The organism is Vibrio sp. OPT24, from assembly GCF_015163545.1.
In the GTDB taxonomy this organism is placed as follows: Bacteria; Pseudomonadota; Gammaproteobacteria; order Enterobacterales; family Vibrionaceae; genus Vibrio; species Vibrio cyclitrophicus.
Genome location: NZ_JADDYI010000053.1, coordinates 278,841 through 335,963, shown reverse-complemented (window position 1 = coordinate 335,963; position 57,123 = coordinate 278,841). Strand labels below are relative to the sequence as shown.

General features: G+C 43.3%; 58 protein-coding genes and 1 pseudogene. 46 read left to right on the top strand and 13 right to left on the bottom strand.

Going from position 1 to position 57,123, the window contains the following annotated elements:
* The first annotated feature begins 240 nt into the window (after positions 1-240).
* Positions 241-1,017 carry a uroporphyrinogen-III C-methyltransferase gene (cobA, locus tag IQO02_RS15190; protein ID WP_016767164.1) on the top strand — a complete coding sequence of 259 codons (777 nt, stop codon included), beginning with the start codon at positions 241-243 and terminating at the stop codon, positions 1,015-1,017.
* A 91-nt stretch (positions 1,018-1,108) separates the two neighbouring features.
* Here cobA and IQO02_RS15185 read toward each other — a convergent pair whose 3' ends face one another.
* The gene (locus tag IQO02_RS15185) at positions 1,109-1,660 is read right to left on the bottom strand and encodes a DUF4174 domain-containing protein (protein ID WP_016792856.1); all 552 of its coding nucleotides are present in this window, start codon (positions 1,658-1,660) and stop codon (positions 1,109-1,111) included.
* A 236-nt stretch (positions 1,661-1,896) separates the two neighbouring features.
* On the opposite strand from IQO02_RS15185, the gene IQO02_RS15180 reads away from it, so the two are divergent.
* The 3 genes from IQO02_RS15180 (at position 1,897) to IQO02_RS15170 (ending at position 4,498) form a co-directional block, all read left to right on the top strand.
* A complete protein-coding gene (locus IQO02_RS15180) occupies positions 1,897-2,370 on the top strand; it encodes an NYN domain-containing protein (RefSeq protein WP_010429860.1) in 474 nt (157 codons plus the stop codon).
* Between the two features lie 80 nt (positions 2,371-2,450).
* Complete coding sequence (locus IQO02_RS15175) at positions 2,451-3,116, top strand: response regulator transcription factor (protein WP_016785287.1); 666 nt, start codon at positions 2,451-2,453, stop codon at positions 3,114-3,116.
* Complete coding sequence (locus IQO02_RS15170) at positions 3,113-4,498, top strand: sensor histidine kinase (RefSeq protein ID WP_010429856.1); 1,386 nt, start codon at positions 3,113-3,115, stop codon at positions 4,496-4,498. The genes IQO02_RS15175 and IQO02_RS15170 overlap by 4 nt, the downstream gene beginning before the upstream one ends.
* Positions 4,499-4,629: 131 nt before the next feature.
* Here IQO02_RS15170 and IQO02_RS15165 read toward each other — a convergent pair whose 3' ends face one another.
* Positions 4,630-5,934, bottom strand: coding sequence for a dicarboxylate/amino acid:cation symporter (locus IQO02_RS15165; protein WP_010429854.1), 1,305 nt, complete (start codon positions 5,932-5,934; stop codon positions 4,630-4,632).
* A gap of 553 nt (positions 5,935-6,487) precedes the next feature.
* Here IQO02_RS15165 and IQO02_RS15160 point away from each other — a divergent pair.
* The 7 genes from IQO02_RS15160 to IQO02_RS15130 all read left to right on the top strand — a co-directional run bounded on the left by IQO02_RS15160 (position 6,488) and on the right by IQO02_RS15130 (position 13,681).
* Positions 6,488-8,584: a TonB-dependent siderophore receptor gene (locus IQO02_RS15160; RefSeq protein WP_016795347.1), complete on the top strand. Its 2,097-nt coding sequence runs from the start codon at positions 6,488-6,490 to the stop codon at positions 8,582-8,584.
* Between the two features lie 177 nt (positions 8,585-8,761).
* Positions 8,762-9,529 (top strand): DUF3450 domain-containing protein, encoded by a 768-nt coding sequence (locus IQO02_RS15155; RefSeq protein WP_016795348.1) that lies wholly within the window; start codon positions 8,762-8,764, stop codon positions 9,527-9,529.
* A complete protein-coding gene (locus IQO02_RS15150; RefSeq protein WP_016795350.1) occupies positions 9,529-10,905 on the top strand; it encodes a MotA/TolQ/ExbB proton channel family protein in 1,377 nt (458 codons plus the stop codon). Before IQO02_RS15155 ends, IQO02_RS15150 begins: the two co-directional genes overlap by 1 nt.
* Complete coding sequence (locus IQO02_RS15145) at positions 10,905-11,465, top strand: MotA/TolQ/ExbB proton channel family protein (protein WP_010429842.1); 561 nt, start codon at positions 10,905-10,907, stop codon at positions 11,463-11,465. The genes IQO02_RS15150 and IQO02_RS15145 overlap by 1 nt, the downstream gene beginning before the upstream one ends.
* Positions 11,462-11,866 (top strand): ExbD/TolR family protein, encoded by a 405-nt coding sequence (locus tag IQO02_RS15140; protein WP_004739212.1) that lies wholly within the window; start codon positions 11,462-11,464, stop codon positions 11,864-11,866. The genes IQO02_RS15145 and IQO02_RS15140 overlap by 4 nt, the downstream gene beginning before the upstream one ends.
* Before the next feature lie 19 nt (positions 11,867-11,885).
* Positions 11,886-12,506, top strand: a complete 621-nt coding sequence (locus tag IQO02_RS15135) for an energy transducer TonB (protein WP_102282420.1) — start codon at positions 11,886-11,888, stop codon at positions 12,504-12,506.
* 20 nt (positions 12,507-12,526) lie between these two features.
* The gene (locus IQO02_RS15130) at positions 12,527-13,681 is read left to right on the top strand and encodes a tetratricopeptide repeat protein (protein WP_016792459.1); all 1,155 of its coding nucleotides are present in this window, start codon (positions 12,527-12,529) and stop codon (positions 13,679-13,681) included.
* A gap of 171 nt (positions 13,682-13,852) precedes the next feature.
* Here the strand turns inward: IQO02_RS15130 and IQO02_RS15125 are convergent, their stop codons facing one another.
* Positions 13,853-14,173 (bottom strand): hypothetical protein, encoded by a 321-nt coding sequence (locus tag IQO02_RS15125; RefSeq protein ID WP_102282419.1) that lies wholly within the window; start codon positions 14,171-14,173, stop codon positions 13,853-13,855.
* A gap of 414 nt (positions 14,174-14,587) precedes the next feature.
* Between IQO02_RS15125 and IQO02_RS15120 the strand changes: the two genes are divergently transcribed.
* From IQO02_RS15120 to IQO02_RS15080, 9 genes are all read left to right on the top strand, one after another.
* Positions 14,588-15,217, top strand: coding sequence for a PepSY-associated TM helix domain-containing protein (locus tag IQO02_RS15120; RefSeq protein WP_016792460.1), 630 nt, complete (start codon positions 14,588-14,590; stop codon positions 15,215-15,217).
* Positions 15,218-15,289: 72 nt separating this feature from the next.
* Entirely contained in the window at positions 15,290-15,808 is a 519-nt protein-coding gene (locus IQO02_RS15115; RefSeq protein WP_016767173.1) for a DUF2271 domain-containing protein, read from the top strand.
* A 100-nt stretch (positions 15,809-15,908) separates the two neighbouring features.
* Positions 15,909-16,745, top strand: a complete 837-nt coding sequence (locus IQO02_RS15110; RefSeq protein ID WP_010429807.1) for a DUF4198 domain-containing protein — start codon at positions 15,909-15,911, stop codon at positions 16,743-16,745.
* Between the two features lie 116 nt (positions 16,746-16,861).
* Entirely contained in the window at positions 16,862-17,197 is a 336-nt protein-coding gene (locus tag IQO02_RS15105; RefSeq protein ID WP_010429805.1) for a hypothetical protein, read from the top strand.
* Complete coding sequence (locus tag IQO02_RS15100; protein ID WP_010429803.1) at positions 17,194-17,772, top strand: DUF6162 family protein; 579 nt, start codon at positions 17,194-17,196, stop codon at positions 17,770-17,772. The genes IQO02_RS15105 and IQO02_RS15100 overlap by 4 nt, the downstream gene beginning before the upstream one ends.
* A gap of 45 nt (positions 17,773-17,817) precedes the next feature.
* A complete protein-coding gene (locus tag IQO02_RS15095; RefSeq protein WP_102282418.1) occupies positions 17,818-18,753 on the top strand; it encodes a metal ABC transporter solute-binding protein, Zn/Mn family in 936 nt (311 codons plus the stop codon).
* The gene (locus IQO02_RS15090) at positions 18,753-19,487 is read left to right on the top strand and encodes a metal ABC transporter ATP-binding protein (protein WP_010429799.1); all 735 of its coding nucleotides are present in this window, start codon (positions 18,753-18,755) and stop codon (positions 19,485-19,487) included. The genes IQO02_RS15095 and IQO02_RS15090 overlap by 1 nt, the downstream gene beginning before the upstream one ends.
* Entirely contained in the window at positions 19,487-20,362 is an 876-nt protein-coding gene (locus IQO02_RS15085; protein WP_010429797.1) for a metal ABC transporter permease, read from the top strand. The genes IQO02_RS15090 and IQO02_RS15085 overlap by 1 nt, the downstream gene beginning before the upstream one ends.
* Before the next feature lie 2 nt (positions 20,363-20,364).
* Complete coding sequence (locus IQO02_RS15080) at positions 20,365-21,288, top strand: ABC transporter substrate-binding protein (protein WP_010429794.1); 924 nt, start codon at positions 20,365-20,367, stop codon at positions 21,286-21,288.
* Between the two features lie 114 nt (positions 21,289-21,402).
* Here IQO02_RS15080 and IQO02_RS15075 read toward each other — a convergent pair whose 3' ends face one another.
* Positions 21,403-21,591, bottom strand: a complete 189-nt coding sequence (locus IQO02_RS15075) for a DUF2986 domain-containing protein (RefSeq protein ID WP_010429789.1) — start codon at positions 21,589-21,591, stop codon at positions 21,403-21,405.
* A gap of 97 nt (positions 21,592-21,688) precedes the next feature.
* Here IQO02_RS15075 and IQO02_RS15070 point away from each other — a divergent pair, with 97 nt between their 5' ends.
* Entirely contained in the window at positions 21,689-22,204 is a 516-nt protein-coding gene (locus IQO02_RS15070; protein ID WP_010429786.1) for a GNAT family N-acetyltransferase, read from the top strand.
* Positions 22,205-22,206: 2 nt separating this feature from the next.
* Positions 22,207-22,602 (top strand): nitrous oxide-stimulated promoter family protein, encoded by a 396-nt coding sequence (locus IQO02_RS15065; RefSeq protein WP_010429783.1) that lies wholly within the window; start codon positions 22,207-22,209, stop codon positions 22,600-22,602.
* 111 nt (positions 22,603-22,713) lie between these two features.
* Here the strand turns inward: IQO02_RS15065 and IQO02_RS15060 are convergent, their stop codons facing one another.
* Positions 22,714-24,111, bottom strand: coding sequence for an MATE family efflux transporter (locus IQO02_RS15060; protein ID WP_010429780.1), 1,398 nt, complete (start codon positions 24,109-24,111; stop codon positions 22,714-22,716).
* Between the two features lie 50 nt (positions 24,112-24,161).
* Here IQO02_RS15060 and IQO02_RS15055 point away from each other — a divergent pair, with 50 nt between their 5' ends.
* The 3 genes from IQO02_RS15055 to IQO02_RS15045 all read left to right on the top strand — a co-directional run bounded on the left by IQO02_RS15055 (position 24,162) and on the right by IQO02_RS15045 (position 26,118).
* Positions 24,162-25,055 carry a helix-turn-helix transcriptional regulator gene (locus IQO02_RS15055; protein WP_010429778.1) on the top strand — a complete coding sequence of 298 codons (894 nt, stop codon included), beginning with the start codon at positions 24,162-24,164 and terminating at the stop codon, positions 25,053-25,055.
* A gap of 220 nt (positions 25,056-25,275) precedes the next feature.
* A complete protein-coding gene (locus tag IQO02_RS15050; protein WP_016767178.1) occupies positions 25,276-25,635 on the top strand; it encodes a winged helix-turn-helix domain-containing protein in 360 nt (119 codons plus the stop codon).
* A gap of 147 nt (positions 25,636-25,782) precedes the next feature.
* Positions 25,783-26,118 carry a winged helix-turn-helix domain-containing protein gene (locus IQO02_RS15045; RefSeq protein ID WP_010429772.1) on the top strand — a complete coding sequence of 112 codons (336 nt, stop codon included), beginning with the start codon at positions 25,783-25,785 and terminating at the stop codon, positions 26,116-26,118.
* 166 nt (positions 26,119-26,284) lie between these two features.
* On the opposite strand, the gene IQO02_RS15040 is transcribed toward IQO02_RS15045, so the two are convergent.
* Both IQO02_RS15040 and IQO02_RS15035 read right to left on the bottom strand, forming a co-directional pair.
* Complete coding sequence (locus IQO02_RS15040; protein WP_010429769.1) at positions 26,285-27,436, bottom strand: MFS transporter; 1,152 nt, start codon at positions 27,434-27,436, stop codon at positions 26,285-26,287.
* Positions 27,437-27,706: 270 nt separating this feature from the next.
* Positions 27,707-28,732, bottom strand: coding sequence for an AraC family transcriptional regulator (locus tag IQO02_RS15035; RefSeq protein WP_016792860.1), 1,026 nt, complete (start codon positions 28,730-28,732; stop codon positions 27,707-27,709).
* Positions 28,733-29,121: 389 nt separating this feature from the next.
* Here IQO02_RS15035 and IQO02_RS15030 point away from each other — a divergent pair, with 389 nt between their 5' ends.
* Together IQO02_RS15030 and IQO02_RS15025 are read left to right on the top strand one after the other, a co-directional pair.
* Positions 29,122-30,723: a long-chain-fatty-acid--CoA ligase gene (locus IQO02_RS15030; protein ID WP_016792861.1), complete on the top strand. Its 1,602-nt coding sequence runs from the start codon at positions 29,122-29,124 to the stop codon at positions 30,721-30,723.
* Positions 30,716-32,365: a GMC family oxidoreductase gene (locus IQO02_RS15025; protein WP_016787646.1), complete on the top strand. Its 1,650-nt coding sequence runs from the start codon at positions 30,716-30,718 to the stop codon at positions 32,363-32,365. Before IQO02_RS15030 ends, IQO02_RS15025 begins: the two co-directional genes overlap by 8 nt.
* Positions 32,366-32,494: 129 nt before the next feature.
* Here IQO02_RS15025 and trxC read toward each other — a convergent pair whose 3' ends face one another.
* Entirely contained in the window at positions 32,495-32,929 is a 435-nt protein-coding gene (gene trxC / locus IQO02_RS15020) for a thioredoxin TrxC (RefSeq protein WP_016787647.1), read from the bottom strand.
* 122 nt (positions 32,930-33,051) lie between these two features.
* Here trxC and IQO02_RS15015 point away from each other — a divergent pair, with 122 nt between their 5' ends.
* From IQO02_RS15015 to IQO02_RS14995, 5 genes are all read left to right on the top strand, one after another.
* A complete protein-coding gene (locus tag IQO02_RS15015; protein ID WP_016785269.1) occupies positions 33,052-34,149 on the top strand; it encodes a ketoacyl-ACP synthase III in 1,098 nt (365 codons plus the stop codon).
* A gap of 32 nt (positions 34,150-34,181) precedes the next feature.
* Positions 34,182-34,646, top strand: coding sequence for a GNAT family N-acetyltransferase (locus tag IQO02_RS15010; protein WP_016785268.1), 465 nt, complete (start codon positions 34,182-34,184; stop codon positions 34,644-34,646).
* Between the two features lie 109 nt (positions 34,647-34,755).
* Complete coding sequence (locus tag IQO02_RS15005) at positions 34,756-35,988, top strand: glycosyltransferase (RefSeq protein WP_016792863.1); 1,233 nt, start codon at positions 34,756-34,758, stop codon at positions 35,986-35,988.
* A gap of 209 nt (positions 35,989-36,197) precedes the next feature.
* On the top strand, positions 36,198-36,659 hold the full coding sequence (locus IQO02_RS15000) for a YeeE/YedE family protein (protein WP_010429747.1): 462 nt from the start codon (positions 36,198-36,200) through the stop codon (positions 36,657-36,659).
* The gene (locus tag IQO02_RS14995; protein WP_010429745.1) at positions 36,659-37,090 is read left to right on the top strand and encodes a YeeE/YedE family protein; all 432 of its coding nucleotides are present in this window, start codon (positions 36,659-36,661) and stop codon (positions 37,088-37,090) included. The genes IQO02_RS15000 and IQO02_RS14995 overlap by 1 nt, the downstream gene beginning before the upstream one ends.
* 163 nt (positions 37,091-37,253) lie before the next feature.
* On the opposite strand, the gene IQO02_RS14990 is transcribed toward IQO02_RS14995, so the two are convergent.
* Entirely contained in the window at positions 37,254-38,129 is an 876-nt protein-coding gene (locus tag IQO02_RS14990; protein WP_010429742.1) for an endonuclease/exonuclease/phosphatase family protein, read from the bottom strand.
* Positions 38,130-38,432: 303 nt separating this feature from the next.
* Here IQO02_RS14990 and nrdD point away from each other — a divergent pair, with 303 nt between their 5' ends.
* The 5 genes from nrdD (at position 38,433) to IQO02_RS14965 (ending at position 45,241) form a co-directional block, all read left to right on the top strand.
* Positions 38,433-40,553, top strand: a complete 2,121-nt coding sequence (gene nrdD / locus IQO02_RS14985; RefSeq protein ID WP_102282417.1) for an anaerobic ribonucleoside-triphosphate reductase — start codon at positions 38,433-38,435, stop codon at positions 40,551-40,553.
* Between the two features lie 174 nt (positions 40,554-40,727).
* Positions 40,728-41,195 (top strand): anaerobic ribonucleoside-triphosphate reductase-activating protein, encoded by a 468-nt coding sequence (gene nrdG / locus IQO02_RS14980; protein WP_010429735.1) that lies wholly within the window; start codon positions 40,728-40,730, stop codon positions 41,193-41,195.
* 265 nt (positions 41,196-41,460) lie between these two features.
* Positions 41,461-42,645 (top strand): amino acid aminotransferase, encoded by a 1,185-nt coding sequence (locus IQO02_RS14975; protein WP_010429732.1) that lies wholly within the window; start codon positions 41,461-41,463, stop codon positions 42,643-42,645.
* Positions 42,646-42,656: 11 nt separating this feature from the next.
* A complete protein-coding gene (locus IQO02_RS14970; protein ID WP_010429729.1) occupies positions 42,657-43,343 on the top strand; it encodes a RimK/LysX family protein in 687 nt (228 codons plus the stop codon).
* A gap of 290 nt (positions 43,344-43,633) precedes the next feature.
* Positions 43,634-45,241, top strand: coding sequence for an ABC-F family ATPase (locus tag IQO02_RS14965; RefSeq protein WP_010429727.1), 1,608 nt, complete (start codon positions 43,634-43,636; stop codon positions 45,239-45,241).
* A gap of 299 nt (positions 45,242-45,540) precedes the next feature.
* Here the strand turns inward: IQO02_RS14965 and IQO02_RS14960 are convergent, their stop codons facing one another.
* A complete protein-coding gene (locus tag IQO02_RS14960; protein WP_010429725.1) occupies positions 45,541-46,065 on the bottom strand; it encodes a hypothetical protein in 525 nt (174 codons plus the stop codon).
* Between the two features lie 109 nt (positions 46,066-46,174).
* Entirely contained in the window at positions 46,175-46,555 is a 381-nt protein-coding gene (locus tag IQO02_RS14955) for a YgiW/YdeI family stress tolerance OB fold protein (protein WP_010429722.1), read from the bottom strand.
* Positions 46,556-46,797: 242 nt separating this feature from the next.
* Between IQO02_RS14955 and IQO02_RS14950 the strand changes: the two genes are divergently transcribed.
* The 4 genes from IQO02_RS14950 to modC are packed head-to-tail and all read left to right on the top strand — an operon-like array spanning position 46,798 to position 50,881.
* A complete protein-coding gene (locus tag IQO02_RS14950) occupies positions 46,798-48,270 on the top strand; it encodes a cobyric acid synthase (RefSeq protein WP_016792866.1) in 1,473 nt (490 codons plus the stop codon).
* 50 nt (positions 48,271-48,320) lie between these two features.
* A complete protein-coding gene (gene modA / locus IQO02_RS14945; RefSeq protein WP_016785257.1) occupies positions 48,321-49,079 on the top strand; it encodes a molybdate ABC transporter substrate-binding protein in 759 nt (252 codons plus the stop codon).
* Positions 49,080-49,778 carry a molybdate ABC transporter permease subunit gene (modB, locus tag IQO02_RS14940; RefSeq protein WP_016767194.1) on the top strand — a complete coding sequence of 233 codons (699 nt, stop codon included), beginning with the start codon at positions 49,080-49,082 and terminating at the stop codon, positions 49,776-49,778.
* Positions 49,775-50,881: a molybdenum ABC transporter ATP-binding protein ModC gene (gene modC, locus IQO02_RS14935; RefSeq protein WP_010429714.1), complete on the top strand. Its 1,107-nt coding sequence runs from the start codon at positions 49,775-49,777 to the stop codon at positions 50,879-50,881. The genes modB and modC overlap by 4 nt, the downstream gene beginning before the upstream one ends.
* Positions 50,882-51,238: 357 nt before the next feature.
* Here modC and IQO02_RS14930 read toward each other — a convergent pair whose 3' ends face one another.
* The gene (locus IQO02_RS14930) at positions 51,239-51,676 is read right to left on the bottom strand and encodes a DUF3069 domain-containing protein (protein ID WP_193838590.1); all 438 of its coding nucleotides are present in this window, start codon (positions 51,674-51,676) and stop codon (positions 51,239-51,241) included.
* Positions 51,677-51,807: 131 nt separating this feature from the next.
* Here IQO02_RS14930 and IQO02_RS14925 point away from each other — a divergent pair, with 131 nt between their 5' ends.
* Together IQO02_RS14925 and IQO02_RS14920 are read left to right on the top strand one after the other, a co-directional pair.
* Positions 51,808-52,779, top strand: coding sequence for a GGDEF domain-containing protein (locus IQO02_RS14925; protein ID WP_016795356.1), 972 nt, complete (start codon positions 51,808-51,810; stop codon positions 52,777-52,779).
* A 76-nt stretch (positions 52,780-52,855) separates the two neighbouring features.
* Positions 52,856-53,866, top strand: coding sequence for a Solitary outer membrane autotransporter beta-barrel domain (locus tag IQO02_RS14920; RefSeq protein WP_102282416.1), 1,011 nt, complete (start codon positions 52,856-52,858; stop codon positions 53,864-53,866).
* A 98-nt stretch (positions 53,867-53,964) separates the two neighbouring features.
* On the opposite strand, the gene IQO02_RS14915 is transcribed toward IQO02_RS14920, so the two are convergent.
* Positions 53,965-55,206: a GGDEF domain-containing protein gene (locus IQO02_RS14915; RefSeq protein ID WP_171342274.1), complete on the bottom strand. Its 1,242-nt coding sequence runs from the start codon at positions 55,204-55,206 to the stop codon at positions 53,965-53,967.
* Between the two features lie 448 nt (positions 55,207-55,654).
* Between IQO02_RS14915 and IQO02_RS14910 the strand changes: the two genes are divergently transcribed.
* From IQO02_RS14910 to pntA, 3 genes and pseudogenes are all read left to right on the top strand, one after another.
* On the top strand, positions 55,655-56,017 hold the full coding sequence (locus tag IQO02_RS14910) for a late competence development ComFB family protein (protein WP_010429701.1): 363 nt from the start codon (positions 55,655-55,657) through the stop codon (positions 56,015-56,017).
* A gap of 44 nt (positions 56,018-56,061) precedes the next feature.
* Positions 56,062-56,343 (top strand): HlyU family transcriptional regulator, encoded by a 282-nt coding sequence (locus IQO02_RS14905; protein ID WP_010429698.1) that lies wholly within the window; start codon positions 56,062-56,064, stop codon positions 56,341-56,343.
* Between the two features lie 299 nt (positions 56,344-56,642).
* Positions 56,643-57,123: pseudogene (gene pntA / locus IQO02_RS22240) on the top strand (NAD(P)(+) transhydrogenase (Re/Si-specific) subunit alpha); the annotation flags it as partial.

Sequence of the window (57,123 nt, the reverse complement as noted above, 5' to 3'; positions counted from 1 at the left end):
TAAGACTTAGCCTATTGGGAGGCCTAATAACCATCGATGTTAAGGGAATCGATGATCTATTTGGGCCGTAATAGATTGTTTTGTTATATAAACTTCTATCTTGTTTAGAATTAATCGTGAAGTTTTATCGAAACAACTGGTAGTCTAGAGGTAGGGATATTGGTAACTCATAGAATTTTACTGTGGGTGGCTAAACAGAATTAAGCTTGAAATATAACAAGCTAACTTTCGGAGCAAAGCATGTCAGAAGTATCGCCATCGAATGTTAATACAGGAAACAAAGGATTTGTTTCATTAGTGGGTGCGGGTCCAGGTGATCCCGATTTATTAACGGTTAAAGCGGCGCGTGTTATTCAACAAGCCGATGTTTTGGTTTACGACCGTTTGGTATCAAAAGATATCTTGGCTATGGCAAACTCAGAGGCAGAAATGCTGTATGTGGGCAAAAAGCTAGATCACCACTGTGTACCACAAGATCAGATCAACCAACTACTTGTTACTAAAGCGCAAGAAAATAAGCACGTAGTGCGCCTTAAAGGTGGAGATTCGTTTATCTTTGGGCGTGGTGGTGAGGAGTGTGAAACACTTGCCGAAAATGACGTAAAATTTGAAGTCATTCCTGGCATTACCGCTGCAGCTGGTGCCACTGCCTATGCTGGTATTCCACTGACGCATCGAGATCATGCGCAAAGCGTTCAGTTTATTACGGGCCACCTGAAGAAGGATGGCGAAGATATTGACTGGCGTTCACTTGCTCAACACAACCACACCATCGTGTTTTACATGGGCTTAAAAGAGAGCCCTAATATTCAAAAGAATCTGTTTGAGAATGGTATGCGTGCTGATATGCCTGTTGCCATTATTGAAAATGGTACACGTAAGGAACAGAAGGTGTTTCGCGGTGGGCTAAGTGACTTGGCGAATTTAGCTAGTCAGGCAAAAAGCCCAGCTTTGATTGTTGTAGGCAGTGTCGCTCAACTTCATGAAAAGCTAGCTTGGTTTAAAGAACAAGTTTAGCGTGTAACTGGTAACTGGTAACTGGTAACTGGCTCAATCCTTAATTAAGTCAATAGATAGCCGACTTGCTCTCAGGTTGACTAAAAGCGGATTAAATACTGCAGCGGCTATTTTGTCGCTGCATTTCTTGCTGTCTCATTGGCATCTCGTCAATGAGGTTGGTAAGCAAATTCCAATCTGTTTTTCCATTCCATCTATGTTTTTCTTTTCCGTCTTTTCCTATTAAAACAGCCGTATGTGACCCTTTAGGGATCTGATAGCTGTTGGTAACGGCCTTTAGATTGAACTCTTCATTTAGCCAAGTCGGAACGGTGTAACCACTTTCTGCAATTACCATGACGACGACATCTCGCTCGTCCAATTGACAATTATTAATTAGAACTTCGTTTAAAAAGTCTTTAACCACTGAGTCTTCAGTGGGAGCAAAATAAATCACACTTCGATGTGGTAAAACTTTTGAATGAGAGTAGACAGGATAAGCAAAGGCCGAGTTGATCGTTAAGCTCATAATTAATACCGTACTGATAGTCAGTAGTGTTAGTAGCGAAAACCACCAACTTGTGTTGTATGAATCGCTTGTTCCTCGCCATCGGCTTGGTAGGACGATGTTTGAGAATGATTTGAGTATCTGTCGTTGTTGCATAGCCAAACTCCATTTAATAAGCCTTTGCTCAAGAGCGAACTAACAACTCTCTCTATAAAGTGTAGAATCCAACACCACTACATTCCAATTCTATCGGGGAACATCGAGCATAGATCGCTTTGGTATAGGTGAACTTACGTTAACGATAGCCAACAGGTTCATTTTATTAAATAAAGCGACTCGCATTTCACAATTGAATAGAATAGGGTATACGGAAAATCTAAAGGTATGAATTTATGGAAAATATAGCAATTTTGGTCGACGTTCAGAACGTTTACTATACGACACGCGATAAATACCGTTCTAACTTCGACTATAACCAGTTTTGGTATGTTGCCACGGAAGGACGTAACGTAATTGCAGCCAATGCCTACGCTATCTCTAGTCAAGATCCTAAACAGCGTCAATTTCACCATATTCTTCGCGGTGTTGGCTTTAATGTGAAGTTAAAACCGTTTATCCAGCGCCGAGACGGCAGCGCAAAAGGGGATTGGGATGTAGGCATTGCGTTAGATGCGATAGAACTTGCCGAGACGGTTGATACAATTGTTTTGGTATCAGGTGATGGTGATTTCGAAATCTTGGTTGAACGAATTAAAGAGCGCTTTGGTAAACCTGTTGAAGTATACGGCGTTCCCGGATTAACGGCTCAAAATCTTATCGATTCTGCCTCAAAATTTGTACCGATTGAAAAAGATTTCTTACTATAAGAGAAATCTCGCATTTTATAATTGAAATCAATAATAACGATAATTAGAATGCAAACTATTATTATTTATCGGTTTGTATGATGTCGCGCGTTTTAGTTGTTGATGATGATATTCAGTTATGTGAATTGTTGGGTGAAGTGTTGGAGAATGAAGGGTATCACGTCGATACCGTTCATTGTGGTGAGTCTGCGCTTGAGTTTATCCAATCTCATCCCGTTGATTTAGTCTTGCTTGATGTAATGCTACCTAACCTCAGTGGGATACAAGTGGCAAGACGCATTTGTCAGCGTTTCGCAACGCCCATTCTCATGTTGACGGCTCTTAATGATGACGCTTCAATGTTAGATGGTTATCAAGCTGGCGCAGACCAATACATAGCCAAACCTTTCAACGTTCCTGAGTTGTTGACTCGCATTAAGGTTATCTTACGAAGAGTAGGATTTGAACGTCAGAGGCAATCTTTGGCTTCATCCAATCAGGGATTAGGCGAGCAGTTGGCTCGTTTACCGTTAACCGGTACTGAAAAAGACTTGCTCGATTATCTCGTTAAAAATGATGGCATCGTTGTCTCCAAATCTGATCTCCAAATCCATGTACTTAAGAAAGAACTGTGTCCTTTTGATCGTAATTTGGACATGCATATCAGCAATATACGCCGAAAGCTTGTGCAGGCGGGCTTGTCAAAACAACATATTAAAACTGTTCGTGGTAAAGGTTACAGTTACCTAGAGTCGTTAGGAGCATGAGTAAAAAACTGCTGCGTTGTCCTGACTTTATCGCCAAGCGTAAAGATGGTTTAACATTCCAACTTTTCTCGTACCTGACGATTATCATTATCAGCATTTTTATTTTCCAAGCTGTAGCTGAGAAGGCCTTGATGAAGGCATTACTAAAAGTCCCAGACTCTGTGAAGCACGAGATGCTAGACCTCGCATATCAAGCTAATGTGTTAATCGAAGAAGGGGACATGGATGAACTTGCCGACTGGGCAAACGCTCAGCAGTATTACCTATTTGTTTTGGGAAAAGACAATCACCCGATCACACATAGGCACATGCACCCACACTTTGAATTCAAGTTGCGTTTCTTAAGAACGTTAGATCATCAATTGGATGCCGTTGTGAATCGGCCGATATTTGGCCTACCTTTAAATGACGGTAAAAGCCTAGTTATCCAATTACCGCACCGGTTCCATCCCGCTAAGTCGTTTGGTTTGTACTCGTCCTTAATGAAGGTCTTTATCGCTTTCATCATCCTGTCTTTGTTCTCTTTAATTATGGCGCGTAGGCTACAACAACCTTTGGATCGTTTGCGAGAAGCGAGTCGACGTTTAGCGGAAGGTGACTTTTCGGTACAAGTCGTCTCTGAATTGAAATCAAATACACGAGAATTTAATGAATTAGCAGTGGATTTTGATCACATGACGTTTGAGATCAAATCTCTCGCAGAGAAGCAGCGTCGATTAATACGAGATGTCTCTCATGAACTCAGGACTCCATTAGCAAGGCAGAACCTCGCATTGCACTTATTGCGTAATAAAGTTGATGAGAAGAGTATAGGCTTACTAGATCGTATGGAAAGCGAAACAGAAGAGATGAATAAGCTGGTGGGCGAAATACTCGAGTTTAGCCGCTTAGAAACCTCTCGTTATGATTCCAAATTTAGCCTGATGCACCTCGAGCACTATTGCTCGATGTTGATCGCGCAGATGCAAAACGACTTAAAACCGAATCAAACTTTGGTTAGTGATCTAACGATGCCTACGCCGATGGTTAACGTTGATGAGCGACTGCTTTTAAGAGTTATTGGAAATTTGGTTGGTAATGCTATTAAGTACGCTGGCGAGAATGCTCATATCGTTATATCAACGCGCGAACTCGTTATCGATAAAAGTTACAGTGTCATATGTGTAGAAGATGATGGTGAAGGCATTCCTCATAGCAAGATTGCAGGCATTTTTGACCCGTTTACACGGATAGAGTCAGCCAGAGATAAACAATCCGGTGGTTACGGCTTAGGCCTTGCGATTGTTAAAGAAGCAATGGGCGTGATGAATGGGCACGTTACTGCTGAGAATAGAGACAGTGGAGGCCTTAGAGTAAACCTGATGTTCCCAATCGCCGATTAGCTGCCCGTCCCTGTAAAACAATACACAATAAAAAACGCCACTGCAGATGCAGTGGCGTTTTATTTTTATCAGCTAAGGCATAGCCATTAATTACGCCTTAACTTAAAAGCAAGAGCATCAAAGAAGCTAGATTATGCCTGTTGGCGTGCTAGTTTAACTTCTTCTTCTTTCTCGCCAGCTGCTGGGTCGTTAAAGCGAGCTTCGTCGAAAGAACCTTCAGACTTCGCAACGATGATCGTTACGGCACTATCACCTGTGATGTTTACTGCTGTACGAATCATGTCAAGAAGACGGTCAACACCCATGATAAGCGCGATACCTTCAAGCGGTAGGCCTACTTGGTTCAATACCATCGCCAGCATAACAAGGCCAACACCTGGAACACCCGCTGTACCAACAGACGCTAATGTCGCCGTTAGGATAACCATCAGGTAGTCACCCATAGTAAGGTCAATGTTGTATGCCTGTGCGATAAACGCTGTCGCAACACCTTGCATGATAGCCGTACCATCCATGTTCACAGTTGCACCTAGGGGTACAGTGAATGATGCTACTTTATTGTCTACACCCATGCGGTTCTTAGCTGTTTCCATTGTTACTGGAATGGTTGCGTTCGAAGAAGCCGTTGAGAATGCAAACATGATTGCATCTTCCATCTTACGTAAGAACGTAATAGGACTTAAACCGGTGAAACCTTTCAACATCGCACTGTAGGTAACCAAACCGTGCAGAAGTAGGGTACCAGCAAGCACTAAGAAGTATTCTGCTAAGTTCCAAATTGCACCTAAGCCAAGACCTGAAAACAGTTTTGCCATTAAGAAGAACACACCGTAAGGAGCTAGGTTCATTAGTAGCGCTACTAGCTTCATGATAACTTCATTCAGATCTGAGAAAACCGCAGCGATACGTTCGCCTGGCTTACCTGCAGCACTAATAGCAATACCAAACAACACGGCAAAAACGATAACTTGCAGTGTTTTTCCTTCAGCCATCGCCTGGATAGGGTTAGTAGGGAACATGTCGATGATGACTTGACCCAAAGATGGTGCGTCCGCTGACTTGAAAGAGCTTGCAGCAGTAAGATCTGCACCTGCTCCTGGCTGGAATAAGTTACCGATAGTCAGAGCCAGTGTGATAGCAACGGCAGTCGTACCGATATAAAGTGCTAACGTCTTACCGCCCATACGACCAAGAGTTGATAGGTCTTTCAGTGAGCTTGTACCACACACTAGTGAAACGAAGACTAGTGGAACAACAAGCATTTTCAAACTGGCGACAAAGATTTGTCCGCCTACTTCAAAGAGTCCGTTAACGATGTAGTTGTTAACAAATCCGCTGTCTGCAAAAAGAGATTGAATGGCAAATCCCGTAAATATACCTACGACCATACCGAGGATAACTCGTCCAGTCAGAGACATAGGTTTCTTGGTATTCATTTAGAACACTCCTTATTATTTATAACTTTGACACCTTTTCAAAGTGAGCAGGAGATTAGCAGTCGGTTGATTAAATCGAAAAACAAAAAATTGCTTAGGCATTATAGATGTGATCAAAATCACTGATAAATTTGTAAAATAAACAAGTGTAATTAAATTTATTCACTATTTATTTACATTTATCGAGGCTTTTATACATAAAAACATCGTTTCAAAGGTAGTAAATAAGATAGAAGGTTTTCTTATCGGTTTTGGGATTGGATTGATGGAGCAAATAACCTTGTAATAAAGTGTTGTGCACTTATTTGTGAATGAATCATTAAGTCAGAGGATTAAATGATGTGTTGAACGACAATTTCTGGTGGAGAGGACAAAGTCTTTCTAAGCGCTTTACAAAACTTTACGAATGCAAAGAATGTAAATTTAATGCAAATGGTAATAATTATCACTTATATTCACCTCCGAAATGACTCAGTGGTACCGGAAACGGGACAACAACGGACACAACAAAATAAAAAGTGTTCGAATAAAAGAATAAATCGGAGTAAAGGACATGTTTTCAAAGAGCCCATTGGCTTTAGTGATCGGCGCGGTACTAGTTTCACCGGCAGTACTGGCAGAAACAGTAAAAACAGATGAACATATGGTTGTTGAAGGTCGAGATTACGGCTACAAAGCCGACACGAACACAACAGCAATGCGCATGGAGGCGACTCAATTAGAGACTCCGGGACAAGTTTCAGTAATTGATGAGCAAATCATCGATGAACAGCGTGCAACAACCTTAGGTGACGTTCTTAAGAATGACGCGAGTGTCAGTGCTGGTGGTACTAGTCGTAACCGTGAGCGTTTTTCTCTGCGTGGTTTCTCGGTAGAGAGCTCTTCAGGCTTCCTGAAAAATGGCCAACAACACTGGTCTCACTACCGCCAACCAATCGAACTGTTAGAGCGTGTTGAAGTACTTAAAGGACCATCTGGCCTTCTTTACGGTATTTCTGCGCCAGGTGGTTTGATCAACATGGTAAGCAAGAAGCCAACTTACGATACACAAGTAAGTCTTAGCCAAGACATCGGTTCTAATGATCACACTCGCACGACTCTAGATGTAAGTGGCGCATTAAACGATGCTGAAACGTTACGCGGCCGCGCAATTCTATCTAAAGAAAGTTACGGTTCTTGGAGAAAGTACGGAGATGGTACTGAGCCACAAACAGAACGTTTTGTTGGTGGTGTATATGTTGATTACGATGTTACTGAAGACGTAACGGTTTCCGTTCATTACGATAAGACGAACGACGAAGGTAGCGTAGATTCTGGTGCACTATACACACTGGATGGTAACCGAGTTGGTAACGATAAACAGATCTGGGATGCGCAGTGGTCACAGATTGAAAATGATGTTGAAAACGTAGGTTTTGATATTGCTGCTAATCTAACTGATACATGGTCAGTGAAAACAGGTTTCAACTACCAAGATTTCGAACGTATCGATATGGAAAGCTACCCAAGCTTTTCAAATATGAACCCTGACGGTACGGGTACCGTTACTCAAGGCGGTAACTACCGTCATGACAAATGGCGTTTTAGAACGGCTTACGTAGATCTAACGACAACCGCCGATCTTGCGGGCACAGAACACCAATTACTATTCGGTGCTAACTGGTTAGGTTACAGCTACTACCGTGGTATGGATCGCTTCAGCAGTGGTGAATATGCACCAGATGCAACAGTACCAGTACCTTCAGTAGGAGCAACATCGCTAGGTAAGATGAGCACTTACGATACTTGGGGCTTCTACATTCAAGATCTAATTACTATCAACGACGAATGGCAAGTTCTTGCAGGCGCCCGTTTCGATCGTAAAGTAAGTTCTGGCGTTGCAGAAGAAAACGTAGCACCTAAGCTTGGCGTGATTTACCACCCAGTATCAAACGGTAGCATCTACGCTTCATATTCTGAAAGCTTCGAACCACAAGGTGTTGTTTCTAGCGGAAGCCGTAACTACACCAACGATGGTCAACTTCTTGATGCAGCAACAGGTGTATCATATGAAGTAGGTACTAAGTGGGAGCTAATGGATGAGCGTCTATTCGTATCCGGCGCAGTATTCGATATTACGCAAGAAAACATCTCGATGGATGTAGAAGACACTGCATCAGGTGATTGGACGAAGACACAAGGCGGAGAACAACTTCACCGTGGTGCTGAACTAGCTGCACAAGGCTTTATTTCAGAGCGCTTCTCAATGTCTGGTTCTGCAATGTACTTAGATGCGGAAATTGCTAATCATGAAACATACGCGGGCAATCGTCCAGTAGATGTACCTGAATTTGCAGCAAGTGTTTGGTCTACTTATGCCGCAACAAATGAAGTTGATGTAAACCTTGGTCTTATCTATGAAGGCTCTCGTTACGGTGATGATGCGAATACTTTCAAGAAAGATGGTTACGCTCGTGTTGATATGGGCGCAGCATACACACTTAAGTACGACGACTCTCTTGATTTCGTAGCGCGTCTAACAGTAGAGAACGTATTTGATAAAGAATACCTAGCGGGTGGTGGTTCTACTTCTTCAAGTCACCAATTTGCTGAGGACGTAGTTATTGGCGAAGGCCGCAACTACATGGCAACGTTACAGGTAAAATACTAATTTGTTAGTAGGGTACTATTGTTAGCCTAAATATTAAGGGGAGGGTTTCTACTTTCCCCTTTCGTGATTCTGCTATTTCGTAAAATATCCCTAGTAATGTGAGTGACTTTTAATGATAATGAGACTGCTTATCAATAAAACTCATTTGACCTTCTTCTATAGTAAATGACTACAATTATGAATCTTTTAAAAACTAGCCTAGCACTTGCCATCAGTTTGATTGCAACGTCCTCTATGGCAAACAGCTTGGATCAAGCTCAATCAATTCAAAATAAGACCAATAACGCGTCGGCTTCAAGCCAAAAGGTTATTGATAAAAGTTCGCAAGCGACCTTGATGCTGCAAGCTGAGATTGAGCGTCTGCAAGAAGAAGTGAGGAATCTAGAAATCTATCACGACCATCTTGCAGCATTGGTTGATAGCCAAAACAAAGAAGCTCAGAGCATTGAAGCGCAGATCGACGAAATCAAATACACACGTCAAGGTGTTGTACCTTTGATGTATCAAATGATCGATGGCCTTCAACAGTTAGTCGAGCAAGATATTCCGATTAAGAAAGAGCAGCGTCTAGAAAGAGTTGAAAAGCTACAAGCAATGATGACTCGTGCTGATGTCAGTGATGCAGAGAAATACCGTCGCATCCTAGAGGCATACCAAATCGAGATGGACTACGGCATCAAGCTTGGTGTGTACCAAGGTCGTGTCGCATTGGCGAGTGATAAAACGATCGAGGCAGATGTTCTGCACTTAGGTCGTATCTCTTTGGTTGCTCGTAACCTAAATGGCAGCCAGTACTGGGCTTGGAATCAAACAGATGCTCAGTGGCAAGAACTTGATTCTTCTATGAAATCTGAGCTCGATAAAGCGTATGATATTGCTAGCCAACAAGCAGCCCCAAGCTTGATTACTTTACCTGTTTCTTTAACTGTTGCGGAGGTTAAGTAATGAACTTAAAACCATTAGCAGTATTGCTTTGCATTACGTCACTTTCATTTTCTGCTTTCTCAGCTTCCGACTCAACGGCTCAGCTCGTTAACAAAGCAAAATCAGAGAACCGTACTCAAGCTTCTCACAACGTAGTTCGTGAAGCTGACTTTAAAAAGACTGAACAAGAACTTAAAGCGATCAAAGCGGAGCTTGAAGCGAAACGTACATCGGTTCAAAATGCGACAGACGTTCTTACTCAAACCTTCAGCGACAACGAAAACAAGCTTGCTCGTTTAGAAGAAAAATTGCGTTTAGAAACGGGTAGCCTTGGTGAGTTGTTCGGTGTCGTTCGTCAAAACGCGAAAGAACTAGGTGCAGAGCTTAGTTCAACAGTAAATAGCGTTGATCGCGCTGAGCACACAGCGACCGTTGACCAAATTATCGATGCTAAATCCCTGCCATCAATGCCACAACTTTCTGGTTTGTGGATGAGCATGGTGGAACAGATCCAAGCAAGCTCAGAGCTTAGCAAATCTCAAATTGCATTCATCAATGGCGAAGGCAACACACAGTCTGTCGACGCTTATCGTTTAGGTTCAATTGGCTTAGTTACAGACCAAGGCTATGTTAGCTGGAACACTCAGCGTGAAGATGCAATTGCGTACCTGAAACAGCCATCAAATGGTCCAACGTTAGCGTCACTTTCTTCACTTGCGAATGGTGACATATCTAATGTCGTTGTCGATCCTTCTCGCGGGTTCATGCTCGAGCAATTAGCACTGACGCCAAGCCTAACTGACCGTCTACAAGCGGGTGGTGTGGTTGGTAAAGTGATTCTTGGCCTGCTGGCAATTGGTTTAATCATCGCATTGGTTCGAGGTATTTCTTTGGTTATCGCTCGCCAGAAAATTCGCGCTCAACTTAAGAACCCAGAGCAAGCGGGTGACAACCCTCTAGGTCGTGTTCTTGCAGTTTACAACAAAGAGCAAAACCAAACGGTAGAAGCGTTAGAGTTACGACTTTTAGAAGCGGTTGTTGATGAGCAGACTCATTTAGAGAAAGGCCTATCAATGCTTAAACTATTGGCAGCATTAGCACCAATGTTGGGCCTTCTAGGTACGGTAACGGGTATGATCGAAACATTCCAAGTGATCACACAGTTTGGTAATGGCGACCCTAAAGTAATGGCGGGTGGTATTTCGATGGCGCTTGTAACTACGGTACTTGGTCTGGTTGCTGCAATGCCTCTTCTACTGGCACACAACATTCTTAGCACTCAAGCGGAAAACATTCGTAATATTCTTGAGAAACAAGGTATTGGTCTTGTTGCTGAGCAGGCTGAAAAGACCGTTGAATCAAACTCTGTTGTTTCACCAGTTGGGACTGCTGCGTAATGGATATTTTGTCGGGTTCTCTATTACCAGCGAGTTGGTTAACGAGTGACTGGCTGCTGTCTTTATCAAGCTTTATGGAGCAGGGCGGTTTCGTCTTGTGGTGGCTAGCGGCTGTTGTCCTAGTGTATTGGGTGCTTGTGGTTGAACGTGTGCTTTATCTTGCGTTCTACTTTCCTAAGCAACGCCAAGCTTGGATAGCGAAATGGCATGAAAGAGAAGATCACTCTTCTTGGCATGCCAAAGCCATTCGTGAAGGTTGGTTAGGGCAAGCGAGTATCTTGCTTAACCAAAACTTGAATTTTATTAAGCTGTTAGTCGCTATTTGTCCAATGTTGGGTTTGCTAGGCACTGTAACCGGTATGATCTCTGTTTTTGATGTTATGGCGACACAAGGCAGCAGTGACCCTAAATTGATGGCTTCAGGTATCTCGTTAGCAACGCTGCCAACCATGGCAGGTATGGTTGCTGCATTAGCGGGCATGTTTGTCCATGCACGTTTAGCGAAAGTGTGTAACCGCTTAGAATTAAAATTAGAAAAATCTTTAAGGAGTCAACGATGAGACTCGGTCGACGTCATTCTAAAAACGAAGAGGCTCAAATAGACCTTACTTCGATGCTTGATATTGTCTTTATCATGCTTATTTTCTTTATTGTGACCAGTTCATTTGTTCGTGAATCAGGGGTAGAAGTCAATCGCCCACAAGCTTCTAACGTAGTTAGCCAAAAGGATGCGGGCATCTTTGTCGCGATTACATCTGCAAATGACATTTTCATTGATAAGCGTGTCGTTGATGTTGAACGTGTACAAGCGACGTTAGAGCACTTGTTGCTAGAACAACCTGATGCTTCTTTGGTTATTCAAGCGGATGAACACGCTTACAACGGTACTGTTGTTAAAGTGATGGATGCCGCGAAAGGTGCAGGTGTTAAAAACATTGCGCTTGCTGCTGATAAGCGATGATCTTGGAGGATCTTCATAAATGATTCGCCTATTTCTTGCTTTACCGTTAGCGGGTGCATTGGGCTTAGCTCTGTTTTCTTTTATGGCCTGGATGGTCGACAATGGCCATCAACGTTCACCAGACGATAGCGAGACGTTAAGTTTCAACATGGTAATGGTGGAACAAGAACAAGAAGTCCAAAGACGACAACGCGCAATCCCTGAAAAACCAGAAATGCCAGAGCCACCACCGGAAGTGCAAACGTCTCAGTCACAGGCTGAAGTTACGCCTCTGAATTCGATGTCTTCGCTGCCTTCATTGGATTTGAATACATCGATTGACGGCCTAGCGATTAACGCACCGACATTTTCTGATTTTGGGTCGAACCAACAGGCAATGCCTCTGTATCGAGTAGAACCTCGTTACCCAGCTAAAGCGTTGAAGCGCGGCGCTGAAGGTTTTGTCAGTTTGTCGTTTACCATAGATGAAACAGGACGCCCAATCGATATTGAAGTGATTGAAGCCAACCCACGTCGCATGTTTGAACGTGAAGCGATACGTGCACTGAAAAAATACAAGTATCAGCCTAAGGTTGTGGATGGAAAATCAACCCCTCAATTTGGTCAAACATTTACCTTTGAATTCAAGTTGGATAAATGATGAAACAGATATGGATATTAATGGGCTTGTTATTATTGCCCCTTACGACACAGGCGCAAGAGCTATCCCAATATACTGCTATTCGTGTTCAAAAAGCGCATAAGCTTGCTCAAGATGAACAGGTTAAACAGGCGATTGAAGTACTTGCAGGTTTAGAGCTTTCTAAAGGATACGACAAAGCATATGTAGCTCGCATGCTGGGGGTGTTTTATTGGCAAGATGGTAAAACTGATAAGGCGATTCAGCAGCTGACTTATGCCGTCGATACTAATTTACTGGTGGATGAACAAGCTTGGGTAACGAAGCGTATGCTTGCTGATTTGTTGCTGAATGATCAGCAGTTCAAACAAGCACTTCCGCACTATTACGAGTTAGTGAAAACAGCGCCAGAAAAGGAAAAGAAAGGCACACTGTGGATGCGAATTGCCCAAGCTGAATACCAAATTGAAAACTGGTCAAAAACCCTAGTTGCAATTGGTAATCGAGACAAATTCAATTCGAAAGTAGAGTTGTCATCTCTATCGTTGAAGTTGGGCGCGCAGCTTCAGTTAAAACAGTGGAAACAGTCTATTCCAACACTAGAAAGCCTCATTGAACTTCAACCAGAGAAAGATAACTGGTGGCGTCAGCTTGTTGGTATCCAGTTAAGACTGGAGCGTAATCGTGATGCATTGAATACGCTGGCGTTGGCTGATCTGCATGGTGTTGAGCTAAAAGATTCAGACCGCAGGCTGCTTGCTCAATTATATGCGAAACGAGGCATTCCTGAGCGTGCTGCTCAAGAGATCGCTAAGTTAGATGGTGCGAACAGTGATGTTCAACTTCTGGCGGAGCAAGCAACTTACTGGCAGCTAGCGAAAGAGTGGGACAACGCGATTGAAGTGTGGACGTTAGCGTCTAAAAAAGACACTCGATACCACTGGAATGTAGCTCAGCTTTTGGTTCAGCAGGGTTATTATGATCGAGCGTTGGTTGTTTTAGACAAAGTGAAAGACAAAAATAAACAGGCCGACGTAGCATTGGCAAAAGTGCGTTCTTGGTATAAGTTGAAAAACTTAGATAACGCACTCGCTCAAGCTAAGCGTGCGAATAACATTGAACCCTCTTCTGAAGCAAAAGGTTGGATTAAATATCTAACTCAACTACGAACAGTAACCGAGAATGGAAATGTCTAATAGCTGTAAACAGAAGATAAGAGATAGTACATAAAAATGAGAAAAGCAAAAGGGTGCCATTTGAACGTTCAAATGGCACCCTTTTTGATATCTTGCGTTAAACTTTTGCGCGCTTGAGTGTCCGGGAGGGCAAACAGCGAAAACTAAGTTCTAAGCGTGAGCATTCTAAGCTCAAGGATTGCACATCGTACCGATTGGAATTGCACTTTGAATCACACCACTTTTATCAGCGATCCAGTTTATAGTGCAATCACGATACGGGTCTTTAAAGGCGTGCAAAGTATTGCCATTATCTAAAGGCTTTTTAGTCTCAACCCAAGCATAGTTTCGCGATTCCCAAAAACTGATAGGGCGCGAACGTTCAGTTAGGTACAGTGCTTGTATATCGGTTATGTTTGAGCCGATGTGTTTTTGGAGGCGGTCTCGCTTGCTTGCTATTTGGCTGGTACAAGCCGTCACCAACATGGCAAAAGCTAAAATAATAATACGCATTTTAAAATCCTTTTAAACTTGTGTAACTGTACCTAATTTATAATCAATAAGTTTAATCTACTCTAAACCGCATCACATCAATCGCTGAACACATACACACCTCAATGATGTCTATAGTGATCTCAGTGCAAAACCTCGTAAGTACTCATCCATGCACACTGCGTCCTTTGTCTTAAAGTTGCTCAATCCACCTGTTTAGCTCTTGTTGACCTTCAGCTTTTGTCGAACTTTAAACGGCGACTAAGCACCATGAATACAAGTTAGCAAGAATATGCATACAGTTCGATTACTTCCCGTGTAATGTTATGTAAATTTTCTTCTACCGCTCGGTAAACGTAAACAATGTAAATTGAATGCCAATACGAATGATTATCAACTAAATTGTCGCCATAAAATTTATAGGTATTGGTTTGTATGTCGTTAAAAAGTAGGGCGGTTCAATCATGGGCTCGTCGACTTCATGTTTATATTTCAATGGCGCTTCTGTTCGTTGTTCTTTTCTTTTCAGTGACAGGTATCACCCTGAACCGGCCTGAGTTATTTGAATCAACGCAACCCAATATCCAACGATCGACGTTAACGCTTCCTACGAATTTATTCATGATACAAGAAGGACGATTAAAAGCCGATGAAACGGCCTTTGAAACGTTTCTGTTTAAAGAAGCCAACTTATCTGGCGTTCCTTCAGGTTTAGATATCTACGCAGAGATTGAAGACGGTGAGTTGCTCATCGGCGAAGTGTCTATGGACTTCAAAGGACCAGGCTACAACGCCTCTGTGTTCGTTGACGTGACGTCTGAAATGGTAGAAATCGAAACAACCAATTACGGCGTTATCGCACTGTTGAACGACCTACATAAGGGACGCGACAGCGGTGAAGTATGGAAGTGGTTCATCGATATCACTGCACTGTTGATGATCTTCTTTGTGCTTACTGGCGTGTGCTTATTGTTACCTAAGAAAAAAACACTCAACACCTCCATCAAATGGACGGTATTTGGCTCTGCAATCTCACTTGCTATCTATTTTGTCGCCGTACCTTAATCGCTTGATTCAATTGATGGATTGGATTGAGCAACGAATGAAAGGTTAAACGGATTTAAAAGGTTGTTAAACATGAAAAAAATGAACTGGAGCAAGGCGCTTCTTGCTTTATCTCTTTTGCCAAGTCTCGGTATGGCACAAGCGATTCCTGATACGGCAAAACTTGATGTGAGCTTCGAACTTCCAAAGATCGATACCTCTATGTACGCACGCCCTTATGTGGCGGTTTGGGTAGAGAACAGTGAACGAAAATCAGTGAAAACTATTGAGCTTTGGATCGGTAAAGACGAATGGCTTAAAGATTTACGCAGCTGGTGGCGAAAGGTTGGTCGTTATGACCGTGAATTGGTTGATGCTGTGACTTCGGCAACGCGTCCTGCTGGCAAATATCGTTTTGCTTGGGATGGTAAAAGCGATGACGGTCAAGTTTTAGAACAAGGTGATTACACGGTTCATATCGAAGTTGTTCGTGAACACGGTGGTCGTAATTATCTTCGTCAAAAAGTATCGCTAACGGATTCAAACGCTTCTTATCAGTTAAAGGCTACAGAAGAGACGGGTGAAATTACTCTGAACTACATCGCTAACTAGTAAGTGCGAACAGTAAAACCAAGCTGAACAGAATAAACAGTCGTCATCGTAGGCTCAGATAGAGCGACACGGCTAACAATTATAAATAATGGAATTGAACATGATGAAACAGACAAAAATCAAAGCACTTGCTCTAGCGGGTGTGATGGCATTCGGCCTAGCAGCAACGACAACGGCACAAGCTCACCCACGTTGGATTTTGCCATCTCACTTCACTGTATCTAAAGAAGGTGGTGATTGGCTAACGTTCGACGTTACTGCGTCTCATGGTACGTTTGTTTTTGATAAGCCTGCTGGTAGCGAAAATGCTCATGTCATCATGCCTGATGGTCGCAGCGAGCGTCCTAACTTTGTTATTCGCGGGAAGCGTCGTTCAATCTTCGATTTCTATTTTGAAGAAGAAGGTACGCACAAAGTTGCGATTAACAACGAGCCTTCTTACTACACGCAATACAAAGCTGGCCGTCGTGATACCGTGAAGTGGATTAAAGCGAACAAGGCTGAACGTGACTCTGTACTTCCTAAAGAATCACGTGACGTGGTAACTCGAATCAGTTTCACTCGTGCAGAGAGCTACATCACTGTTGGTAAACCATCGGATTCAGTGTTCAAAATCGAAGGCAAACTTCTTGAAATGAAGCCAGTAACACACCCTTCGGACATTATTGAGGGTGAACCAGTAACATTCCAATTTTTCTACAACGGTGAAATTCAGAAAGACGTAAAAGCGGAGATCACTCGTGAAGGCACGCTTTACCGTAACCATCAAGAACAGATTGATGTTGTGAGCAATGAAAACGGCGAAATCACTTTCACTCCAACGGTTGCAGGTCGTTATGTAATGAAAGCGAACTACAAAGGTGAGTTGATTGACAACCCATTGGCAGATAAAGCAAGTGCGAACGTTCACCTAACGTTCGAAGCTCTGCTTCAATAATCTGTGATATCGGGGGCTAGCTCCCTGATTAAGCAATCAAATACTTAAGGGCTCATTTGAGCCCTTTATCGCTCAGTTTACTTCTGAGGAGTTGCACTGTGGCTAGGGTACGAACCATGACAATAAAAACAAAACTAAAATTAATAATTACTCCATGCTTGGCATTGGCGCTTGGTTTCGCTGCATTACCTGCGCAAGCACACTTTCCACTGATGAGCTGCTGGTTCGAAGGCAAAACCGTGGCCTGTGAAGCGGGTTACTCTGATGGTAGTAAAGCGATTGATTACGCGGTTGAGATGTACGATTACGAAGACAACTTGATTGCAAAAGAGATGACAGATAAACGTTCTATCGTTGAATTTCCCAATCCTGACACTGAGTTTTACCTTGTATTTGATTCAGGCCATGAGTTTCCGGTTGAAGTCGACGTTGTTGAGATCAGCGATAAATGATGATTCAAGGCGTACGTGCTGACACGGGTGGCAGAGAAGGAAAATGGGTAGGGCTGATCATTGTTTTCATTCTGAGCTTTGCCACGGTCACTATCCCGTTTCATCAGGCAGAATCCCACGTAAAAACGGTACTTGATCATCAAATTTTGGTGACGGATGTTGAGCAAGAAAACTTGGCGATGTTGTCAGAGCTACGTTTGGCTCATGAAGAGATTCGCGACCTGCGTATGGACTCAGATGGTGAATGGCCCAGTGTTGTGTCACTTAAAGATGAATGGGTCGCGCCTTTTGTTGAAGACCAGAGTTGGAAGCGAAAAGGTTCTCATGCTTGGTTATTGGACGAACGTGGTTACTACTTTTCTACGCCAAGCGAATACGATGCATCAAGTGAACATGGCTTTGCAGACTCGTTTATTTTGAATGCAAACAGCGTCTCTCCGGAAATCTGGATTTTTCTTGGAGGTGTAACAAGCCAGCCGACTCAGTTTGATGAACAAACTCTAGAATCAACAGGTTGGAAACTGGTTGTGAATGAATCAGAAATTACTGTTCAGCACGATGTTTCTTCTCATTAAGCAATCCGGCTTATAAAAACGCTCACTAATAATAAGAGATTGACTATGCGAATTATGACTCTGTTCATGTCGTTAATAGCGGTGCTATCAACACCCAATGCATTGGCAAAAGAGTACACAGTCGACAGCGAGAAGCTGACGGTTGGTATTACCCTACAACCCTACTACAGCTATGTAAAAGCAGTAGTGGGTGACAAAGTGAACATTCTTCCATTGGTTGATGCTGGGTTTAATCCGCATAACTACTTACCGCAACCCAATGATTTGAAGCGATTGAGCCAGATGGATGCGATCGTGGTAAACGGTATTGGCCATGACGACTTCGCACTAAAAGTAATCTCAGCCGCGCAACGTGATGACTTAGTGGTGATCGAAGCGAACAAAGAAGTGCCTTTACTTCCCGCATTAGGACAGTCTGTGGGTCAAGGCGCCGTGAACCCGCACACGTTTGTTGGACTTTCTACAACCATCCAAAAGGTTTACACCATCGCGAGTGAAGTATCTAAGCTCGACCCAGACAACGCGGCGTTTTATCGTAAAAATGCTCGTAAATATGCAAAAAAATTCCGCTTTATGAAGCGTGATGCGATGTTGTCATTAGGCGAACTCGATACATCAGGTATGAAAGTGGCGACCACGCACAATGCTTATGGTTACATTCTTCAAGAGTTTGGTGTTGATGTGGCGGCAGTAATCGAGCCAGCACACGGCGTTGAACCAAGTGCTAGCCAACTGCAAGAGACGATCGAAAAAATCCGCGCATCGGATATCGATATTCTTTTCTACGAGCTAAACATGCCAAACCGTTTCGTTGACACCATTGAAGCTGAAACAGGTGTACAGCTTTACCGCTTTTCTCACATGACGCACGGCGAGTATGAAGACGACAAGGTGGAAGTAGAAATGAAGAAAAACCTAGAAACGTTAATCGAAGCGATGAAATTTGCGGCGGCTAACCAAGCTGAAAGCGGGAATGCATAATGCTAGGTCCATCAATCTCAATTAATAATCTCGGTCTGCAATACGACAATAACGTCATTCTTGATGATATTTCGCTAGAACTTAAAGCAGGTGACTGCCATGTGATCATGGGACCAAACGGTGGTGGAAAAACTTCATTATTACGCTCTGTACTTGGCCTTACCCCTTTTTCTGGGCAAATCGATATTCATTGGCCTGAAAAGCCAAGTATTGGTTACGTTCCTCAAAAAGCGACCTTCGAATCAAGCTTACCTCTAACGGTAATGGATTTCGTGTTGCTTAACCAAACTCGAATTCCTCTATTTTGGCGTCGTAAATCCAAACAGCTGGATCTTGCATTAGCGCAATTGGATCGTGTGGGGATGGCGACTCGTAGCGATCGCCGTATGGGGCAGTTATCGGGCGGTGAGCAGCAACGTGTGTTGTTTGCTCAAGCGTTGTTGGATAACCCAAGCCTATTGGTGTTGGATGAACCGACTACCGGTATGGACGATCAGGGTGTTCGTTATCTTGAATCGCTCATTCGTGAATGTGTTGATGAAGGCCGTACGATTCTTGCGGTACATCACGATGTCACTGCAGTGCGCCGTCTTGAAGCCAATGTACATGTTGTGAATCGATTCTTGGTTGATAGTGGCCCGCACGAACAAGTACTGCACCCAAGTCAAATTGAAAGCTTATTCCAACATTACAGTAGTGGTTCAGCGATGAACAAATCGAAGGAGGTTGCGTAATGGATTGGTTACGACAACTTGCCATAAGTGGCGTTGAAGCGGGTTGGTTATCAGACAGTTTCATGTACGCATTCATGGTGAATGCTTTGGTCGCGGCACTATTGCTTGGCCCTTTGCTAGGTGGCCTGGGTACTTTGGTCATTGCAAAGCGTCTGGCTTTCTTCTCTGAAGCAGTTGGTCACGCGGCTTTGACCGGTATTGCTATTGGTGTTTTACTTGGCGAACCACCAGAGAACCCAATCATTGGTCTGTTCAGCTTCTGTATGATCTTTGCTTTGCTACTTCACTTTGTAAGAAACAGAACCAACGTGCCATACGATACATTAGTGGGCGTTTTCCTTGCGCTCGCTTTAGCGGTTGGTGCGGCATTGCTGATGTACGTGGCACGTAAAATTAATATTCATATGCTTGAGAACGTTCTGTTTGGCTCGATTCTCACGGTAACAGACCAAGATTTAGTAATTCTCGCAGGCAGCTGCGCACTCATCATTTTGCTCTTGATACCAACGTTTAACCGTATTCTGCTAACTTGTATCAGCCCTGATATTGCCAAGGTTCGTGGTTACAACACCAGCTTTTACGATTACTTGTTTGTTATGATGATCACCTTAGTGACAATTGCAGCCGTAAAGATCGTGGGCGCGGTTTTAGTCGGTGCGTTATTGCTTATCCCAGGTGCGACAGCTCGATTGCTGACCAAACGTATGGGAAGCTTTGTATTGCTTTCGGCATTACTTGCAACCATCGCATGTTTGGTTGGAACCGTGTTGCCAATGGAACTTAAATTGCCAGTGCCATCGGGCGCGTCAATCATCATCGTTTCTGCAACGTTTTTCCTAGCAGCAACGCTATACCGAATTGTAAGAAAGGCGTAATCATGACTTGTTTAATGAATCGTATCGCTAGATCAATAAAAGCAACGGCTCAATTGAGTGTGCTTGGTAGTGTGTTAATGGCTGGTTCTGTGCTGTCACTGAACGTGAATGCAGAAGATATTCTAACCAGTACACCTGTGACTTATGCATTGGCGACAGAGCTAACCAAAGGCACCGACATTACGACTGAATACCTTCCACCAAAACGATACGGTATTGATCGCTTGCCTAACTGGTTTGGAACGAAGGGCGAAAGCATAGTCCTTAAGTCAGGAGAGAAGGCGACAGTTGCATTGACGCTGACATCGATTTGGCAAGCTGATCCTACGTTCGTATACGCGAGACAAGGTAACATCCGCTTGGTTGAGGTTGATGTCGCTCAAGCGATTACACCGCGCGCGCAAGGTGTTGCAGCGCTGACGTTATCGAATGGTGAAGTGTCTAAATATGCCTGGTTAAACCCGACTAACCTAACGCGTATGGCGGCAATTGTGGCTGATGACTTTAAGTTATTGTGGCCGGCGCAAGCAGATACGATTGATAGCAACTTACAGCGTGTGATGCTTGATGTTCGAGAACTGATTAACAAGCAACAGGCGGTATTACTGGATAATGATGTAGATTCAGTGTTATTGCTTTCAGAAAGCTTGGAAGATTTTGCTTCGGGTAGCCAGCTGTTTGTTGAAGAACGGATGTTCAAGGCAGAGCTCGAATGGACAGAGCAAGACAAAGCGAAGCTCAAAGCGATGTTTTCGGAAGACGATGCTCTCTGGTTAGTGACCGCAAAGAAGCCAACTAACTTGATTAAGTCGCTGGTACCGAGTGAGCGTATCTTAGTGGTTGATTCTGTTGATCGTTGGGGTAGAGCTGGGATTAACCCAAAAGCGCCGTTTGCCCGTTGGGAAGTACAGCCATTTAAAGGCTAATCAGCGCGATTAAAATGGTAGGATCAAAAAAGCAGCCCAATTTGAGGCTGCTTTTTTTGTTCTTGTCCATTGTCTCTGTTTGGTGAGCTAGACAGGAGGACTGCGAGTTTTAACTTACTCTGCAGCTTTTGTCTCTTCAGCTTCAACAGTTGCTTCGACTGCACCTTTAGCTTGTTCTTCAGCTTCCATTTTTGCGCGGTCAGCTTTAGAAATATAGCGAGGCTTGTTGCTACCATGCAGTTTTGAATTCGCCTGTTTTTGCTTCTTCTTTAGAATTTGATTGATTTTTTTCTTACGGTTCATTGCTGCATAGCCTTGTATTTAGTTTAGGCGGTGGAGGATAATCATTTTAGCTCTAGAACTCAATATTTACATGGTACTCAGCAAGGAAAATATCACTATGCAGGCTATCGAGACCCGACGTTTACGATTAAGAATGATCACGCCTCAAGATGCGGCGTTCATTCAACGATTATATAGCTCAGAAGATTTCCTGCGTTACATTGGAGACAAGGAGATCAGCGATCCAGCCAAGGCCGTTGAATACATCGAAAACAACATTCTTAAGATGCATAAAGAGAAAGGTGTTTGTCTATTGATTGTCGAAATTAAGGACTTCTTAACGCCAATTGGTGTATGCGGATTAATTAAGCGAGATACGCTAGAGTCACATGATATTGGTTATGGTTTTGTCCCTGAAGTCTATGGGCAAGGTTTTGCATTGGAAGCGGCACAAGCGATAATTGAAGAAGCCAAGCATAATGCTGATATTGATCATTTAGTTGCCATCACTACCTCTGATAATATTCGAAGTATCGCATTGCTGACTAAATTAGGTTTTTTGTTCGAGCGAGTCGAAGACGTATTAAGTGAAAGTGTTAATCTCAATCTGTACGGTTTGTCACTGGGTAATTAAACATGTTCAAACATAACAACATTCTAAGAGGTGAGCTCGCGACGGAGTACAAAACTGTTATTGCGATGGTACACATCTACTGTAAAAATCATCACAGTGCACTTCGTCAGAATAACGCGTTATGTGAAGAGTGTGCGCAGTTGTTACGTTATGCCGAAACACGACTCGATAGATGCCCTTATGGCGAAGCAAAACCGACCTGTAACAAGTGTCCAATTCATTGTTATAAACCGCATCCGAAAGAGCAAATGCGTTTAGTAATGCGTTATGCCGGGCCAAGAATGCTACTTAAGCATCCTATTTTAGCTATTCGACATCTGATTCATGAAAAACGAAAATTGCCAGAGAAGCCGCTGCCGAATGTGTCGAATCGCCATATTCGTATGAATAAGAAGTAACTGGCGCTTAAAAGTAAGTTCGAAAGAAACGAAAAAAGGTCTGATTTATCAGACCTTTTTTGATGTAGATACGTTTCTGTATAAGCTTCAATATAGCTAGGTAACTGTAACTTACGCTGCTTGCGGCTCGTCGTAGGTCACCGTCAGGTTGTTGATCCAGCGTCGGCTTAGGTAACGATGGGAACAAATTGTCAGTTTCACCACTTCTTCCACCAACATCAAACCATAGATGTATTTGAAATCCCATCCAGCGACAAACGCGCCGTAAACACATACTGGAATGCCCACCATCCACATCGCGATGAAATCCATACGCAAGCAGAACGCATTATCGCCACCAGCGCGAATGATACCGTTGATGATCACCATGTTCAGCATGCGAATCACGACAGCAAAGCACATGATCATCATTGCAGGTGAAGCGAGCGGGTAGAGCGCATCTGTAGAAAGGTTCAGCCATGTTAGAACATGCTCTTTACTAATAAACAGTAGTAATCCGACAACTGCGCCGAAGCCAATGACGGCTTTAATGAATGTTAGTCCCATACTCATAGCGTCATCAAACTCATCACGACCGAGTGAGTGACCAAGCAGCACAGAACACGCGACCGATATACCAAAGAATATTGAGTAACACAGCGACTCAAACGGTGCGAGCATTGAGAACACGGCAAGTTCCGTTGTGCCCATGTGACCGAAGATCATTTGGTATGCCATGGTACCCATTGCCCACAGCACGGCATTCATCGTTAGGGGTAACGCAATACGACGGTAAGACAGCCACAGCGACGGACGATGTGGTGAGCTTGGCGTAGTTAATAACCAGTGCTTACGTATACGCATGTAGCTATACATCAAACCCACTTGAATCAATCGCGCTAAAGTTGTTGCTAGTGCAGCACCAGCAACGCCCATTGCTGGAATACCAAATGCACCCTTAATGAGAACAAAATTAAGTGCAATATTGAGGGCAATAGTCACACCACCAAGCAACAGCGGAGTTACTGTGTCACCAGAGGAACGCATGCTCGCTTCTACCACCACGACTATATGAGTGAGAAGTAGAACAGGGAATCCATACCACAAGTACGTAGCACCAAGCTCAATCACGGTGTGATCGCTGGTTTGCAACATCATTAAAAATTGAGAACCAAGAGTGATGATTGCAGTAACTGGCAGCAGAACTTTTAAGCCAAATACCATCGCGATGGATGATACTGTGCGCGCGCTTTTAGGGTCATTCTTTCCCCAGTATTGAGCGACTAGTGTTCCGTTTGCTGAGGCCAACCCTGCCATAATCATAATAGCGACGAAGTGCCATTTTGATGCAATTCCCACAGCAGCAGCTGCTTCCATGCCAAAATCGCTGACCATTAAGACGTCAGCAAGGGCAAGAATAGCAACAAGCGCACTTTGCAAAGCAACAGGCAAACCAAGTTTGATGATTCGAGGTAAGATGCTCTCTGGCTTGTTATTCATAGATGCGTTAGGGTTGATGTTAGTTGTCATAAGCTCTCCGATTTATGGCAGAACTATAGTGATTTGAGTGACGTAACAACATGTTTAAAAAACAACAAAACCTGTGCGAATCTGTCATTGATTCAATGAATCCAAAATCAACGTGGCAAGATGATGTTTTTCTCGCAGAGCATTGCAAAGAACGTTTTTTGACCGTTGAAGAAATCCCAGAGATGAAAAGTTGTGGTGTCTACATGGGTGGTATGGCGAAGCTGTATGACGCGTATTGGGTTGAACGCGAATCTGTGAATGTCCATACGCTGATTTTTACTCAAGAAGGGGGCGGTATATTGACGACCGAAACCTTCGTACAAGCGATTACGCCATGCACGCTGGTGGTTCTTCCTGCGGAAACGCCATTTCGTTTCGAGCTTGACCCTCAGTACAACTATTGGAAAATGGCTTGGATGCTGACGCCCGATACCTCGCAATGGCAACATATTGCGAGCTTAGGGCAGAGTATTGTACCTTTCGGAGAGTGTGAACAAATTTGGTCCTTGATGAATTTAGTTCATTTTGAAATTGGAGGTCGAGGCAGTTTTAGAAAATTGCTGATGAGCGAGATTATTCGAACTTTGACTGGCTTTGAACCTAAGTCGACTAGCACCACAGCACGTGTTCAAGCGCTCTATAATGAGATTGAAAGTAGTCTGCACCTGCCGTGGACTGTTTCTGGTATGGCATCGCGCGTGTTTATCAGTGAAGAACAGCTAAATCGAGTGACCAAGTCGCTGTTTAACGTTTCTCCTCGCAGCAAATTGATTCAGTTAAGAATGGACAAAGCGACCAGTTTGTTGAAACAGCAAGATTGGTCGGTATCTATGATTGCCAACCGTTTAGGTTATAAAGATCCCTACAACTTCTCACATCGTTTTAAAAAGCACTTTGGTTTATCGCCAAGTCAATATCGCAAGCGTAATCAAACCTCGGATTAGACCTTTGGTCTGCAGTTTCGGGTCTTGGAATCTAAATCAGACATTTGTGCGACTGCTATTTTACCCGAGGATATAAGACGATGTTCAGTATCAGCGTGTAATAATTGATCTAAGCAGTAAAAGTACGGTATTGAGATGTTTATCAGTTTAGTATTTTTACTCTATTATGTAATATCGTAAACATTGAAGAATACGTCTACTTATGCAATACGAGGTATATATGGAACAACTTACCAACGAATTAGGTGATTTTGTGCTGCCGTCCAAACTTGTTTTAAATAATAGAGAGTTTCAATCAGGTACTAAGATTGTTAGAAAACAGGGTTGCGGGTCGATTATTGGGACGCTCTCAGAACCTCACCGTAAAGTATTGTTCTATCTATACCAAAATAAAGGGCAAGTGGTCAGCAAGCAAATTTTGAAGAGTGTTGGTTGGGCTGGTAAAGCTGTCACGTCTGCCTCAGTGCTTGTCGCTATTTATGAGATCAGAAGGATTCTCGATTGTCGCTGCATTCAAACTGTTTCAAATGAAGGTTATGTTATGGAGCAAAGAAATAATCCTCTATTGATATCCTGTTAATATTTTAATAATAAAAATTTAATCTCTTTACCGTACGAGTTCCATTGATTATCGTCATTTTTAAAACGTCCACTTATAAGCGACGTTATATTAAAAATACTGAATCTGACTTTGTCGCTGGCTATATAGTAAGGGAATTATATAAAAATGGACTCTTATCCTGCATTAGAAACGAACCACTCTGAAAATAACGTAGTAATTGAACTCAATGGTAAGATAGTTGAACTCCACACCAAGCTCATTCGAAACGTAGAAAATGGATATGTGTTAGCAACGCTGCCGTTAGCCTATCGAAAAATTATTCTATTTATGAATCGACATCGTGGTGAATTATTCAGCGTTGGCCAATTAAAAAAGATTGGTTGGGAGAACGAAAAAGTGACTAACTCGTCTGTGATTGTCGCAATATCTGAAATTAGATCGTTATTCGGAGACGGTTTGATCATTACGATTACAGGTGAAGGATACGTATTCCAACCTTAACTTTGTTCTATTTTATGATCTTGGTAGTCGATCTTTCCTCCAGATGACCAACGACAAAGGGCCCTTAGTTTAGACGAAAAGTCATAACTCAGAGCCCCAAATTTCACTGTTAATCAACGATGTTTTTTCATACCGAGTTGTCGATTTTATTTCTTATATACAGGGGTTACTCTCCTGCGATCTGAAGTGGAGAACGCTTTAGGCTCGCAATTAACATGTAAATTGTTGTCGCTAACAGAGACGCAAATAGATAAGTGAATAACCCTGCTTGTGAACTCATGAAGGTGTCAGCAATCAATGGGCCAGCAACAGAACCGATGCTGTAGCAAAGCAGCATGATTTGAGTTACGGAAACCAAGTAGCTTGGATCTAAGTTACGACAGCCTAAGTTAATCGCAATAGGGTACAGTGCAAATGTTGCCATGCCCAAAACGAATAGGCTCATACCTAATACGTAGAAATCACGATTCAAAGTTAGCACTGCAATACTTGCTACTCCTAGCAAGCAGAACAAAGCCATCAATAATACTTGTCCGATGTGGTGAGATAACCAAGTCACCATTGGCTGTACAGCCATGCCACCCATGATTACCAAAGCCATCAAACCTCCGATGTCTTCGTGCGCAATGTTACGCTGCGCTAATTCTACTGGCATCAAACCGTAAATAGCACCTAGAGTAAGCCCTGATACGATGCAACCAATTAAAGCGCTGTGGCTCAATTTGCTGATCTGTTTTAAAGACAAAGACTTTGCATCGTGGATCTGTGGAGGTGTCGCTTGGCCGTACATTAATACAATGACCGCACCGAATAAAAGAGTGAACATTGCAATGAACGGCACGCCACCTGTAATTCCAAGGTATCCAATACCAAGCTGACCAACGGCAGAACCGCCGTATAGCGAACACATGTAAACCCCTAAACGTTTCGCACGTTGGGATTCGTCCCCGCTCATTAGCCAAGACTCTACAATCACAAAGATCCCTGCGACAGACACACCCGCAACAAAACGCGCAAGTAGCCATACGGCTTGATGTGGGAGCAATGGCAACACAAGGATCGTTGCGATAAATACGCTAAGCGCCATAACGAATGCATCTTTATGGCCAACACGAGCAATCGTACGTTCGATCAATAGCGTACCCGCGAGAAGACCCGCATAAAAGGCACTCGCCAACCAACTCGATAGGTTACTGTCTAAGCCATACTCAGACAGCATTAATGGTAATGAACTCATTAAGTAGCCTGAAGCGATCGCGTAAAAAGACAATGCAATAACAGGAACAGTTATGCGAGTTGTTGGTTGGATGTTGTCCAATGCAGGAGCCTCTAAATAGTGAAAGAAACGATGAATTTTCCGCGACTATGGGGGAGAAACTGGATTGGGTAAAACGAATAAAAATGGTCGTGAAGATAAAAGAAATTTATCGTGTTTGCTGGCTAAAATACCGTTGTGATATTTCATGTTTTCGCGATATTTTCTGCGGTTAAATAGCCGATAAAGCGTTGTTCAAACGACTATTTAATTTGAAAGACGGAGAGAGGTTCGTTGTATTCATCAGATTTTAATTTAGGGCGTTTAATCGTGTTAGACCACTTCTTTTCGGTATTGTCTGGGCGAGCTTCCACTCCACTTACGAAAGGCATGTCGAAAGTTAGCGCTGTCTGAAAACCCAACGCGCTCAGATATCTCTTCCATGCTCATTTGAGTTGAAGAAAGGTAGTGTCGAGAAAGGTGAAAACGAACGTGGTCAAGTATCTTCTGGTAACTCGTATCGACGGCTTTGAGGTGCCGGCGTAGCGTTCGAGAAGACATCCCCAATTCTGATGAAATAGATTCTATCGAAGGGTAACATCCAGGTCTCTCTAGTAGCATTTGAGAGACTTTTTCTTTTAGGCTGGTGGACGCACTTACTTTTGCCAACATGTCGTCACACGATTTCAGACACATCTGCAGCGTGATGGTATTGGCGGTAGGAAGAGGCGAGTACAAACTTGTTGCATCAAACTGCCATTCAAGGCGATCACTATTGAATTCAACTGGGCAACGGAAAATCTCTGTGTAGAGGTCGCCGTATTCTGGCTTAGGGTAAGGGAAGCGGATCACTTGAGATGGGAATGGTTGTTGCAGTACTTCTTCACACAGGCTTTGAATTGCGGTGAACCAATATTCGCAACAAAATGGCAGCAGCGAGTCCAAGTCGATCAGCTGCTCGGCTCTAAAGTATCCAACGTTATCTTCTACTGACATCGTTTTTCTAAGTACAGGGCCAGCAAGCTGCAGATATTTAAATCCAATCAGCAAAGCATCTAACAGCGTTTCACTACTGAATACTGCATAACCTAGAACACCAAAGTCGCTAAACCGTGCCTGTTGGCCGACTCTTAACCCTAAACCGCCTTTATCAGTGTTCGCCAATGCGTTACTGAACACCGCCAATTTTTGCGCCAAGGTAATGTGGGTGTCTGGCGTGTTGAGTTGCAGAGCATCAATGTTACTGCCTTCCAATAATGCTTCGATATTGAGGGCGGGTGACATATAGCGATGCAGTAATTGAAGATCAAGAATACCGAATGCTTGCATATCGGGTTCGTAGACTGCGGTGTATTCCATAAGCTGCCTCTTGTTGAATATCGTTATCTTAACCGAACTTTTTACATTTACGCCTGTTGCTTGTTCTCACTTTCCCAAGCTTGTTCAAACTTTTGGTTTATGTTTGCAAGGTTTTACAAGGCCTTATAGATACGTGTCCGAATATCACCGGTTTTTGTCTTTTTGAAACCTGTTCGAAATGTTATCAAAATGTTGTAATTTAGTGGGCTGAACATTGGATCGTCACAAACATTTTGCTCAATAACTACTGTTTTGCTCAATAAATATTCTTACCTACATGACACACCAATGTGCAGGCTCTGATAGCAATAAAGACAAAGCTTATTACAACGATTAAAACGGCTAAGGCGAATCTGACCGTTAGGTTTAGCCGAATAAGGAGATCATGGATGCACAATCTTGCTGTTAACTTGGAGCGCAGCGCTTCGCTTTTCCCAAATAAAGTCGCACTGCGAATGGGGACGGAAGAAGTCAGCTTTTCTCAGTTGGAACAACTTTCTGGAAACGTCGCCGCTAATTTAAAGAGGCTGGGGCTCAAGAAAGGCGATAAGGTCGCGTTGTCGTGTCCGAATGTCACGTATTTCCCGATTGCCTATTATGGGATTCTGAAAGCAGGCTGCGTCGTGGTGCCTTTGAACGTGTTATTTAAAGCAAGAGAGATCGCTTACCACCTTAATGACTCGGATGCGAAAGCCTATTTATGCTTTGAGGGTAGTGAAGAGCTGCCCATCGGTCGCTATGGCTTACAAGGTTTCGAACAGGCAAACCATTGTGAACACTTTGTCGAGATGCCCATCCCAACCGGCGCAGACACGACTTCAGTAAGAAACGAGCAGCATGAATCAATCGCTGACTGGTTAGAACAACCTTTGATTCCTTTTGAGTCTATGGCTTGCCATGGTGATGATACCGCTGTGATTCTTTATACGTCAGGTACGACAGGTCAGCCAAAAGGAGCAGAGCTTTCCCACACCAACATGCAAACTAATGCGATGTCGTCACAGTATCTCATGCGACTGGAGTACAGCGACACCACAATGGCCACGCTTCCTCTGTTCCATAGCTTCGGCCAGACAGTGATGATGAATGCGAGTGTGTTAACGGGGTCGACCATGGTGTTGATTCCGCGTTTCGAACCTTCACTGGTGATCGATCAGATCATTAACCATAAAGTAAGCGTATTTGCGGGTGTTCCTACTATGTATATTGCGCTTCTAAAAGCGGGAGAAAAGTCCTCTAGTAGTTTAGAAATAACCAAACGATCTGAACAGGTTAAACATAGCTTAAGGCTTGGTGTGTCTGGTGGTGCGTCTATGCCTCTTGAGGTTATCCGACAATTTGAATCCCGATTCGAACTTCCGGTATTGGAAGGTTATGGTCTGTCTGAAACTGCGCCAGTTGCGACCTTTAACCATATTGATGGTGACCGCTTGTCTGGCAGTGTGGGTCAACCCTTGTGTGGTCACCTTATTAAGATTACAGACATCCAAGGTAACTCAGTCGCCATGGGCGAATTGGGCGAAGTCTGCATCAAGAGTCCAAGTGTGATGAAAGGCTATTATCAAAAGCCAGAAGCCACGTCAGAAGCCATCAGAGACGGTTGGTTCCTAACGGGAGATATCGGACGCACCGATGAGCACGGCAATTTATTCATTGTCGATCGCGTTAAAGACATGATCATCCGTGGTGGTTACAACGTGTATCCGCGTGAAATCGAAGAAGTATTGATGTGTCATCCCGATGTCGAAATGGTCGCGGTGGTGGGTGAACATCATGATCGTCTAGGCGAAGAAATTCATGCCCATGTTGTGCTTCATGAACATACACAACCTGATAGCAAGGCGCTGATAGCTTGGTGTCGTGAGCAATTAGCGGATTACAAATACCCTCGTAAGGTGTTTATTCGTAAAGCGCTACCAATGACGGCGACAGGCAAGATTTTGAAGCGAGAGTTACACCCACTAGAAATAGCGGAGGCAACCAATGGATAGTTATGATTTTATTATTGTTGGCGGTGGTTCTGCGGGTTGTGTCATGGCTTCGCGGCTGTCTGAAGACCCGAATATCACGGTTTGCTTATTAGAAGCGGGTGGTAAAGACAGCAGCCCGTTCATTCATACTCCGGTTGGCGTGGTGGCAATGATGCCAACCAAACTCAACAACTGGGCTTTTGAAACCGTTGAACAACCGGGTTTGAATGGTCGTAAAGGTTACCAACCGAGAGGTAAGACACTGGGCGGTTCTAGCTCTATCAATGCCATGATGTATGCTCGTGGGCACCGTTACGACTATGACACATGGGAAAGCTTGGGTAACACTGGCTGGAATTATGAATCGTGTTTGCCTTACTTTAAGAAAGCGGAAAATAACGAAGTTCACCAAGATGAGTACCATGGCCAAGGTGGTCCTTTGAATGTGGCGAACCTTCGATCGCCAAGCCCGATGTTGGAACGTTATTTAACGGCGTGTGAATCGATAGGTGTGCGTCGCAATGAGGATATTAACGGCGCTGCTCAGTTTGGGGCGATGCCGACGCAGGTAACACAGCTAAATGGCGAACGATGTAGTGCTGCCAAGGCTTACTTAACGCCAAACCTTTCACGATCGAATCTCACGGTCGTTACTAAAGCCACCACACATAAGGTCTTGTTTGAAGGCAAGAATGCGGTCGGCGTTGAATATGGCTCTAACGGGCAGCGTTATGAAATCCAATGCAGCAAAGAAGTGATTCTATCCGCTGGTGCCTTTGGTTCCCCCCAATTGCTGTTACTGTCGGGTGTCGGCGCTAAAGGTGAACTAGAGACGCATGGCATCGAACAGGTTCATGAATTGTCTGGAGTGGGTAAGAACCTTCAAGACCATATCGACTTAGTCCATTCGTACAAATGCAGTGAAAAGCGTGAAACTTTTGGTATCTCGCTGCAAATGGCCTCTGAAATGAGCAAAGCTTTACCGTTATGGCACAAAGAGCGCCGCGGTAAGATGAGCAGCAATTTTGCAGAAGGGATAGGCTTTCTTTGTTCCGAAGATCATATCGCCGTGCCAGATTTAGAGTTTGTATTTGTGGTCGCTGTGGTTGATGACCATGCTCGAAAAATACATACCAGTCATGGATTTACGTCTCATGTCACCTTGCTACGACCGAAAAGTATAGGCACGGTAACGCTCAATAGTAGTGATCCCTATGATCCGCCTAAGATCGACCCTGCATTTTTCAGTCACCCTGAAGACATGGACGTGATGATTAAAGGCTGGAAGAAGCAGTATCAAATGCTAGAGAGCTCGGCGTTCGATGATATCCGTGGCAATGCTTTTTATCCGGTCGATGCCAATGATGACAAGGCTATTGAGCAAGATATTCGAAATCGTGCGGATACTCAGTATCACCCAGTCGGAACCTGCAAAATGGGAACCGATGATGATTCTCTGGCCGTGGTAGATAACAATCTTAAAGTCTATGGATTGGATAACTTAAGAGTCATTGATGCTTCTGTGATGCCAACATTAGTGGGGGCGAATACCAATGCACCAACCATTATGATTGCCGAAAAAATAGCAGATCAGATCAAAGAACAGTATGGGTTTAGCAAGCAACAAGACAATGAACAGGCAGAAGACGAGATGGTTGTATAATTAACAGAAACAGATATAACTGATTGTTTTACAGTAGGTTAGGGAGTCTTATTTTCGCAAGGCTCTCTAACCTATTTTTTGGCGCTTTCTTCAAGCACAAGCTAAATTAAAAGCGATATAAATACGGGTCTATTTGGCCAGAGCTTGATTAAGCCATTGATCAAATTGGCCTTTTGGTAACGCACCGTTAATCGTATCGACACGTTTACCGTCTTTAAACACCATCACCGTGGGAATACTTCTGATTTGGTACATCGCGGCAAGTTGTTGCTGAGCTTCAGTATCAATCTTAACGAATCGAACATCTCCCGAACGCTCTTTTGCGACGTCACTGAACACTGGCGCAAAGCCCACACATGGGTTGCACCATGTCGCCCAGAAATCGACAACCACAGGCTGTGAACTGTTCAAGATAGATTGGAAATTAAGTGACGTTCCCTCGATAGGAGCGCCATCGAGCAATGCTGTTTTGCATTTACCACAAGTTGGGCTTTCTGAAATTCTTTCTGAAGGAACGCGGTTTACGCCATTACAAGAAGGGCATCGTGTGTTGAATGTAGACATAACTTTCTCTTTTTATTGTAACTCCGTTGCTAACGCGATTTACGAATCACGCACGGAGCGCTTATACTGTTTAAAACTAGAATACGATACTTAAATAAAAACAAACAATAAACAGGTAAATGATGACAAAATTTTACGCCGAAATTACTGGCTGGGGAAAGTGTCTGCCACCAGCCGTGCTGTCCAATGATGATCTAAGCACTTTCATTGATACGTCTGACGAGTGGATTCGAACTCGAACTGGTATCGAAAACCGTCGTATCAGTCATGTAAATACCTCTGAACTCGCGACTGTTGCAGCGAAACATGCAATGGCGTGTGCTGGCCTAACCGCTGAAGATATCGATCTTGTTATCATCGCGACGTGCAGCCCAGATTCTCTTATTCCAAATACTGCGTCGAAGGTTCAACAGAACCTAGGCATTAAAAGTGCAGCGGCTTTCGACCTTAACGCAGCGTGTACTGGCTTCATTTACGGTGTTGAAACCGCGACTCGACTGATTCAAGCGGGTAACTACCGCAATGCTATCGTTGTCGGTGCTGAGCGTCTGTCATTCTTCATCGACTGGACCAAGCGTGATACTGCAGTTCTGTTCGGTGATGGCGCTGGTGCAGTGGTTCTATCTCGCACTGAAGAGCAAGTTGGCTTACAAGAAGCTCAGATCGGTTGTGATGCTGAAGGCCGTGATATTCTAGCGGTACCAAAATTCGGTACTTCTATGGACCGCTTTGCGGCTGATAACGGCTACTGGGACTTTGATTTCGTTGGTAAAGAGATCTTTAAACGTGCAGTGAAAGGCATGGGCGCAGCGGCACACACAGTATTGAGCCGCACAGGTATCTCAACCGACAACATTGACGTTGTTATTCCGCACCAAGCGAACATCCGAATCATTCAAACTCTGTGTGATATGGCGGGTATCGATCGCGAGAAAGCGTTTGTTAATATCCAAAACTACGGCAACACATCCGCAGCGACTGTGCCAATCGCATTGTGTGAATCGCTAGAACAAGGTTTCGTTAAGCCTAACGACAACATTCTTGTTGCGGCATTTGGAGCGGGTTTAACGTGGGGTGCTGGCCATATTAAATGGGGTAGCCGTGTTGAACCACTAGGTCAATCAGATGCTAAGCTTCCAGAAGCCGACAAATCTGCGTTAGAGCTTTTAGAAAGAGCCATTTTACACTGTAAAACACACCCGAATTCAGCGAGCGAATAACGCTGATGGATACAGTAACCAAAGTACGTCTTATGACTAAAGCCGACCTAGATGGGGCGGCTTTAGTCCACCAAGCAACGTTTGTTCGACAACAGAACTCAAAAGATTGGTTACAATGTAACTTAAATGCCGCGCCACGCTTTCTTAACTTTGTTGCAGAGAGTGAAGGTGAGATCGTGGGTTACATCATCTGGGTTCAGAAGAGTGGGTTTAGACCTGAAGCTGTATTAGAGTTAGAACAACTTGCGGTATTACCAAGCGCACAGGGTAAAGGATTGGGCAAAAAGCTGATTCTAGATTCCCTGCCGCAGGTAAAACAGCATTTGGCGGAGCAAGGCTCAACACTAAAGCATGTTTTAGTGACCACCAGAGCGGATAACTTTGCGCTGAAGCTGTATCAGTCGACATTGGGAGCAGAGGTCGAAACCACGATTTCAAACCTGTACTCTGCTGACGAAGTGCTTATGATAGCTCGCAATGTGGGTGAGCGGATCTGATCGCTGAGTTCTTAGAACCAATTATAATCAGCGGTACAAACCGACCGTCATCGATAAACGTTTAATTAGGGACTAATCTAGTCCCTTTTGTTATTTCTTAGGAAGTGTTTTGAAGAAAGTTTTAGCAATTGGCTACGTTTGGCCTGAACCGAATTCATCGGCGGCTGGCAGCCATATGATGTCACTTTTACGATTGTTCAAGAGACAAGGTTGGTCAGTTGAATTTGCAACGCCAGCTCAAGAAACCGAGCACATGATTGATCTCTCTGAAGAGGACATCACAAGCCAATCTATACAGTTGAATTGCGATAGCTTTGACCAGTACATCGAAGAGCTGCAACCCGATGTCGTGATGTTTGACCGTTTCATGATGGAAGAGCAGTTTGGTTGGCGCGTGGAAAAGGTATGCCCGAATGCCTTTAAGTTACTGGATACGGAAGATTTACAGTTCTTACGTAATGCTCGACACGAAGCGGTTAAGAAAGAGACTGAACTGACCAAAGCGCATTTGTACAGTGACTTAGCGAAACGTGAAATTGCTGCGATTCTGCGTTGTGATCTTTCGTTGATCATTTCTAGCTACGAGATGGAACTGCTTCAAGCTGAGTTCAATATCGATCCAAAACTGCTTCATCACTTGCCGTTCATGGTTGATCTCAACACTCTACCTGAAAGCACGAAAAGCTTTGAAGAACGTAAGCATTTCATGACGATAGGTAACTTTAGACACGCACCGAACTGGGATGCCGTACTTCAGTTACAGAAGATTTGGCCGAAGATTCGCAAGCAGTTGCCAGACACTGAACTTCATATTTATGGATCTTACCCGCCACCGAAAGCGACGGCTTTGCATAACCCTAAAACCGGCTTCCATATCAAAGGTTGGGCGAAAGACGCTCAAGAAGTGATGGAGCAGGCTCGTGTGTGTGTTGCACCTTTACGATTTGGCGCAGGCATTAAAGGCAAGTTACTTGATGCGATGAAGCTACAGACTCCGAACGTGACCAGTGAAATCGGCAGCGAAGGCATGTTGCCACAAGGAGAACTGCAATGGCCAGGTGCGGTTGCTGATGATGTCGACGAATTTGTTGAAGCTGCAGTTGCCCTTTATAAAGATGAAGAGAAGTGGCTTAAGGCACAGAGCCGATGTCATTCAATCCTTGAAGCGCACTACGAGCAGAATAAACTGGGCGACACATTGATTGAGCGATTGATTGCGTTAGAGTCGGATCTTGAATCTCATCGACTGGATAACTTCTTTGGTTCGATGCTCAAACACCACAGCATGGCGAGCACGAAGTATATGTCCCAGTGGATAGCTGAAAAGAACAAGACTAAGTAGCTTACATAATACAACCAATACAACCGAATTAAATCATAAGCCCTTAGGTTAACGCCTAGGGGCTTTTTTCATGCAGGGCGCTTGTTAATTCCAGACTTACAAAACGACACATACTCGCAGTATATTAGCATTGACTAATTTATATTTATTAGTAAACTCTAATTTATAGGTTGTTATGAGTTTATGATGTTTGTGGATAGGAGAGGTTTGTGCTTAGTTTGATTCCTTGGGATGCTTTTTTCGGCGGCATGTTGTTAGGCGTGTCGGCCATTGTTTTAATGTTGGGGATTGGTCGAGTTGCTGGCATTAGTGGCATTGTCAGCCGATTATTGCCAACTGGCACCAGCAACAAAGAACGTAAAGATGCGGATACAGCAAACACCGAAAAACACTGGCGTATCGCCTTTGTTGTGGGAATGGTCGCAAGTGGTTGGCTATTAATTCCGACGGGCTACCAACTTCCGCAGTTAGAAGAGATGAATCTCGCTTTAGTGATTATTGCTGGCCTTCTGGTGGGCTTTGGTACTAAAACAGCGAACGGTTGTACTAGCGGGCATGGCATTGTCGGAATGGCTCGTTTATCTAAACGTTCTATTGTTGCGACCTGTGTATTTATGGGTGTGGCAATCGTAACCGTGTTTATCAAGAATCTGACTGGCTTGGGGGCATAATGAAAAACGCTTCATTTACTATCGTTATCGGTTTGGTCGCAGGTATTCTTTTTGGCTCTGGCATGATCATCTCAGGGATGGCTGATCCTGAGAAGGTACTCGGCTTCTTAGACATTACCGGTAACTGGGACATTAGTTTGGCATTCGTCATGGGTGGCGCGCTATTGGTCTTTGCACCGTTTTATCATCTGGTCATTAAAAAGCGCGCTAAAGCCATCAATGGCGAGCCGTTAGATAGCCGTAACAATCCGTTGATAGACAGAAAGCTGATTCTTGGATCTACAGCGTTTGGCTTAGGCTGGGGGATTGCAGGCTTTTGCCCAGGCCCTGCGGTAACCAGCCTAAGTGGCGGCAACCCGACGGTGTGGGTGTTTATGATAAGCATGCTGGTGGGAATGTGGCTGGCGGATCGTATGAACAAAACCTGTTAGTAGCAAGCTTATAGCTGATTACATTGGCTTTGACGTTATCCGTTCTGAGCTGACCAAGCATAGAGGTTGACTCGCTTTCAGCACGAAAGTCATTCAGCCTCTTTCTATATTTACTGTTTCTATTATTTTCAGTTATCTACAATCTGCTGTTATCTAAAATCTACTATTTAATAGTCGTTGAAACTGGGCAGTGGTCACTGAGTTTGTAGTCCAGCACATCTTGCGTTTCAAATACCTTTTGTTTCGCAGGAGAAGCATTCAAGGACTTGCTCACCACAATATGATCAATCACTGAACGAAACTGATGTGTACGGTGATTATTGCGGTTTGAGCGTACCTTACAATCTGCTCGAGTTTTTCGTGTTGCCAACTGAGCATCGGTATTTTGCGTCATATCTTTCCACATCCAATCTCTTGAATAGGAGAGGTTATGGTTAAAGTCGCCCAGAATCGCGTAGTCTTCGCCTTTACGTTCTCTTTGCTGTATCCACTTATTCAGTTGTTGAGCTTGGTCTTTGAGCCTTGAACAGTCGCGGTTAGACTTATACGCGCCGCTGCAACCCGCCTTTAAATGCACTGACAACATATGAATTGGTTTTGAATCCGTTTCCACAACCATATAACTGGCAAACCTAAGCTTGCTGTTAGCACTCGTTTCCAGAGGAAAGTCAGCGTAGTCAGTGAGAGCGATTTCTTTACGAACCGCGAAGCCCGTATATTGGTTCACTTCTTTGAATTGTCGGTTACTGTTTTTGGGCAATGAACGATCAGACATCAAGATTTTGTATTGATCGCCAGCGATGCGTTGAATGGCATTGATGTCATCGACTTCCTGAAAGGCGACTACATCCGCATCTAAGGATTGAAAGTATTCTTCAAGTTTGTCGAAATCAGATTGATCGCGTTGGGCAGAAAACTTATTCACAGCCTCGTTGGTTGATAACCATTCGATATTCCAACTGGATATGGTCAAAGGTTCAGCAAATGTCTGGCTACTGAGTAAGCAAGCTAACATTATCCACTTTTGAAGTCGTTTCATCCCAAATATCCCTAATTTTGGTGTCCAATATAGTTGAGCCGTTATCCTACAACACTTACCAAAAATTCAACTCTTTTTAGCAGTTTTTTTATTGTTGCATTGTTTCTTTTCGACTTGAGAACTCACGTAATAATATTGGATTTATCTTGTTCAGCGTGCGCGTTTTATTGATCCAAATCAATACTCAAAGTTGGTGGTTCTCGTTAAATACGCCACAATATCTAGTGTTAGTTAAACGATAAATCGCTCTATATAGTGTGTTTGTGGATAAGTCTGTGAATACCTCAAGAGTAAGGAGAAGTGGTGAAATCAATCGTAATCAAGCGTGATGGCTCAAGAGCTCCATTCAGTAGAGATCGTATCCAAGCTGCAGTGGAAGCAGCATCAGACAAAGCCGATAAGGAAATTGCTATTTATGCTCTGAATGTGGCATTAGCAGTTGAGTTGAAGCTCGAAGACTACGATGAAGTTCATATTTCTGAAATTCAGACTTTGGTCGAGAATGAGCTAATGCAGGGACCGTATAAGTCTCTGGCTCGTGCCTACATTGAATATCGTCATGACCGTGACATCGCACGTGAAAAGCAAAGCGCTTTAACGCGTGAGATCGAAGGCTTGATCGAAGAAAGCAATGTTGATCTGATCAATGAGAATGCCAACAAAGACGGTAAAGTAATCCCTACTCAGCGAGATTTGCTGGCGGGTATCGTGGCTAAACACTATGCAAAAACTCACATTTTGCCGCGTGACATCGTACAAGCTCACGAGTGTGGTGACATTCATTACCACGATCTAGACTACGCACCGTTCTTCCCAATGTTTAACTGTATGCTTATCGATCTGAAAGGCATGTTAACGCATGGCTTCAAGATGGGTAACGCGGAAATCGACACGCCTAAGTCTATTTCTACGGCAACAGCGGTAACAGCGCAGATCATCGCGCAAGTGGCGAGCCACATCTACGGCGGTACTACGATTAACCGTATCGATGAGGTTTTAGAGCCTTACGTAATGGCGAGCTACGAGAAGCATTTATCTCTAGCGAAAGAGTGGGACATTCATAGCCCAGAAGCTTTTGCTATCTCTCGTACAGAGAAAGAGTGTTACGACGCGTTCCAATCTCTGGAGTACGAAGTAAACACGCTGCACACAGCTAACGGTCAAACACCATTCGTAACATTTGGTTTTGGTCTAGGCGAAAGCTGGGGTTCAAAACTTATCCAGCAATCTATCTTGAAAAACCGCATTGCAGGTTTGGGTAAGAACCGCAAAACAGCCGTGTTCCCTAAACTGGTGTTTGCGATTAAAGATGGTTTGAATCACCAGAAGCAAGATCCAAACTACGACATCAAGCAATTAGCGCTTGAGTGTGCGTCTAAGCGTATGTATCCAGACATTCTTAACTACGACAAAGTAGTAGAAGTGACAGGGTCATTTAAAACGCCTATGGGTTGCCGTAGCTTCTTGAATACTTACGAAGAAAACGGTGAGTTGATTCATGAAGGACGTAACAACTTAGGTGTAGTTAGCTTGAACTTGCCACGTATCGCGATTAACGCGAAGCAAGATATGGCTAAGTTCTATGAGCTGCTTGATGAAAAACTGAAGCTGGCTCGTCGTGCTCTAGAAACTCGTATTTCTCGTCTAGAAAACGTGAAAGCGCGTGTTGCTCCAATCCTATATATGGAAGGAGCATGTGGCGTTCGTTTGAAAGCAGACGACTCCATTGCTGACATTTTCAAGAACGGCCGTGCGTCAGTTTCTCTTGGTTACATTGGTATCCACGAAGCAATGACCGCACTTTACGGCACAGATATTCACCTGTATGACGATGGCGAAATGCGTGCTAAAGCGCTTGAGCTAGTGGAGTACATGAAGCGTGAAGTGGAATCTTGGACAAAAGAGACAGGTTACGCGTTCAGCCTATATGGCACACCAAGTGAAAACCTATGCAGCCGTTTCTGCAGCATCGATACCAAAGAGTTTGGTGTGATTGATGGCGTAACAGACCGTGGTTACTACACAAACAGCTTCCACTTAGACGTACAGAAGAAAGTGAACCCATACGACAAGATCGATTTCGAGATGCCTTATCCTGAAATCTCTAGTGGTGGTTTTATCTGTTACGGCGAATTCCCGAACATGCAGAAGAACATCGAAGCGCTAGAAAACGTATGGGATTACAGCTACACACGTGTTCCTTACTACGGCACCAACACGCCGATTGATGAATGTTACGAGTGTGGATATAACGGAGAGTTTGACTGTACAAGTAAGGGCTTTACGTGTCCTAAGTGTGGCAACCATGACTCAACCAAAGTATCCGTAACACGCCGTGTATGTGGTTACCTTGGTAGCCCAGATGCACGACCGTTTAACTTCGGTAAGCAAGAAGAAGTTAAACGCCGCGTGAAGCACCTTTGATCTAACAAAGGATCCTAGTTAAGGTCTGCGATCTTTAGCTCGCTCACTTAGAAGAGCTACGGTTCAAGAAATAAGATTGGTATCGGCTTCATGTCGGTACCAATTCTTTCGTTTCAGTTCTTACAGCACTGCACTTTAACCTATTAAGTAATAACGAGTTTTCAATACTGTCTTATGAATTATCATCAATATCATCCAATCGACGTTGTAAATGGTCCAGGAACACGCTGCACGTTGTTTGTGTCGGGTTGTGTGCACCAGTGTCGCGGGTGTTATAACCAATCGACGCAAAGGTTAGACTCTGGGCATTTGTTCACTCAAGAACTGCAAGACCAAATTATCGCAGATCTCCAGGATCCGCGAATTAAACGTCGCGGGTTATCGCTTTCTGGTGGTGATCCTATGCATCCTGCAAACGTGTCTGAAGTACTGAAGCTTGTTCAGCGTGTGAAAGCGGAGTGCGAAGGTAAAGACATCTGGATGTGGACTGGCTATGAACTCGATGAGCTTGATGATAAGCAGAAGCAAGTATTGGAATACGTTGATACCTTGATTGACGGTCGCTTTGAACAAGATAAAGCAGACCCAATGTTAGATTGGCGTGGTAGTTCAAACCAAATTATTCATCGGTTCCGACTCTAGTAGACTTTCGTTAGTTAACGTCAACCTACATTAGTGCAAATTAGTAGCCTTAGCTTCTCTGTTGAGGCTTTTTTATTTTATGACGTTCTAAATTTGTAAATTGATTGAATATTGAACTATATGGAATAGGGAATATTAGATTGCACCAGTCTCAACTAGAGTTATCTCCTAAAAATCAAAACTTTGATGAATTTCTGTTTCTTAAATTGTAAATAAAATGATAACTTGGAGGCCATTACTTGAATTTCAAAGGGTTGTGACTTTCATGTTTTCACATCTACCAAAACCAACTTTAGATCCAATTTTATCTCTTTCTGTCGCTTACCGTGGCGACCCTCGTACTGACAAAGTCGATTTAGGTATTGGCGTTTACAAAAACGACCAAGGCGAAACACCTATCATGAAAGCCGTTTCTATGGCTCAAGATATTGTTGTCGAGACTCAGAAAACCAAAGCTTACGTTGGCCTAGCAGGCTGTGAAGAGTTCAACCAGAGCATGGTTGATCTTTTGCTTAAAGGGACTTCTGCAATGGGTCGTGTTGCTGCGATTCAAACACCAGGTGCAAGTGGTGCACTTCGTATGTTGGGAGACTTAATGAAAGTTTCTCAACCTGACACGACAGTTTGGATTTCAAACCCAAGCTACGTTAACCACAAACCGGTCATGGAAGCGGCTGGCTTGAAAGTTCGCTACTACAATTACTTCAGTCCTCAAACCAAGCAAGTTGATACTGCAAAAATGCTAGAAGACCTATCGAAAGCGGGCCCTTCAGACGTAGTATTGCTGCACGGTTGCTGCCATAACCCAACGGGTGCTGACATCGATTTTGAAGCGTGGCAGGAAATTACTAAGTTATCGCAGAAAAATGGTTTCTTACCGTTTGTTGATATCGCTTACCAGGGATTCGGTGATGGCCTAGAAGAAGATGCAAAAGGTCTTCAGCATATGGCTAACAATGTTGAAGAAATGCTTATCACGACATCTTGCTCGAAAAACTTCGGTTTGTACCGTGAAAGAACAGGTGCTGCGATCGTTATTGGTAAGAACAGCGAACACGTTGGTAACGCAAAAGGTAAACTTCTAACTCTGGCCCGTTCAACTTACACTATGCCGCCAGATCATGGTGCGGCTCTAGTGAAAACAATTCTTCAGAATCAAGAGCTAACAACGATTTGGAAGCAAGAGTTAAGTGAAATGCAACAGCGTTTGTTAAATCTGCGCCAAAGTTTATGCGATGAATTGCGAAATACTTATAACACGTCACAATTTGATTTCATTGAAAGCCATAAAGGTATGTTTACTGTACTAGGCTTTAAAGAAACTCAAATGAATCAATTACGTGAAGAATATGGAATCTACGGTGTTGGTGATGGACGCATCAATATTGCAGGTCTTTCTGAATCTCATATTCCTTATGTAGCGAAAGCGATAGCCAACGTTTCAAAATAGAAGGTGACTGAATGTATAATTGGAAAGCGATTGTAACTCTAATGCTAAGTGGTGGCCTTTTTGCTTGCTCCACGACGACTCAAGTTCCTGTCGAACCAGAGCAAAAGCCTCAAATAGAACAACCTGTTGTGGATGACTCTTCAAAGACTGACGCAACTGAAGGTGAGAAGGTCACGGAACCTACAGAGAAGCCTGAAGAAGTAAAACCAACCGAACCAGAGAAAAAGCCAGTACCGGTTGAGAAACCAGTAGAAAAAGCAACGAAGACAAGCGATGGCAAACTGATTCTTGGAGAAGAAGAATGGGTGTTTGTTCCGGGCTTGAAAGAAGCGTTTAAAGCACGTGTAGATACGGGTGCAACAACATCATCAATCAGTGCGGTTGATATTGTTGATTTTGAACGTGACGGAAAAGATTGGGTTAAGTTCAAGATTGAACATGACGGCATCACAACCGAAGAGATCAGTTTACCAGTAGAACGCTGGGTTAAGATCAAGCAATCAAGCGCTGAAGGTACACAACGACGTGCCGTTGTTGTGGCTGCGATTCAAATCGGTGATCTAAAAGACAAAACCGAGTTTACATTAGCAGACCGAACGCATCTTGCTTTCCCACTTCTGTTGGGTAGAAGCTTCTTTAGAGACGTTGCGGTTGTCGATGTAGGACAAAAATACGTTCAGAAAAAAATAACTAAATAGCGTTAAGCGGTTTTAGTTAAAACGAGATCTGACACTTTTACTTTTGATAAATCGAATCCCTGCTAATGGAATTAGTGGGGATTTTTTCTTTTTATGGCCGAATAACCGACGAAATGCATTTAATTGTGCATTGTTCGCTATCCGTTCACTGTTTAACCTCGACAATGTGATCCTGATCTCTATATAATCCGCGCTTCGTTTTATGTTTAATCCATACTTTCGTACTTCTTATTTAGGCGCGTTAGTCCGTCTAATAATTATCTGTCAGTACACGCTTAGGAATTAGTTCTTTGATATCTACCGCGAACATCACAATGCAATTTGGCGCAGAGCCGCTGTTTGAAAACATCTCTGCTAAATTTGGTAACGGCAACCGCTATGGTTTGATCGGCGCTAATGGTTGCGGCAAATCAACGTTCATGAAAATCCTAAGTGGTGCGTTAACGCCAAGCTCGGGCAATGTTTCTATCACTCCAGGGGAAAAACTGGGTGTTCTAAGCCAAGATCAGTTCGCATTCGAACAATACAGCGTTATCGACGTTGTGATCATGGGTGACAGAAAACTGTGGGAAGTAAAACAAGAACGTGATCGCATTTACTCTTTGCCTGAAATGAGCGAAGACGATGGTATGAAAGTCGCGGAACTTGAAAGTGAGTTCGCGGAAATGGATGGCTACACAGCCGAAAGCCGTGCCGGTGACATTCTAATCCAAGCGGGTATCGAAGAAGAGTTCCATTTCGGCTTAATGCAGCAAGTTGCACCGGGTTGGAAACTACGTGTTCTATTAGCACAAGCATTGTTTGCAAACCCAGACATCCTGCTTCTTGATGAACCAACCAATAACTTGGACATCCACACGATCAACTGGCTTGCTGAAGAGCTAAATCAGCGTAAGTGTACAATGATCATCATTTCGCACGATAGACACTTTCTGAACTCTGTTTGTACGCATATGGCGGATATCGATTACGGTGAGCTACGTGTTTATCCTGGTAATTACGAGTACTTCCTAGAGGCGTCGGGTTTGATTCGTGACCAACTTCTAGCAAGTAACGCGAAGAAAGCAGCTGAGATTAGCGAACTTCAAGATTTCGTTAACCGTTTTGGCGCGAACGCATCTAAAGCGAAACAAGCCAGTTCTCGTGCTAAGAAAATGGACAAAATCACGCTTGATGAAGTGAAATCGTCAAGTCGTATGAGCCCATCAATTGATTTTGGTGAAGGTAAGAAGTTACACCGTCAAGCGCTTGAGATTCAAGACCTTGGCCATGGTTTCGATGGTGAAACTCTGTTTACTGGTGGTAACTTATTACTTGAAGCGGGTACTCGTCTTGCGGTTATCGGTGAGAATGGCGTTGGTAAAACCACATTGCTGAAATGTTTAGTTCAAGAGCTTGAGCAAAACCAAGGTATCGTTAAATGGTCTGAAAATGCGTCTGTAGGTTATTGCCCACAAGACAGCACAGCTGACTTTGATAACGATTTGAGCATTTTCGATTGGATCTCACAGTGGCGTACTGTGAAACATGATGACCTAATGGTACGTGGTATTCTTGGTCGCTTGCTGTTTACCGCTGATGATGCGAACAAAAAGGCTCGTAACTGTTCCGGTGGTGAGAAGAACCGTTTGTTATTCGGCAAGCTAATGATGCAAGACATTAACGTACTTGTGATGGACGAACCAACCAACCACATGGACATGGAAGCGATCCAAGCGCTGAACGATGCACTAAAGGTTTACACTGGCACGCTGATTTTCGTCAGTCATGACCGTGAGTTTGTTTCGTCGTTGGCGACACACATTATTGACGTGAAAGACCAGCAACTGATTAGCTTCCAAGGAACTTACGAAGAGTACTTAGATCATCAGAAAAAGATGCTGATGGTTGCTCTGTAGAAGCAAATTGCTCGCTAAGTGTTAACACAGCTAATAGCGAGCGATAATTGAAAGTAATAAAAAGCCCCGAGCATGATTATGCTCGGGGCTTTTTTAATTCGAAGTTGTTACGTATTACTTCTCAAAGTACCAAATTGCTTATCAACGACAGCTACTTATCAACGAGACCTACTTATGGATGGATTATCTCTGAGGTGTAGATTTAAGTAAATGAAGCGAGACCAGATCAGTTAACTCGATAAAGTGATTCAACTGGATAAGGATAATCAACTAGATCAAGGTAACAAATCGAATCTAGCCTAGAAACCGAATCGAGCTGACATCAAAATTTGGTGTCCGTAAGTACCGTTATTACGCATATCTAGACCTACAGAAAGCTGATCTGTTGAGTGAAAACGCGCGCCAACACCAACAATCGAACGTGTGTCATCGTTATCGATCAACTGACCAAGGCGTGCATTGACTTCAACATTCGCCAAAATCCATGCTCTTAAACCGATGTTTACTTCAGTTTTGATGTGGTTGTCGTCATTACGTTCGATGTTATGCAGTAACATTTGACCTGTAACGTCAGCAAATTGACTTATTGGGCCGTGGAATCCCATACCTACCGCTGCGTCCCAATCACTTTCAAATTCTGAATCGATACGAGCAACAAAATGAGAGTTCTGGGTAAACATGGTTGTGACTTCACCACCAAACGTACTCGGGCTCGTACCCATGCGTAGCTCGAATGTGTTGTAGTTAAAGTTGTTTGCAGACGCAGAGAATGAACACAGTGCAGCTAGCCCTAGAAGGACTGTCTTGTTTGCGCGACCTAGCATGGTGACTCCATATAAATTGTATTTTCGGCATTATATACAAAAAAGCCTGCAATATGCAGGCCAATTTATTGAAGCTTATTAATTACAGTAAGTTATTTATGATTGCTGCTTAAAGAACTTGAATGTGATCAACTTCGATTTCAGGTGTTTTGCCACCTTCGTACTCGCCAAAGATACGAATTTTTGTGTCTGCAGTCAAAGGTGCAGCTAGGCGGATGTCATCGTCCAACTCAATTTGAATCTCGCTCTGTCCGTCAGAGAAGATAAACGTATCGCTTTTTAACTGACGAACAATCTTGCCGTCAACAACCGTGTCTTGTTCTGCAAACATACTTGTGTCTGAAAGTAGAGTTGCAACAGAAACTGTCTCTATTGGACCTGTGTAAGCAATAGCGTTCTCGTGTTTGCTATTGCTGTGGTGGTCACCAGCCATTGCGAAAGTAGGTGCAAGAATAATAGTAGATGCGATAGCCAATACAGTTTTTTTCATGATGAATCCTTAAGTGTTGTTTTGTTGAAACGTTTCATTTAGTTGATACGCTTCTTTTCGCTTGGAAGCTTTGTTTCGATGAGGCTATTAAACAACACTCGGTTTGAATGCAGAGTGAGTAACACATTCATTTTCCATTCATTTTATTGAGCATCTACTCGGCAATGGCGTTAAGATGGTGGCAGAGAAATATTGCCAACAGATAGCAATTACAAATCAAGAAATTAAGGATTTAGGTACAAATGCGATCACCTTTAAGCGCCCTTATGGTTCAAGGCACAACGTCAGATGCCGGGAAAAGTGTTTTGGTGGCAGGTTTATGCCGTGTCTTGGCAAGGAAAGGAATCAAAGTGGCACCTTTCAAACCACAGAATATGGCCTTAAACAGTGCTGTGACGAAAGATGGCGGTGAAATAGGTCGCGCTCAAGCCGTTCAGGCGCAAGCTTGTAATATTGAGCCGACGGTTCACATGAATCCTGTATTGCTAAAACCCAATTCTGATACAGGCGCGCAAGTGATTCTTCAAGGTCGAGCACTGAGCAACATGGAAGCGACCGGCTACCACGATTATAAAAAAGTTGCGATGAATACGGTAATTGATTCATTCGATCGACTTTCTGCCGAATATGAAAGTGTGATGATTGAAGGTGCAGGTAGCCCGGCTGAAATCAATCTACGTGAAAATGACATCGCCAACATGGGATTTGCTGAGAAAGCGGATATCCCAGTCATTATCGTGGCTGATATCGACCGTGGCGGCGTGTTTGCGCACCTATATGGAACATTGGCTCTATTATCTGAATCTGAACAAGCTCGAGTAAAAGGCTTTGTGATTAACCGCTTTAGAGGCGATATTGCGCTGCTTCAATCGGGTCTAGATTGGTTAGAAGAGAAAACCGGTAAACCAGTAATTGGTGTACTGCCATACCTGCATGGTTTTAACCTTGAAGCGGAAGATGCCATCACATCTGCGCAAGAGTCTGACGGAGAAGCTAAACTTAAAGTCGTGGTTCCGGTGTTAACTAGAATCAGCAATCACACAGACTTTGATGCACTAAGACTCAACCCTTCAATTGATTTACGTTACGTAGGCAAAGACGAGCGCGTAAATAACGCGGATTTGGTTATCTTGCCGGGTACAAAATCAGTAAGATCGGATTTAGATTACCTAAAAGAACAAGGTTGGGATAAAGACATTCAGCGTCATCTTCGCTTAGGCGGCAAGGTGATGGGGATCTGTGGTGGCTATCAGATGTTAGGCAATATCATCCACGATCCAGATGGTGTGGAAGGTGAGCCGGGCAGTAGTAAAGGATTGGGGTATTTAGATACAGAAACGATCTTAACGCAGCAGAAGACCTTAACCAACGTACGCGGCAACATGACACTTGATGGAAAAACAGCACCAGTAAAAGGTTATGAAATTCACGTAGGTAGGACCGATGTCAATGAAACGTCATTCCCAGTTCAGTTAGAATCAGGCAACCTTGATGGCGCTGTGAATCAAGATAACTCGATATTTGGCACATACTTGCATGGCGTATTCGATAACAGTGATGCGTTGTCGCTTATTTGCGGATGGGCGGGAGCCAACGGCGTAAAAGCGATTGACCATGAACAACTTAAAGAGTTGGGTATTAATCGAATCGCTGATGCTATCGAAGAGCATTTAAATCTTGACCTGCTTTGGCCTGAATTAAAGGTTTTGGCCTGAGCCTAGCGTTCTAGGTCATAAATAAAACGAATAATAGATAAGTGATTAAAATGAAAAAACTCGTCACCCTTGTCACCTTAGCATTTGCGACATCGTTGAGTTCGACTCATCTTTTTGCTGCTGAAAAACTACGAGTTTATGCCGCATCATCGATGACGAATGCAGTAAATTTGTTGGTTGAAGAGTTTGAAAAGAATCATTCTGTCGATGTGATTCCTGTTTATGCGAGCACCTCTTCTTTGGTGCGCCAAATTGAAAGAGGCGCGCCAGCAGACATTTTTATCTCGGCCAATGACAAATGGATGACGTATTTAGTCGACCGCCAATTGGTTTATAGTGACAATGTCACAAACTTGTGTGAAAACGAGCTTGTGCTGATTTCTCCGAAAGAGGTGCCAGTATCTTTGAATCTCTCAAAGGGTGAACAATGGGCTAAACTGCTTACCAATGAAAGACTTGCGGTAGGGAACACAATGTCGGTTCCTGCGGGTATCTACGCGAAAGAAGCGTTAGAAGCTTTAGGTGTTTGGAATGATGTTAAAGCTCGATTAGCGCCAAGCAACAATGTTCGTATGGCGTTGGCATTGGTAGAGCGTAGTGAAGCTAAACTTGGCATTGTCTACAAAACAGATGCGCTGCTTTCTAAAGAAGTGAACCTAGTGTCGACATTCCCATCAGACTTACATACCCCGATACGTTACCCTGTAGCGAAGTTGAGCGATAAAGTGGTTGCCGAAGAGTTCTATATTTTTCTAAGGAGCAAGAACGCGAAGAACACCTTGAACAGTTTTGGATTTGAAGTGCGCTAAATGATGTATTTATCGGAATACGAATATCAAGCGTTAATGTTGAGCTTGAAAGTTGCTGGGTTTGCCATCTTATGGCTTATTCCTATCGGCATTGGCTTAGCGTGGCTGCTTGCTAAAAAGCAGTTTATTGGCAAAAGTATTATAGAAAGCATCGTGCATCTGCCTTTGGTGCTCCCTCCTGTGGTTATCGGCTATTTGTTGTTGGTGATGATGGGCAGACAAGGGGTAATAGGTGCATGGCTCAATGACGTGTTTGGTATTGTATTCAGCTTTAGCTGGAAGGGTGCATCACTTGCTTGTGTTGTCGTCGCGTTGCCGTTAATGGTTCGCTCTATCAGGCTCAGCTTAGAAACAGTAGACTGTAAACTCGAAGAAGCTGCAGCTACATTGGGCGCTTCTCCGATCCGTGTGTTTTTCACCATCACTTTACCTTTGATGATCCCTGGGATCATCACCGGCACAATGCTTTCTTTTGCAAGAAGCTTAGGTGAATTTGGCGCGACGATAAGCTTTGTTTCCAATATCCCCGGTGAAACACAAACTATTCCATTGGCCATGTATACCTTTATCGAAACCCCTGGTGCAGAAATGGAAGCGGCGCGTTTGTGCGTCATCTCTATTGTGATTGCGCTTAGTTCGTTGATGTTATCTGAATGGCTAAATAGAAAATCATCACAGCGATTGGGAGGAAACGCATGAGTGCATTAGTCCTCCAGTATCAACAACAACTTGGTGAAACCTTTTTCGATATCGACTTGGAGCTGCCAAGTAGCGGTATTACTGCAATTTTTGGTCGTTCTGGCGCGGGAAAAACTTCACTCATTAATGCGATTAGTGGTCTAAAACAGCCAGATAAGGGTTTGATCAGTGTATCTGGAACCATTCTGTTTGATAGCAAGAATGGCGTTAATTTACCGACTCACCAACGCAATGTCGGTTATGTGTTCCAAGAGTCTCGATTGTTCCCGCACATGAAGGTGACGGCGAACCTTAAGTACGGTATGAAAAGAGCCGATCAAGCGCATTTTGACCAAATTGTTTCGTTGTTATCTTTGGGTTTGTTACTTGATCGTTATCCAGCTCGCTTATCTGGCGGAGAGAAGCAGCGTGTGGCAATTGGCCGTGCACTGTTATCTAAGCCAAGCATTCTGTTGATGGATGAACCACTTGCGTCTTTGGATCTGCCGCGTAAACGTGAAGTGATGCCGTTTCTGGAAAATTTATCTGAAACTGTTCAGATCCCGATCATCTATGTTACTCACAGTCTTAATGAGATTTTACGCTTAGCCAATCACTTAGTGATTATTGAGCAAGGCAAAGTTATTTCATCGGGAGTAACCGAAGAGGTATGGGCATCAAGAGCAATGCAGCCGTGGCAATCTTTCTCAGAACAAAGTTCGCTTTTTGAAGCGACTTTAGCTGAGCACAATGATGATTATGCGCTGTCTCGCTTAATGCTAGGAAAATCGACATCGTTATGGGTTCAAAAAGTGTCAAGTGAGATTGGTGCTTCGGTAAGGCTGCAAGTTAGGGCAAATGACGTCTCTATCGCACTAGAACAGCCACAAAGGACTTCGATACGTAATATTCTTCCTGTGACCATTCGAAGCGTAGAGACGCATCAGCAGGGCTCTAACAAACAGTCTGTCGCTGTCGAATTGGAACTAGAACCTGGATGTTATCTGTGGGCTACTATCACACTGTGGGCGCTGGATGAGTTAAACCTAGAAATTGGTCAACAAGTTTACGCACAAATCAAAGGTGTGAGTGTCACGCAGCGAGATATTGCGGTTACGCATTAAAGCGGTTTTGATGTTTTAGTTCAGGTTTCTTGGATTTAAGATTCGGCTTAGTTTTAGATTGGAATTGTAGCTTAGGTAGTGTGCATCGTTGATACCTTACGTGTTCGTACACTAAAATTCGATCTTGATTCCATGAATGGAAACACGCGTTACGTTTGTACTGTGTTAATGTATTTTTTACGCCAGACTTTATGAGTGTATGAGCATAACGGCGAACGACATGACACGATGGCAGCGCTGATACCATTAGCAAACATAAGATTAATGAAAACAAAAAAGCCGCGTGTTTGAAGCAACATGCGGCTTAGTCAATAAGTAATACTGTTAGCGCTCAGCCTAATCTAGGCTAGCCCCGACTTACTTAGTAAAAACTTCTTTAAAATCACGCTTCAAGATAGCATCACGACGAGCTTTCTTGATTTGTTTAACCATGTCTTTTACACAATTATGTAGAACTTGGTCTAGCAGTTGAGCTCGGTACTCTTCTTTTTCTTCGTCAGACATATCTTCTGGAAGTTTAAGAGTAGGGAACTCTTCCATCACGTTAACACCAGCGAAAGCTTGGCTAACACTGATTAGAGCGTGGAACTGCTCGAAGCTGTCCAAAACATTTTGTGCGCTTGCTGGAAGACTATTCCATGCTTCACGTACTGCTTCTTCAGACACTTCATGAATAGAAGTAACCATAAAGTGCATCTCTTTTGGCACTTCATCAAATTCGATAACTTGACGAAGCTCTGGCGAGATGGTCGTTAAATCGATTTCTTGTGGTTCGTTGTTTGTAGCGTCTGACATAGTATTTCTCTTTAAAAAGAAACAATGCTAAAAAGATCTGTAAAAAAGTCAATATAATATAGAGATTAGGGCATGATTTAAGCCCAAATTTGAGCTACTTTGAATATTCAACACTAGATAAAGGTGATGTGATGATAGAAAAGGGATCTTCGATGCGCATATTGCTGGTTGATGATGTTCAACTAGACAGAATGCAACTTGCGATTCGGCTTAAGCAACTGGGTCATATTGTTGAAGCTGTAGGCAGCGGCAGAGAAGCCCTGGATGTTTATTCTGACTTTGATCCTGAACTCGTATTACTCGATATTAGCATGCCAGACATGGATGGTTTTGAAGTCGCTAACGAGGTTCGTAGTCGGTTCCCAGAATGGGTTCCTATTATATTTTTGAGTGGTCACGAAGAGCCAGCAATGATCGCTAAGGCTATCGATGCTGGCGGTGACGATTACCTGATTAAGCCAGTTAACAAAGTTGTTCTAAATTCCAAGTTGATTGCGATGCAGCGTATCGCTCATATGCGACGAGAATTAAAGCAGAGTACCGCCAAACTCGAAGAGCTCAACATTCTCCTTCAACAACAGGCCAACGAAGACGGCCTTACCAAATTGTATAATCGTCGATATATGGATACTAAGCTTGAAGAAAGTATTGCATGGCATGGAAGACGTAATATACCTATGACAGTCATACTACTGGATGTAGACTTCTTTAAGCCCTACAACGATAATTACGGCCATATTCAAGGAGATAGTTGCTTACAGGGGCTTGCAAGCACCCTTAAACAGCTCTTTGTCCGTGCGGGTGAGTATGTTGGTCGTTATGGCGGTGAAGAATTTGTTTTAATTCTGAGTGATACGGACAGTGAAGCGGCTAGTCTACAGGCCATGAGAATCAAAGAAGCGCTTCATGAGATGAATTACGCACACGATCATTCAACGGTGTCTGATAGGGTGACAGTGTCACAAGGTGTGTTGTCGTTTATACCGGGAGGCGATGAGTCAATTGCGTCTATCTACGATAAGGTTGACCAAGCGCTTTATCAAGCTAAACAAAGCGGTAGAAATACCTTTATACAGCGCAACATTTTGGAGCTTGCTCGTTAATAGACAAGCTCCTTTCTATGTTTGAATTTAGACTTCTGATAGCAGCCTGCTAGGAAGTTATTTAGTGATAAGAGAAATGCCACACTCAAAGTTATGCCCTTTGGTAAAAACAAACAAGGCGATTGTCCTACCGCTGTTTTGCTCTGTTTTCCCTGCAATAGTGAGTGCCACTACGTTGTCTGATCTAGTTAGAAAGGATATCGAACGCACGTTCGCGACGAGCGTATTGCTTAACGATACGGATGTGTTTACTTTTGGTATTAATAACTTTGATCCCAATAAAGTTTTTCGTTTAGATAACGAAGACATTGGTTCCAATGATTCTGTGAGCCGAAGAAAAGATATTGCTTCGATCAGCTTTCCGTATACGTTTGAACTTCCAGAGTACATTGAAGGTAATCATCAAGAAATAACATTACGTCTATCAGCGTTGCGTATCGAGAAAGATGTTGTGTACGCATCGACAACGAAAAGTGATTTTCAAAAAGAATCAGTAGTTTCTGGTTATCTTGAATTTGCCAATGTTACCCAGTTGGATGAACACTGGAGCTTTAGCTCGGCGATTGGTAACCACATCTCTTATTATCGCAATGACTTTGAATATCGCTCATCATTACTTGAGCCTTATAAAGATCAACTGGATGGCGTGTATCTGAATACTGACGCATGGGCATACATCGTAGAACCTAAGGTAAAACTGACCTTTGAAGACAAGCATGACTGGGGAAAATACAAACTAAGCACCAGTTGGCATTACTTTAATGGTATTGGTTGGGGTGAGGCGAATGAAGGCAACATTGGGCACCCTGAAGGCTGGTACATCGCAAACGAAGCCAAGATCTTTTACGACTTAATACGCTGGGATAAAAACATTACTTCGATGTATTCAAGTATCAGAAGAATTGATATCGGGGGCGATACGGTTGCATCTATGGGAACATCGTCCTATTACGAAGGCAGTGTAGGCTGGTTGCTCAATCCTAATCTGTTTAATGATTGGGTGGACAATGTCGGGATTGGATTGACGATTAATTATGGAAGCAGTTTGAAAGGAGGGAGCTTAGTTATCTTCTTTAACCAAGATTGATCTTCCTCTCTGGTATTCATTGATTTTATTCTGATTAATGAATCGCGCTATGAAGCGTTTTAGCCATTCCCGATTAAATTACTTAGTTACTTAGTTACTTAGTTACTAACAATCAACTTGTTGCGACCCGTTTCTTTGGCTTTATACAGTGCGTTGTCGGCCAATTTTAAAACCTCTTCAGGGTGTTTGGTCGTCGTACTATCAGATACTCCAATACTTACCGTAACATTCACCACTTCTGTCGGGTTACTACTTTGGCCGCGCTTTTTCATACCCACTTCATGATCATCAGGGCGTTCGTGAGTATTACGAATAATCATGTCGTAATTTTGGATATCAGAGATGAGTGCCTGTAGGTCAGCTTTAACTTGGTCTGCGTATTTACCTTTAAAGATGATCGTGAACTCTTCACCGCCATAGCGATAAGCACGTGCGCCGCCACCAGTCTCAGTGATGAGTCGTGCGACTAACTTGAGAACATCGTCACCAATGTCATGTCCGTAGGTATCATTAAACGTCTTGAAGTGATCAATATCGACCATCGCCATCGAGTATTTACGCCCTAAGTGCTTCATATCGACTTCTAATGCATGTCGGCCAGGAATATTAGTGAGTTGGTCATTAAAAGCCATATCGTGGCTTGCTGACATCACATAGATGATTATCAATGTTCCAGACAAAGAAAACATCGTACTCGAAATATACTGTACATCAAAAAATGTGAAGGTAGATGAAGCAAGCAAGATAGCGCTATAAACCACAACGTCGATAGAGCGGTTATAAACCAAAACCAAAATGGCCGTTAAGCCTAATAAACAAAGGCTGTACAACACGAGCACAAATGGCAGCTTAGAAAAATCTCTTACCGTAAACAGTATGCCTTCGCTCCACGACTCAAAACCGCCCGCATGGAAGTGAGAAACAATAAGCTGTGCCCAGACCATAAACAACACCACAACCAACGCATATAAGAACATCGATTTAGAGTTAACGCCATTGTCGGGGAAGGCATAGACTAATAAGCAGGTAACTGGCAGTAGTGTGGCAAGGAGAGACAACTCTAATAATGTAGTGCCTGTGTTTAGCGGTGTTTGCAAACGAACTTGGATAATGAGATATGCGACAAGCATAGTCGAAGAGACCATTGCCATGCGGCCTTGTCTGAATGTATGACACAACAGAACGGCAACGCTCAATAGAATATATGGGAGGTTGCTAGCAAACCCTAAGTTTGACTCCGTCACGAGAATGACGTTGTTCATACCTACGAGTAACATTACTAATAAAAGTAAGGGAAAGCAAAATCGAAACAAGCTCGACGTTACAAAAGAAGATGCCATTTATGTGGAGAGCCTAAAGTGTACTGATGATCTTATAATTTAATTTTATACTTAGCATACGGTTAAACAAGCGATTGCCAAGTTTTTTGCGTAAATTAGAGCAAAAACATGGTCATAGGGCGAGATTGGTGCAACCATATTTATATGTATTTGAGTTGCTATTAACCGTAGAACGAACTACACAGTATATATGAGAAATTAATTCGCTGTTATAGATACTTAACAAAACGTACGCTGATAGTATCAATTAATGGTTAATCACGAATAAGCGAACCGTAATAACAGGCAAATAGTCACAGTGAACTGATAGCCCTGATAAACAGACAGTTAGGGTAATCAGGCCATTCTGATAAATGGGCAGTTATGAAAAACGGAAGTGACAACAAGCGGTTAGTTATAATAAGTTGTTAAGAGCAATATCATAAAACACTACAAACGGAGATGTAGTATGCAAATCAGTGTGGATGTACACAATTACATGGAAACGCTTGTTGGTCATGTTTTGACTACCGAGGAATATGTGTCTAGTTACACCAACGAACAACTGGCGGATCTCGCGTGTTTGGCGTTAGGCCAACTTAAACCGATTTACATTCGCTTTGATATCGATTTTCTTGCAGCCCTACCAGAAGACAAGTTAGTGCTCTATAAACGAAATAGTGAGATCGCGGTCAAAAATGCAGAAAGCATGATCATTGACGACCGAAGACGCGAACGTGACGACAATGTGCCCGTTATATTTAGTCAACACAATTTTGATGATGACGTAGAATTGCAATGGTATGAAAAGCCATTGTTGAACAGCAAATAGTCATGATAGTTTAGAGTCAGTACGGTCATTTAAGGAGTAAAAACGTGGGATTCTTTTCTAGATTATTTGGTGGCAAAGAAAAAACTGAACAAAAAGTAGACATTGAGCCAGTAGAATACAAAGGGTTTAATATTTACCAAGATGCCATTGCAGAATCTGGTCAATATCGTGTCGCTGGGCGAATCGAGAAAGAAGTCGACGGTGAAATCAAAACTCATCGTTTTATTCGTTCTGATGTTGTTTCAAACAAAGAAGACGCCAACGAATTGATGCTCAAGAAATCGCAGATGTTCATTGATCAAATGGGCGACAATATATTTAGCTAACCAATTGGGGTTAGAATTGATGTTGGTCATCATTTAGAGAGCTTTCAGTGTATATGCTGAAAGCTCTTTTTAGTTTTAGGGATAAAGAACAGCTAGTAGGTTGTTATTTAAAGGATTATCAGAAAGTGGTTTGACCTTTTTGTTTGAGATGGCCAATATTGATTGAAATGAAGCGCCGAAAACTCAACTAAATCGTTATAAGTAATAACTTTTCCTGTTCTTTGAACAAAACGCTTGAAGTATTAGTTCTCGTTAGATACAAACGAATAAGTCATTGTGCCAATAGTCAAGGAATCGCTATGCAAATTGGTGTACCAAGAGAAACACTCGCGGGAGAAACGCGAGTCGCTGCTTCGCCGAAATCGGTAGAACAGCTTCTAAAATTAGGGTTTGAAGTTTGTGTTGAATCACAAGCCGGCGCGTTAGCAAGTTTTGAAGATACAGCTTATGAACAAGCTGGAGCAAAAGTTGTTACCGCCGATGAAGCGTGGAAGTCCGATATTATCTTTAAAGTTAACGCTCCAATCGTTGACGAGTCTAAAAATGAAATCGAATTGCTTAAAGATGGCGCCACATTGGTCAGCTTTATTTGGCCCGCTCAAAACCCAGAATTAATGGAACAACTGTCCACTCGTAACATCAACGTGATGGCGATGGATTCTGTGCCACGTATTTCGAGAGCTCAGGCGCTAGATGCCTTGAGTTCTATGGCAAACATCGCGGGTTATCGTGCTGTTGTTGAAGCGGCGCACGAATTCGGTCGATTCTTCACAGGTCAAA

Bases quoted from the DNA above. Each gene is read 5' to 3' on its own strand.
- IQO02_RS15155 (WP_016795348.1), top strand. From the start codon at position 8,762: ATGAATCTTTTAAAAACTAGCCTAGCACTTGCCATCAGTTTGATTGCA.
- IQO02_RS15110 (WP_010429807.1), top strand. From the start codon at position 15,909: ATGATGAAACAGACAAAAATCAAAGCACTTGCTCTAGCGGGTGTGATG.
- IQO02_RS15125 (WP_102282419.1), bottom strand. From the start codon at position 14,173: ATGCGTATTATTATTTTAGCTTTTGCCATGTTGGTGACGGCTTGTACC.
- IQO02_RS15050 (WP_016767178.1), top strand. From the start codon at position 25,276: ATGGAACAACTTACCAACGAATTAGGTGATTTTGTGCTGCCGTCCAAA.
- IQO02_RS15090 (WP_010429799.1), top strand. From the start codon at position 18,753: ATGCTAGGTCCATCAATCTCAATTAATAATCTCGGTCTGCAATACGAC.
- IQO02_RS15140 (WP_004739212.1), top strand. From the start codon at position 11,462: ATGAGACTCGGTCGACGTCATTCTAAAAACGAAGAGGCTCAAATAGAC.
- IQO02_RS14960 (WP_010429725.1), bottom strand. From the start codon at position 46,065: ATGCTAGGTCGCGCAAACAAGACAGTCCTTCTAGGGCTAGCTGCACTG.
- IQO02_RS15080 (WP_010429794.1), top strand. From the start codon at position 20,365: ATGACTTGTTTAATGAATCGTATCGCTAGATCAATAAAAGCAACGGCT.
- IQO02_RS15105 (WP_010429805.1), top strand. From the start codon at position 16,862: ATGACAATAAAAACAAAACTAAAATTAATAATTACTCCATGCTTGGCA.
- IQO02_RS14930 (WP_193838590.1), bottom strand. From the start codon at position 51,676: ATGTCAGACGCTACAAACAACGAACCACAAGAAATCGATTTAACGACC.
- IQO02_RS14950 (WP_016792866.1), top strand. From the start codon at position 46,798: ATGCGATCACCTTTAAGCGCCCTTATGGTTCAAGGCACAACGTCAGAT.
- IQO02_RS14990 (WP_010429742.1), bottom strand. From the start codon at position 38,129: ATGAAACGACTTCAAAAGTGGATAATGTTAGCTTGCTTACTCAGTAGC.
- modA (WP_016785257.1), top strand. From the start codon at position 48,321: ATGAAAAAACTCGTCACCCTTGTCACCTTAGCATTTGCGACATCGTTG.
- IQO02_RS15060 (WP_010429780.1), bottom strand. From the start codon at position 24,111: ATGACAACTAACATCAACCCTAACGCATCTATGAATAACAAGCCAGAG.
- IQO02_RS15185 (WP_016792856.1), bottom strand. From the start codon at position 1,660: ATGCAACAACGACAGATACTCAAATCATTCTCAAACATCGTCCTACCA.
- IQO02_RS15170 (WP_010429856.1), top strand. From the start codon at position 3,113: ATGAGTAAAAAACTGCTGCGTTGTCCTGACTTTATCGCCAAGCGTAAA.
- IQO02_RS14970 (WP_010429729.1), top strand. From the start codon at position 42,657: ATGTATAATTGGAAAGCGATTGTAACTCTAATGCTAAGTGGTGGCCTT.
- IQO02_RS14915 (WP_171342274.1), bottom strand. From the start codon at position 55,206: ATGGCATCTTCTTTTGTAACGTCGAGCTTGTTTCGATTTTGCTTTCCC.
- IQO02_RS15035 (WP_016792860.1), bottom strand. From the start codon at position 28,732: ATGGAATACACCGCAGTCTACGAACCCGATATGCAAGCATTCGGTATT.
- modB (WP_016767194.1), top strand. From the start codon at position 49,080: ATGATGTATTTATCGGAATACGAATATCAAGCGTTAATGTTGAGCTTG.
- IQO02_RS15175 (WP_016785287.1), top strand. From the start codon at position 2,451: ATGTCGCGCGTTTTAGTTGTTGATGATGATATTCAGTTATGTGAATTG.
- IQO02_RS15030 (WP_016792861.1), top strand. From the start codon at position 29,122: ATGCACAATCTTGCTGTTAACTTGGAGCGCAGCGCTTCGCTTTTCCCA.
- nrdG (WP_010429735.1), top strand. From the start codon at position 40,728: ATGAATTATCATCAATATCATCCAATCGACGTTGTAAATGGTCCAGGA.
- IQO02_RS15070 (WP_010429786.1), top strand. From the start codon at position 21,689: ATGCAGGCTATCGAGACCCGACGTTTACGATTAAGAATGATCACGCCT.
- IQO02_RS15145 (WP_010429842.1), top strand. From the start codon at position 10,905: ATGGATATTTTGTCGGGTTCTCTATTACCAGCGAGTTGGTTAACGAGT.
- IQO02_RS14925 (WP_016795356.1), top strand. From the start codon at position 51,808: ATGATAGAAAAGGGATCTTCGATGCGCATATTGCTGGTTGATGATGTT.
- IQO02_RS14910 (WP_010429701.1), top strand. From the start codon at position 55,655: ATGCAAATCAGTGTGGATGTACACAATTACATGGAAACGCTTGTTGGT.
- IQO02_RS15150 (WP_016795350.1), top strand. From the start codon at position 9,529: ATGAACTTAAAACCATTAGCAGTATTGCTTTGCATTACGTCACTTTCA.
- IQO02_RS15180 (WP_010429860.1), top strand. From the start codon at position 1,897: ATGGAAAATATAGCAATTTTGGTCGACGTTCAGAACGTTTACTATACG.
- IQO02_RS15025 (WP_016787646.1), top strand. From the start codon at position 30,716: ATGGATAGTTATGATTTTATTATTGTTGGCGGTGGTTCTGCGGGTTGT.
- cobA (WP_016767164.1), top strand. From the start codon at position 241: ATGTCAGAAGTATCGCCATCGAATGTTAATACAGGAAACAAAGGATTT.
- IQO02_RS15165 (WP_010429854.1), bottom strand. From the start codon at position 5,934: ATGAATACCAAGAAACCTATGTCTCTGACTGGACGAGTTATCCTCGGT.
- IQO02_RS15160 (WP_016795347.1), top strand. From the start codon at position 6,488: ATGTTTTCAAAGAGCCCATTGGCTTTAGTGATCGGCGCGGTACTAGTT.
- IQO02_RS14920 (WP_102282416.1), top strand. From the start codon at position 52,856: ATGCCACACTCAAAGTTATGCCCTTTGGTAAAAACAAACAAGGCGATT.
- IQO02_RS15130 (WP_016792459.1), top strand. From the start codon at position 12,527: ATGGGCTTGTTATTATTGCCCCTTACGACACAGGCGCAAGAGCTATCC.
- IQO02_RS15135 (WP_102282420.1), top strand. From the start codon at position 11,886: ATGATTCGCCTATTTCTTGCTTTACCGTTAGCGGGTGCATTGGGCTTA.
- IQO02_RS15065 (WP_010429783.1), top strand. From the start codon at position 22,207: ATGTTCAAACATAACAACATTCTAAGAGGTGAGCTCGCGACGGAGTAC.
- IQO02_RS14975 (WP_010429732.1), top strand. From the start codon at position 41,461: ATGTTTTCACATCTACCAAAACCAACTTTAGATCCAATTTTATCTCTT.
- IQO02_RS15055 (WP_010429778.1), top strand. From the start codon at position 24,162: ATGTTTAAAAAACAACAAAACCTGTGCGAATCTGTCATTGATTCAATG.
- IQO02_RS15085 (WP_010429797.1), top strand. From the start codon at position 19,487: ATGGATTGGTTACGACAACTTGCCATAAGTGGCGTTGAAGCGGGTTGG.
- IQO02_RS15100 (WP_010429803.1), top strand. From the start codon at position 17,194: ATGATGATTCAAGGCGTACGTGCTGACACGGGTGGCAGAGAAGGAAAA.
- IQO02_RS15045 (WP_010429772.1), top strand. From the start codon at position 25,783: ATGGACTCTTATCCTGCATTAGAAACGAACCACTCTGAAAATAACGTA.
- IQO02_RS15010 (WP_016785268.1), top strand. From the start codon at position 34,182: ATGACTAAAGCCGACCTAGATGGGGCGGCTTTAGTCCACCAAGCAACG.
- IQO02_RS15115 (WP_016767173.1), top strand. From the start codon at position 15,290: ATGAAAAAAATGAACTGGAGCAAGGCGCTTCTTGCTTTATCTCTTTTG.
- trxC (WP_016787647.1), bottom strand. From the start codon at position 32,929: ATGTCTACATTCAACACACGATGCCCTTCTTGTAATGGCGTAAACCGC.
- IQO02_RS14995 (WP_010429745.1), top strand. From the start codon at position 36,659: ATGAAAAACGCTTCATTTACTATCGTTATCGGTTTGGTCGCAGGTATT.
- IQO02_RS15015 (WP_016785269.1), top strand. From the start codon at position 33,052: ATGACAAAATTTTACGCCGAAATTACTGGCTGGGGAAAGTGTCTGCCA.
- IQO02_RS15095 (WP_102282418.1), top strand. From the start codon at position 17,818: ATGCGAATTATGACTCTGTTCATGTCGTTAATAGCGGTGCTATCAACA.
- IQO02_RS14955 (WP_010429722.1), bottom strand. From the start codon at position 46,555: ATGAAAAAAACTGTATTGGCTATCGCATCTACTATTATTCTTGCACCT.
- IQO02_RS15120 (WP_016792460.1), top strand. From the start codon at position 14,588: ATGTCGTTAAAAAGTAGGGCGGTTCAATCATGGGCTCGTCGACTTCAT.
- IQO02_RS15075 (WP_010429789.1), bottom strand. From the start codon at position 21,591: ATGAACCGTAAGAAAAAAATCAATCAAATTCTAAAGAAGAAGCAAAAA.
- modC (WP_010429714.1), top strand. From the start codon at position 49,775: ATGAGTGCATTAGTCCTCCAGTATCAACAACAACTTGGTGAAACCTTT.